This window comes from Stenotrophomonas koreensis, assembly GCF_001431525.1.
Classification (GTDB): domain Bacteria; phylum Pseudomonadota; class Gammaproteobacteria; order Xanthomonadales; family Xanthomonadaceae; genus Stenotrophomonas; species Stenotrophomonas koreensis.
This window is the reverse complement of the sequence record NZ_LDJH01000002.1, coordinates 1-57671: the sequence shown is the minus strand read 5'-3', so window position 1 is coordinate 57671 and position 57671 is coordinate 1. Positions and strand designations below refer to the sequence as shown.

Here is a 57671-nt window from a genome sequence, read left to right as displayed (position 1 = left end):
GGTCCTCGTGGGCCGGCAGGCGCGAGGCCAGAATCGGCAATCCGGCCGCCATCGCTTCGAGCATCACCTGTGGGCGACCTTCCGGATGCGTACTCAGCGACAGCAGCCCGGCAGCCTGTGGAAACCACTGCGCGCACAATTGTTCCGGCGTGGCCGGGCCATGAAAATGCACCCAGTCCGGGATGACCAGGTCACTTTCCTGGCGGGGCCCGATCAGGTGCAGCTCGCGGTTGCCGTCGGTGAACAGCGGCGCCGCCCATTCGAACAAAGGCCCCAGCTTGACCGCGGTGAGCCGCGACACGCACAGCCAGCGCGCCGGCGCGCTGGGCGTACGCGGCGCCTCGTACCAGGCACGGTCGATGCCGAAGGCAATGCAGTGAACGCGCGCTACGTCGCCGAAGGCCGACTCCAGTACCGGCACCATCCAGTCCGCATTCGGGCACAGCACCACCGCCCGGCGCGCAAAACGCCGGCGCAGTAGAGCGACCACGCCCGGCACGCGCAGCAACTGCATGTCCGTGCCCAGCGCCGTGACCAGCGCCGGGCGGCCGTCATTGGGCAAGGCCAGCGCGTTCTGCAGCCAGTTGATGTGGAAGACCTCGGCATCGCTGGCACGCAGCGCCCGACGCAGCCGCCGCACCAGCGACAGCCCGGCCAGAACGCCGCGCAAGGGCTGCCGGCGCAGCAGGTGGGCTATACCGCCGCGCCCGGCCAGCGCGGCCAGCCATGCGCCATCGTCGCCCTGCAGTGCCGGGCTGACGCCCGCAGGCCGCGGACCGGGCGGGCACCAGGCCTGCAGCGCCAGTTCCGGCCTGCGGTCCAGGCCTTCAAGCATCCTGCGGATGAACAGGCCCTTCCAGTCGGCGTCATCAGCCGGGTACGAGGTAGCAGCCAAGAAAACCTTCATATCTTCCAATCAACTTTTCCGGCAGACACGGCCCTGAAAGTAAAAACCAGACCCCAATACCACGAAAAATAACCCAAAGTGAAAAATTGAATCGATCGAAAAATCCAACAATTCAATCAGAAACGAATAGACCTGAAAAGTCGAAAGAACAATCAATAAAAGCAATCTACACCGAAGGATCAGCGACAAATCGAAGGCACATACCTTGAATCCAGCCCCCCACAACTCCAACGAAGGCTTCCACCATTGTCAGTTGCCCTGACACTCAAAGTTTTTCCTTGCAACTTGGCATTGGCTCGGCCACCAAACAGAACACTGATATTGCCAGCACCATCAATTGTTACGGACTCAGTATAGTTGCCGACAATAGACCCTGGCGGTGCCAAGCCAGCTGTTGCGTTATCAGCCGGAAATTCACCGTTGTCACCATAATAAACAGCAATGGCTATCCGCGCACCATTGGAAAGATTAATTCCTTCAGCCACTTGCGCGCGCACTACGTAATCCTGATAGGCCGGCAAGGCAATGGCGGAAAGCACCGCGATGATTGCCACCGTCACCATCAACTCAATCAAAGTGAACCCCTTCTGCCTCATAACGCCCCCTCGTTAATTGGACACTGCAGCCGACCTCAAACGCCGTATTTCCTCAGCATGTTCACCATGAACGTCAAGCTGTTGCGCACTCTGCAGGGCTGTATTCAACTCCTGCCCAACCAATTCTTCCGAAGCATCATCTGCGGCAATCAATATCCTGGCCAGGAGCAGATGAAAAACCGGCTGCTCAGGATCCAGCCGTATCGCTTCATGAAGCAGATTTCTTGCCAACGCATCATCGCCCATCACACTGAAGGCGAACTCAGCATAACGGGCATGCAGGCGCGAGGAATCAGGATTCTTTTGCAATGCCACAAGCAATACCTGCTGCAGACGCGCGTCATCACTGAAACGGCAGGCGCCACTGGTACGGCATTGCACAACACCCTCCACTGCGCCGAGCATCTGGGCATCCATCTCCCGCCGTTGCAGCTTCGCAGTGAGACTATCCCAGATAGCCACATCGTCCGCACGCCCCGCCTTGGCGTCCATGATCAAGACCGCCTGTTCCGCCAAGGGTGAGCTTTGCGGTAGCGCTGCGGCATGAACGAATTCGGCGCGCGCCATTGACCACAGAGGATTTTCAGCATCACCGCCAGACAGACCGTAAAAGTGACGGCCCAAGGCATAGGTGGCACGCTCCGAATCAGGCGCACGATTGGACAGGGTAAGAGCCAGACGACCAGGATCAGCCCAGGTGGCCACTTGTACCCAACCCATCGTGCCGACATAAGCCAAAAGCACCAATGCCAAGGCCGGGCCAGCACCAACAGTCAGCCGGCGTCCGGCTGCAAGTGCCAACGCCACGGCCGACAACACCAAGCCCAACAAAGCAAAATAGTTACGATGTTCGAATGCCAACTCCAGCGGAAAAATGTTGCTGGTCAACACATGGGCACTGAAAAACCAAGCAATCCCCAAGGAATACAACGGCAAACGACGGCGCAAAAGGGCGGCAGAAAGTGCCAGCACCAACAAACCCAGCCATGACCACAAGGTCATCGAGGGAGCCAGCAGACCAGAAGAAATCGGGTAGTCGTCATAATAAAACCGCAGCAGCTCAGGCCAGGCAGTCAGGGCCTGCTGCAGGTACATGACCAATACCGGACCTTGACTGAGCAAACGCTCTATGGTTCCAAAATTTCTGCCGGTAAAGCGCTCCACACCAGCGTACTGCGGCAGCATCCAGAAACAATAAACAACAACCGCCAACAGAGTACCGGCTGCATACAGGCCATACAGCCAACCTATTGACTTGCCGGCCCGTCCTTTGAAATGCAGCAGCAGGATTTCCAGCCAGAGTGCATACAACGGCAGCAACACTGCCGTCTCCTTGAAGCCCAAGCCAAACAAGCCTGAGGCAATCACCAACAAGTACCAAGGCCAAAACCGCTGCCCAGCGCACATGGCATCGCGTGCGCGAAGATAGGCCAGAAGTCCGAGCAATACACCCGTGACTGCCCCAACCTCCATACGCTGCACAACATACAGCACAGAAGAAACCTGTAACGGATGCAACGCCCAGACAGCGGCTGCAATTAGCGCAACCCACCATGGCCCGATACGCGCCGACTCCCTGGAAAGCACTATCAACTGACGCAACAACAAGGCGGCCAGGCAGGTATTGAGTGCATGCAGTAAAACATTGCCCAGTTTCAAGCCCCAGGCATCTGCCGCACCGAGTAAATGGTTGAGGGCAAAACTGAGCATGGCCAATGGCCGACCGGTGGCACTGGCGATACCTCCGGCCAGCACTTGCCAGAGGCCTGCAAGACTCCACTGCTGCAGGCGCCAGCTGGCATCATCCACCAGGTTGGGGTAGTCATCAAAAATATAACCGCCATAAAGCCCACACCAAAAAAAAATCAAAATCAAGGCAATAAGACACAAGCAGCCAATTGACAGTTCGCCAGACGTTTTTACCCGCATACCCAGCCTTCGACTTAAAAAAGAAAAAGGCCGCGAAAGCGGCCTTTTTCAACAAGCGCTTCTAATTAACGACAGGCGCTCGGCAGATACTTATCAGCAATGGTAGTACCAGAACCGTTACAAGCCCACTCGATCGAACCGCCACGATCAGTCGGGGTGTAAACCAGCGCACCACTCTTAATCTTGGCACTGGTATCAGTCTTATTAAAAGCAACGGTAATAATGCCGTTAGCCACGGTTACGCCGCTCACATACTTACCAGTAATCGAACCAGCTGGGGCGAGACCAGCGGCGGTATTATCGATGCCGGTAAGAGCACCTGTATTTGCATACTGCTCAGCCACAGCAGTCTTGGCACCGGAGGCCAGCGTGGCACCTTCCGAGACCTGCGAGCGTGCAACGTAGTCCTGGTAGGCCGGCAGTGCAATGGCGGCCAGGATGGCGATGATCGCAACGACGATCATCAGTTCGATCAGGGTAAAGCCTTGCTGCTTCTTCATGGGTACATCCCCTAGGAGTGTCATGTATCGGTAAGGACGGAAAACACGGGCGCCTGGGCTGCGCCGGCCAGGCCGGCAACGGACAGGTGCTGAGCTCCGTGCGGAAGTTGGATAGCAGAAAGCGTGCCAGATCCCCGTTACGCCCCTCCAACCCCGCAGCCAATGATCGCAGGTATTGCGGGAATTGGAAGCCTTGGCTGCCTCCCCAGGTGGTCGCAGGCGGCAAACTGACGCACCCTGTCACAATTTGACCAATAAAACCGCCCATCACCCGCGCTTTGTGGCGCTTTGCCGGCTGGCGAGGTGCGCAACGCGCAGGTTTGCCGCTACCATGGCGCAAGTTGTCCGGCCCGGGGAAGGCTGGCAGGGGAGATCAGCATGGCAGTCAGTCGCAGCGCAATGAAAACCGGCCCGGTGGACCGTGCCACCAGCCAGATGCAGCCGTTTGTCTGGGAGGGTAAGGACAAGCGCGGCACCGTGATGAAGGGGGAGGACCTGGCCAAGAATGCCAACCTGCTCAAGGCCGAACTGCGCCGCAAGGGCATCACCCCGACGGAGGTCAAGCCCAAGCCCAAGCCGCTGTTTGGTGCCGCCGGCGCCAAGATCAGCGCCAAGGACATTGCCTTCTTCTCGCGGCAGATGGCCACGATGATGAAATCCGGCGTGCCCATTGTCGGCTCGCTGGAAATCATCGGCGAAGGCCACAGGAACCCGCGGATGAAGAAGATGGTCGGCCAGATCCGCGCCGACATCGAGGGCGGCTCCTCGCTGTACGAGGCCATCAGCAAGCATCCCATCCAGTTCGATGACCTCTACCGCAACCTGGTACGTGCCGGCGAAGGTGCCGGTGTGCTGGAGACGGTGCTGGACACCATTGCCAACTACAAAGAGAACATCGAAGCACTGAAGGGCAAGATCAAGAAGGCGCTGTTCTACCCGGCGATGGTGATCTTCGTCTCGATCGTTGTCACTGCCTTGTTGATGATCTGGGTGATTCCCCAGTTCGAGGTGGTTTTCAAGGACTTTGGCGCCGACCTGCCCGCCTTTACCAAGTTCCTGGTGATGTGCTCGGACTTCATGGTGGCTTACGGGGTCTGGCTGTTGATGATGGCCATCGCTGCTGTCATCGGCTTCATCTTTGCCTACAAACGCTCGGCCGGCTTGCGCCACTTCATCGACAGGGTGTCGCTGAAGATTCCGGTGATCGGCGGCATCCTCAACAACAGTGCCATTGCCCGCTTTGCGCGCACCACCGCGGTGACCTTCAAGGCCGGCGTACCGCTGGTGGAGGCGCTGGGCATCGTGGCCGGCGCCACCGGCAACAACGTCTATGAAAACGCCGTGCTGCGCATGCGCGATGACGTTTCGGTCGGTTACCCGGTCAACATGGCGATGAAGCAGGTCAACCTGTTCCCGCACATGGTGATCCAGATGACCGCCATCGGCGAGGAAGCCGGCGCCCTGGATGAAATGCTGTACAAGGTGGCCGAGTACTACGAGCAGGAAGTCAACAACGCCGTCGATGCCCTGAGCAGCCTGATCGAACCCATGATCATGGTGTTCATTGGCGGCTTGGTTGGTAGCATTGTGATCGGCATGTACCTGCCCATCTTCAAACTGGCTTCCGTGGTGTAACCAACCTTATGGCTTTTCTCGACCAGCATCCGGCGCTGGGGTACCCCCTGGCGGCCGGCCTGGGGCTGCTCATCGGCAGCTTTCTCAATGTGGTGATCCTGCGCCTGCCCAAGCGGCTGGAATGGGCGTGGAAGCGCGAGGCACGCGAGGCGCTGGAGCAGCCCGAGCTGTACGAACCCCCGCCGCCAGGGATTGTGGTGGAGCCCTCGCACTGCCCGCACTGCAAGCACAAACTGAGCTGGTACGAGAACATCCCGCTGGTCAGCTGGCTGGTGCAGGGCGGCAAATGCCGCCACTGCGCCGCGCCGATCTCCATCCAGTACCCGGCGGTGGAAGCGCTCACCGCCCTGCTCTGCGTGGCCAGCGTCTGGCAGTTCGGCTTTGGCTGGCAGGGGTTTGGCGCCATCGTGCTGAGCTGTTTCCTGGTGGCCCTGTCCGGCATCGACCTGCGCACCCAGTACCTGCCCGATTCTCTGACCCTGCCGCTGCTGTGGCTGGGGCTGATCGCCAGTACCGACAACCTGTACATGCCGGCCAAACCGGCGTTGATCGGTGCGGCGCTGGGTTATCTGTCGCTGTGGAGCGTGTGCTGGGTGTACAAACAGCTCACCGGCAAACAGGGCATGGGCCATGGTGATTTCAAGCTACTGGCGGCCCTCGGCGCCTGGTGCGGTTGGCAGGGCGTGCTGCCGATCATCCTGCTGTCCTCGCTGGTCGGCGCGATCATTGGCACCGTGTGGCTGCGGCTGCAGAAGCAGGACAACAGCACCCCCATCCCGTTCGGCCCGTACCTGGCCATCGCCGGCTGGATCGTGTTCATGTGGGGCGAGCAGCTGGTGGATGGCTACCTGCGGATCAGCGGCATCCGTTGAGCCCGGGGGTGGATGGGGTTTGCGGCAGGCTGTTGTGGGAGCGCGCCTGCGCACGACAGGCCGGGGCAAGAGCTGCTGCAGGCAAAGCGTCGCGACCAAGGTCGCTCCCACAACAGCAACGGCAGTCCCTGGTTTTCTGTGGGAGCGCGCTTGCGCGCGATGGCTGTGGCAAGTGGCTGGGCTGGTGGAGCATCGCGACCAAGGTCGCTCCCACAACAGCAACGGCAGTCCCTGGTTTTCGGTGGGAGCGCGCTTGCGCGCGATGGCTGTGGCAAGTGGTTGGGTTGGTAGAGCATCGCGACCAAGGTCGCTCCCACAACAGCAAAAGCATCGCGACCGGGGCCGCTCCTGCAACAACATCACCTTGCTGCAGGTCTTGTGCCTGTGGTTGTGTGTGCGGGTGAATATCCATCGAGAGGCTGGCTGCATGAGCAATTACATCATTGGCTTGACCGGTGGCATCGCTGCGGGGAAAACCGCGGTCAGCAATGGCTTTGCGGCCCATGGCATTACCGTGGCCGATGCCGACCTTGCCGCACGTGATGTGGTCGCGCCGGGCCAACCGGCGTTGGCCGCCATTGCCGAACGCTTCGGTGCGCGGGTGATCCAGGCCGATGGCCAGCTCGACCGCGCCGCGCTGCGTCGCATCGTCTTTGCCGACCCGCAGGCGCGGCGCGCGTTGGAAGCCATTACCCACCCGGCGATCCGCGCGGCAATGATCCAGCAATGCCAACAGGCCAACAGTGCCTATGCGATCGCCGCGATTCCGCTGCTTGCCGAGGCCGGGCGCCATCAATACCCGTGGATTGACCGGGTGCTGGTCATTGACCTGCCCGAAGCGGTGCAGCTGCAGCGGCTGATGAGCCGCGACGGGATTGATGCGGCGCTGGCGCAATCGATGATCGACGCGCAGGCCAGCCGTGCCGACCGCCTGGCCCTGGCCGATGACGTGATCGACAATAGCGGCAGCCCCGTCGAGCTTGAAGCCCCGATCGCCGCGCTGCATGCCCGCTATCTGGCACTGGCGGCCGAAGCCGGAGCCACCGGCCTGTAGCGGCCCGCTGGCCGGAGTGCCTGGCATCCCGGGCGAGCGCGCTGCCACAAGAGCGAAAGCATCGCGGCCGGGGCCGCTCCCACAAAATCAATGTCACGACCTGCCTGATCAAGACAGTTGACTCCCACAACAGCAACAGCCTGCCCTCCCCCTGCGGGAGCGCGCTTGCGCGCGATAGACCGGGACAAGTACAGGCCGGTGCAAGTGCCGCTGCAGGCCAGACATCGCGAGCAAGCTCGCTCCCACAAAGAGCAGAAGCATCGCGAGCAAGCTCGCTCCCACAACAGCAACAACCTGCCCCTTCCCTGTGGGAGCGCGCTTGCGCGCGACAGACCGAGGCAAGCAAAGGCCGGTGCAAGTGCTGCTGCAAGCCAAGCATCGCGAGCAAGCTCGCTCCCACAAAAGCAAAAGCATCGCGGCCGCGAGCGGGGTCGCGGCTGCAACATCGCTTACGCCGATGCGGCGGTAAAGCGCAGGGTGGCCACGGCGCCGAGCTTTTCGGCGGGGGCCACTTCCACCTGCCAGCCGTACAGCGCGCACAGCCGGCTGACAATGGACAGGCCGATGCCACCGCCCAGTGATTTGCCCGAGTGGGTACCACGGTAACCACGCTGGAACAGCCGTGCGGCGTCTTCGCTGCTCAGGCCCGGGCCGGTATCGCGCACGGTGACCTGGCCCGGGTCGATGCGCACCACCACTTCGCCGGAGGGGGTGTACTTGACCGCGTTGCCGATCAGGTTGCCCAGGGCCACCGACAACGCGGCCTCCGGCGCGTCCACCACCAGCTCGGTATCACCCTCCAGACGCAACTGCAGCGGCTTGCCGCCGAGCTGGGCGCGGTGGGCGTCAAGCAGCTGCTCGGCGACCTTGGCGACATTGGCACGGCCCTGGCCACGCTCATTGCGCGACAGCAGCAGCAGTGAGCCGATCAGGTCGCTGCACTGCGCTTCGGCGCGGGCAATGCGCTGCAGGCGCTGACGCACCTTGTCATCCAACCCCTCCTTGGCCAGCAGCAGCTCGGTGGCGCCACGGATCACCGCCAGCGGTGTGCGCAGCTCATGGCTGACGTCGGCATTGAATTCGCGGTCACGCTGCACCACTTCGGTCAGGCGCGCCGAGTAATCATCCAGGGCCTGCGCCAGCTGGCCGACCTCGTCATCGGAAAACCGCGGTGCCAATGGCTCGGGCTGGCTGACCCCGCCACGGTAGGCGCGCAGGCGCTGGGCCAGGTCGGTCACCGGCTTCATCACCTTGGAGGCAGACCACCAGCCAAGCAGCAACGAAAGCAGGCTGAACACCAGCACCGAAAGCACCAGGGTACGGTTGAGCTGGGACTCGCCGCGGATGGTCTGGGTCATGTCATAGGCAAGGAAGAACCACTCCTGCCCGGTCTTGCGTACCGCCAGCTTGTAGGAGAACGCCTCGCCGGTGGCGCTGTCGCGGCCATTGATGGTGTGGATGCCATCGGGCAGTTCGTACCAGTCCGGTTCTTCTTCGCGCAATGCCTCGAAACGGTCGGCCTTGACCACCCTGCCGAGCATCTGCTGCACCGGCAGGTCCGGGCTGACTTCCGGGTTGTGGTAGTAGCGGCGCGCGTATTCGTCGATGTTGCGGTTCATCACGTCTTCGACCAACTGGTTCTCCACCCGCATGCGGGCCCAGTTGGTGGCAAAGGCGAACAGCGCCGTCAGGCAAAACCCGAACAGCACGAAGGACAGGATGATGCGGCTGCGCAGGCGGCGACGGTAGCGCCCACGACGCCGCGGCGCCAGCGGCGCCTGGTGTGACGTCTGGCTCATCAGGCTCAGGCTTCGGGAACGGCCATCCGGTAGCCGATGCCATGGCGGGTCTGGATCATGTGCACATCAAAGGGCTTGTCGATCACCGCGCGCAGGCCGTGGATATGCACGCGCAGGGAATCCGAATCCGGCAGCTCCTCGCCCCAGACACGGGTTTCCAGCTCCTGCCGGGTCACCACCGCCGGCGAGGCCTCCATCAGCGACTGCAGGATCTTCAAGGCGGTCGGGTTGAGCTGCAGCAGCTTGCCGCCGCGGCGCACTTCCAGCGTGTCCAGGTTGTATTCGACATCGCCCACTTCCAGTACCCGGGTCTGCACGGCCTTGCCGCGGCGCTGCAGGGCCTGCAGCCGCACCTCGACCTCCTGCAGCGCAAAGGGCTTGATCAGGTAGTCATCGGCGCCGGAATCAAAGCCGGCCAGCTTGTTTTCCAGCGAATCACGTGCGGTGAGCATCAACACCGGGGTCTGCTTGCGCGCCTCGCTGCGCAGCTTGCGGCAGACTTCCAGCCCATCCATGCCGGGCAGGTTCAGATCCAGCACGATCGCATCGAACTCATTGACCACGGCCAGGTGCAGGCCGGTGATGCCATCGGCGGCAAAATCCACGGTATGGCCGCGGTCTTCCAGGTAGTCGCCGAGATTGGCCGCGATGTCGTTGTTGTCTTCGATTACAAGGATGCGCACAGTGGCCTCTGGGTAAAGACGCGCCCGATTGGGTGCAGTGAAAGGGGCGATGGGCGCTCAGCCCAGCTGAACGCTTTGGCCGTTCACAATACCGCGTGAAAGATTAATTTTGCGCTCATGCCCCCCACACAATCCCAGGCCCTGCCAGCAGCGCGGCAGGGCCATCGGGTGGCATCAGTCCTTTTTGGTGTTCCAGTGGTTCCAGTTGCGCAGCACATCGACCGAGTTCTCGCGCATTTCCCGGCGCTGGGCCACGGTCATGCACACCTGCTCACGCCGGTTGCTGCCGGTCAGGCGCACCCGCTCGCAGACCATCCGGCTGTCGGCATGGGCCTTGCCGAGCAGGGTATTGATCAATTCCTGATCGTTGTAGACCGCCGTGCGCAGATCCGGGGCCAGCGCAGCCACCGAGGCGTTGTCACCCACATTGACGCGGATACGCCCCAGTGCATCACGCACGGCCTGCCGGTCGTCGGCGCTGAGTTCGCTGTAGTCCTCGTGGGCCAGTACCTGGTCCACCCGCAGCAACTGCTCGGCAATGCTTTCCTGAACGTTCATCTGCACCGGCGATTTGTCCGCTGCAGCAGCATTGAGCGAGGCCTGTACCGGCCCGGCCACGATCAACGCCACGGTTACTGCCAATAAACCCTTCAACTGCATGTCTCACTCCTTTGTCAGACGGTGAAGAAAATCCATCCCAACCCGTGTCATCCAGATACCGGCCAAGCCAGCACACGGCAACGCTGCAAGCCTATCGCAACTGCGGCTGACAGGCTTCGCTGCAGGCCACGATCAATCCGGCAATATCCATCCCGCTGACCCGCTCGATGCCTTCCAGGCCCGGGGTGGAATTGACTTCCAGCACCAGCGGGCCACGCGCCGAGCGCAGCAGGTCGACCCCGGCCACACCCAGCCCCAGTGCCTGCGCCGAGCGTACCGCGATGGCCGCTTCCTCGGGCGTGCAGGCCATCGCGCTGGCCTGGCCACCGCTGTGCAGGTTGGCGCGGAAATCCCCCTCGGCGGCCTGCCGGGCCATGCTGGCGACCACCCGGTCACCCACCACCAGGCAGCGCAGGTCACTGCCCCCGGCCTCGGCAATGAATTCCTGCACCAGGAAGTTGGCGTACAGCCCGCGCAGGGCTTCGACCGTGCCACGGGTGGCACTGGCCTTCTCGGTCAGGATCACACCCCGGCCCTGCGCCCCTTCGGTGAGCTTGACCACATGCGGCGCCGGCCCCAGCAGCGAGAGCAGGTCGGCGGTGTCATCCGGGCTGTCGCCAAACACCGTGGCCGGCATGTCGATCCCGTGGGCGGCCAGGATCTGGTGCGCGCGCAGCTTGTCGCGGGCGCGCAGGATGGCGTCGGAAGGATTGGGCGTACGTGCCCCCATCAACTCGAACTGGCGCAGCACCGCTGTGCCATAGCGGGTAACCGAAGCACCGATGCGCGGGATCACCGCGTCCACCCGCTGCAGCGGCCGGCCCTTGTAGTGCAGGCGGAAATCACCGGCGCCGATGCGCAGGTAACAGCGCAGCGGATTGAGCACACGCACGGTATGCCCACGCGCACGCGCCGCCTCGACCAGGCGCCGAGTGGAATACAACGAGGGATTGCGCGAAAGGATGACCAGTCTCATGACACCGGCAGTATGCGCACGGTTGGATGACCGGCAAAGGGCAGAGACAACAACGCCGGCATCGAGGCCGGCGCTGGAGAAGCTGGAGCGGGTGAAGGGAATCGAACCCTCGTCGTAAGCTTGGGAAGCTTCTGCTCTACCATTGAGCTACACCCGCAGTGCAGGTGTGAAAGTCTAATCGCGCCGCTGCCCAAAGGCAATCCTGTCGCGCCGCCACAAGGCGCGACGCGACAGGCATCACGACGGCTTAGAAACGGCCGCCGATGGTGGCAAACACGCTGGTATCGGACTGGCCGCTGACAGCGAAGGTGCTGGACAGGCCGACATTGGCCTCCAGCGTCCCCAGCTGCAGGCGGCTGCCGAGCACGGCGGTGCCGTAGTCGCGATCCAGGTTCAGGCCCGGCACGGTGTAGCTGCCGGCAACCGGCAGCGACTGCAGCATCGCGCTGGCCTGTTCGGGCTTTTCAAACTCATGGTCCCAGGTCAGGCGGGCATACGGCTGCAGGCGGTCACCTTCCACGCGCAGCTGCCAGCCCACGCGGCCGACCAGCGAGTTGGCATCCTGGTCGCCATAGCTCAGCGCGGTGGAACCACCGCCGGCTTCGGCGTAGCCGTCCAGGCTGATGTCCTGCAGGGTCATGCCAACCACCGGGCCATGGCGCAGGGCGCCATCACCGCCGAACTCCCAACCGGCCAGGAATGCGGCCGTCAGGTTTTCACCCTTGGTATCGCCGCCGTGCAGGCGCTTGGCCGGGCCCAGGTTGACCTGGCGCTGGACCTCGTAATCCAGCCAGCTGTAGCTGAGCTGGGCATTGGCCCAGGCCGGGCCATCGTGCCAGGAAACGAAACCACCGACGGTGGCCTCGCCCAGGCTGAAATCACCGGCGCTGTTGCCGAAATCGGCGTTCATCCGGCCATAGCCGGCGAACAGGCCCAGGGCGTGGCCATCGCGCACCCAGTCAACACCGAACAGGCCAACCGGGGCGATGCCATCGAACACATCGCCATGACCGTAGCGCTGCATGTCCGCACGCAGACCACCCCACCACTGGGTGCCTTCGGCCTGGCCCGGGGCCAGGTGGCCGGCAACCTGGTCGACACGGGCACGGCCGCTGGCCTGGGCCGAGCGGGCCAGCACCTGCTGCTGGCGCGGCCCGTCAATCACCGAGGCCACGTACTGGGCAAGGATTTCATGGGTGCGGCTGGACGGGTGCACGCCGTCGGCGAACACGTAGCTGGTGGCCGCATCCGGGCGGGCGAACTGGCTGGGTACGCAGCTGATCGACTGGCCGCTGGTGCAGGCCATGCCGGTGGCGTTGCTGAAACCGTACAGGCCCGGGTTGGCCGACACTTCCTGCATCAGGGTGAAGGTGTCGGCCGGAATCACCGACAGCCCCTGCGCCGACAGGCCGGTGAACAGCGCCTGGTTGTAGGCGCTGGCCAGGGCGGTGCCCTGGGCCATCGCCAGCGGGCCACCAGCGATGGACTGCGGGGTCAGGCCGATATCCGGCAGGGTCGGCACCAGCACGTACTGGGCACCGGCCAGCTTCAGTGCACCGACCATGCCGACCTGGCCGGTAACGGCCTGGGCAATGGTCGCCTGCAGCGGCGCACCGGCGGCAATGGCGAACAGGTCATTGGCCCCGCCCCACACGGTGTACAGCGCATTGGCATCAGCCTGGCCACCGTTGGCGGCCAGGTAGGTCGCCAGCTGGGTGCTCATTGCCGGGGTCGCGCCCAGTGCGCCGACCGTATCCACCGCGACCCGCGCGCCACCGACGGCATAGTTGTCGCCGCCCTGGCCATTGCCGTTGGGCAGCGCCAGCGTGCCGTAGTGCTTGGCCAGATACTCGGCCCAGACATAGCCCGGGTTGGTGGTGAAACGCCCGGCGACACTGGCGGCGGGGTTGATCTGGGTCAGTACCGGGCGGAAGTGCCCGCTGTCGGTGAGGCTGTCACCGAAAAACACGGTGCTGGAAAACGGGGATTGCGCCATTGCCGGTGCAGCGGCCAGCGCAAGCGCCAGAGCGAGGGCGCCACGCAGCGGCCGCGGTTGCAGTAAAGACATTGCAGGACTCTCCTTGAGATAAACACACCACCGGCTGGTGGCGGACTGTGCATAGGCTTCCAGCCAGCGTGAAAACCTTCACGCTGCAGCGCAACATTAGCCGGATGGATGCCACTTTGCGACAATGCCGGCCATGAACATCCTGCTCAACGGCGATAGCCGCACCCTGCCCGCTGCCACTACGTTGCTTGAACTGCTGCAGAGCGAAGGCCTGGCCGAACGCCGCGTGGCCGTGGAGATCAACGGCCGGATCATCCCCCGCTCGCAACACGCCCAGACCCGCCTGAACGATGGCGACCAGGTCGAGATCGTGCATGCCCTGGGCGGCGGCTGAGCGGCACGGCGAAAAACGCTGACCCGATTCACATCACGGTGGCCCTGATCGAGGCGTGCTTGGGCGATAATCGCCGGCATGAATATCAACCACTCTGACGCGCTGGTGATTGCCGGCAAGACCTACGGCTCGCGCCTGCTGACCGGCACGGGCAAGTTCACCGATCTGGAGCAGACCCGCCTGGCCACCGAGGCGGCGGGCGCGCAGATTGTCACCGTGGCCATCCGCCGCACCAACATCGGCCAGAACCCGGGCGAACCGAACCTGCTCGATGTGCTGCCGCCGGAGCGCTACACCATCCTGCCCAACACCGCCGGCTGCTACACCGCTGCCGAGGCGGTACGCACCTGCCGCCTGGCCCGCGAGCTGCTCGATGGCCACGACCTGGTCAAGCTGGAAGTGCTGGGCGACCAGAAGACCCTGTACCCGGATGTGGTGCAGACCCTGGAAGCGGCCGAACAGCTGGTGGCCGATGGCTTCAAGGTGATGGTCTACACCTCCGATGACCCGATCCTGGCCAAGCGCCTGGAGCAGATCGGCTGCGTGGCGGTGATGCCGCTGGCCGCGCCGATCGGTTCGGGCCTGGGCATCCAGAACAAGTACAACCTGATGGAAATCATCGAAAGCGCCGGCGTGCCGATCATCGTCGATGCCGGTGTCGGCACCGCTTCGGATGCGGCCATTGCGATGGAGCTGGGCTGCGATGGCGTGCTGATGAACACCGCCATTGCCGGCGCACGCAACCCGGTGCTGATGGCCAGCGCGATGCGCAAGGCCGTGGAAGCCGGACGCGAGGCCTTCCTGGCCGGGCGCATCCCGCGCAAGCGCTTTGCCAGCGCCTCCTCGCCGGTGGATGGGTTGATCGGCTGATGACCAACCCGTTCGACTCCGCCGGTGCCAAGGCGCCGGCCAAACCGTTCACCGTGGAAGAAGGCCACCGCGCCATCCGCAGCTTCGTGCTGCGCCAGGGCCGTTTCACCCCGGCCCAGCAGCGCGCCTTCGACGAGGCCTGGCCGCAGCACGGCATCGACTACAACGGCCAGCTGCGCGACTACAACGCCCTGTTCGGCCGCGATGCCCCCAAGGTGATGGAGATCGGCACCGGCAACGGCACCGCGCTGCGCTTTGCCGCCGGCTTTGACCCCAGCCGCGACTATATCGGCCTGGAAGTGCATGCGCCGGGCGTCGGCCGCCTGCTCAATGACCTGGTTGCCGACAAGGCCAGCAACGCCAGGGTCTACCACCACGATGCGGTGGAAGTGCTCAACAACGAGGTACCCGATGGGTTCCTTGACGAGATCCGGATCTACTTCCCCGACCCGTGGCACAAGAAGCGCCACAACAAGCGCCGGCTGATCCAGCCGGAATTTGCCAACCTGCTGGTGCGCAAGCTGCGCCCGGGCGGCCGCCTGCACCTGGCCACCGACTGGGAACCGTATGCCGAGCACATGTGGGACGTGCTCGATGCCACCGAAGGCCTGGTCAACCGCGCCGGCCCGCGCGGAGCGGTGCCGCGCCCGGACTGGCGCCCGCAGACGCACTTCGAGACCCGCGGCCAGAAGCTCGGCCACGGTGTCTGGGACCTGCTGTATGACCGCGTCTGACGCCTGAGCCTGCGGAGCGGACAGTGAGCATGGAACAGACCCTGACCCTGACCGATGACATGCGCCTGGTACTGGGCCTGGTCGGTTTCACGATGGCGATGTTCCTGTTCGAGCGTATCCGCGCCGATGTGGTTGCCCTGGTGGTGCTGGTGGTGCTGGGCATCACCGGCCTGATCGCGCCGGAAGAAATCTTCGGTGGTTTTTCCGGCAACGCGGTGATGAGCATCATCGCCACCACCATCCTCGGTGCCGGGCTGGACCGTACCGGCGCCCTGAACCGGCTGGCCGGCTGGCTGCAACGCCGCGCGCATGGCCGCCAGCGGCGCCTGCTCGGCCTGACCAGTGCGATTGCAGCGCTCAATTCCTCGTTCATGCAGAACCCGTCGGTGATGGCGCTGTACCTGCCGGTCGCCTCGCGCCTGGCCAGCCGCACCGCACTGAGCCTGCCGCAGCTGCTGCTGCCGGTGGCCGCGGCGATCGTGATGGGCGGGGCATTGACCATGGTCGGCAACTCGCCGCTGATCCTGCTCAATGACCTGCTGATCTCGGCCAACAACAACCTGCCCTCGGGCATGGCCACGATCGAACCGCTGACCATGTTTGCGCCACTGCCGATCGGCCTGGCGCTGGTGGCGGTGAGCCTGCTGTATTTCCGCTGGTACGGCTCGCGCCGGTTGACCCAGGAGCTGGACCAGGCCGGCAGCCAGACCACCCCGGCACGCACCGAGAGTTATTTCGCCAAGGCCTACGGCATTGAGGGCGATGTCTACGAGCTGACCGTGACCGCCGACAGCCCGCTGGTCGGCATGACCGTGGCTGATGTGGAAGGGATCTACGGCGCACCACTGCTGCTGGCACTGAAGACCGGCGACCAGACCCGGCTCTCGCCGCCGGCCGACAGCCGCATCTGGGTCGGCAGCGTGCTCGGCATGCTGGGGCCCAGCGCGGCGGTGAGCGACTTTGCACAGAACCATTTCCTGCGCCTGTCCACCCGGCTGAAGCACCTGGGTGACCTGTTCAATCCGGCCCGCGCCGGCATTTCCGAGGCGCTGGTGCCGCCGACCTCGCCGTTCATCGGCAAGACCGCCGCCCAGCTGCGCCTGCGCAAGGAGCGCGGAATGAGCCTGCTGGCGATCAACCGCGACAAGCAGGTGATCCTGCACAAGGTGCGCGATGAACCGCTGCGCGCCGGCGACATGCTGGTGTTCCATTCGATCTGGACCGACCTGGCCGCAACCGACCGCTCGCGTGAGCTGGTGGTGGTCACCGACTACCCCAAGGGCGAGCAGCGCCCGCACAAGTTCAAGATCGCGATGAGCATCTTTGCGCTGACCATCCTGATCGCGCTGTTCTCGCGCCTGCCGGTGGCGCTGACCCTGATGACCGGGGTGGCCGGGATGCTGCTCACCGGCGTGCTGCGGATGGACGAGGCGTATGCCTCGATCAACTGGAAAACCGTGTTCATGATGGCCGGGCTGATCCCACTGGGCTGGGCGATGGACTCTTCCGGCACCGCGGCGTGGATTGCCGGCCATACCATCGACCAGCTGCCGCAGGGCATCCCGGCCTGGCTGGTGGGCATTGCCCTGGCCCTGCTGACCACCGGCTTTTCGCTGGTGATCAGCCATGTCGGGGCGACCATCGTGATGGTGCCGATCGCGGTCAACCTGGCGCTGGCGGTGGACGGCAACCCGACCGCGTTTGCCTTGATCGTGGCGCTGTCGGCATCCAACAACCTGATGACCGGTTCCAACCCGATCATTTCGATGATCACCGGCCCGGCCAACTACACCCCGCGCCAGCTCTGGCGCGTCGGCGGGCCGTTGTCGCTGCTGTATACCGTGGTCACGGTAACGATGATCTTCCTGGTCTTCTAGGCGGCTTCAGCGCAGGCCGCTTCAGCAGCTGCCACCCAGCAGCACCTGGCCATCGGCCAGCTGCACCGGCAGGGCCTTCAGCGACTGCCCACGGCACGGGCCTGCGGTACAGACGCCGGCCTGCAGTTCAAAGGTGGCACCGTGCACCGGGCAGACCAGCTCGCCGCCGGCACTGAGCAGGAACTGCCCGGGCGCATAATCCAGCCGCCGGCCGGCATGCGGGCACAGGTTCAGCCATGCCTGGACCTGGCCGCCACGACGCAGCAGCAGCACCGATTCCAGCTCCCCGGCAAGGCTCAGCTCGCGCTCGACCAGTTGGCCCTCGGGCAACTGGTCAATGGCAGCCACAACGGTGGTCGGCAACAGGTTCATGGCGGCGTCTCACAGGCTCAAAGCCGGCCATTGTTGCACAGCGACGCGGTTGCCCGGGTGGCACCGGGGCCGCTGGAAATCGCGGCCGGTTTAATGATTCCTTCACTCTTGATCGCCCCTTCACCCGGATACTCGCAGGCAGCTGTAATCCACTGCGAGGGGCGTTTTGTGCGCAACCCATACGTTTATCTGAACAATTTCCGCGCTGTATTTACCCCGCGCAAGCCGCGCAACCCGTTGCTGCGCCTGGGTCTGGGCCTGCTTGGCCTGGTGATCCTGGCCGGCCTGCTGGTGGTGGGCCTGTTTGTCGGTGCCGCCATGCTGCTGGCCGGGCTGGCCATGAAGCTGCTGGCCCCACGCCGGGCCGCTGCCCGCAGCAGCCGTTCCAGCCACCACGACAGCACCGTGGTCGATGCCCAGTACACCGTCGTCTCGCGCCAGGCCATCGACGCGCCGCGCTGATCCCCTGCCCTGCGGCCAAGGGACGGCCGCACCCTTCAGGTAAACTGCAGCCTGCTTTCATTGCCGCTGCCGTCCATGACCGACCTGATCCCGACTCCCGTTCAACCGCGCCTTGCCGTACGCGGTGGTGGCACCTTCCCGGTGCGTCGCATCTATTGCGTGGGCCGCAATTTTGCCGATCACGCCCGCGAGATGGGCGCCACTCCCGCCGATGCCGCCGCACGTGGCCGGCCGATGTTCTTCACCAAGCCGGCCGATGCCATCATGCCGGGCAATGACGGCCCGGTGCCCTACCCCAGCGCGACCACCAACCTGCACCATGAAGTGGAACTGGTGGTTGCCCTGGGCAAGGACGCCGCACCCGGCGTGGTGCCGGTGGCGCAGGCGCAGGACCTGGTGCTGGCCTATGGCGTCGGCCTGGACCTGACCCGCCGCGACCTGCAGGCCGAGGCCAAGGCCAAGGGCGCCCCGTGGGACATCGCCAAGGGCTTTGATCACTCCGCACCGATCAGCGAGCTGGTGCTGGCCAGCGCGGTCGGCGAGCTTGGCAGCCGCCACATCCGGCTGGAGGTCAACGGCCAGCTGCGCCAGCACAGCCAGCTGGACAACATGATCTGGAACGTGGCCGAGATCATCCACGAGCTGTCCCAGCTGTTCGCCCTCAAGGCCGGTGACCTGATCATGATGGGCACCCCGGCCGGGGTGGCCGCGCTGCAGCCGGGCGATGTCTTCCGGGCCAGCATCGATGGCATCGGCCAGCGTTGCGGCCAGATCGTCTGAACGTGCTTTAATCGGCCCTGTCTTACCCCGCCTTCATCCCCAACCATCAGGAGTGTGCCGATGGGCATGATCAGTGAGTTCAAGGAATTTGCCATGCGTGGCAACGTCATCGACCTGGCCGTCGGTGTGGTCATCGGCGCCGCGTTCGGCAAGATCGTCACCGCGCTGGTGGAAAAGGTGATCATGCCGCCGATCGGCCTGCTGATCGGCAAGGTCGACTTTTCCGAGCTGAAATGGACCCTGGCCGAGGCGCAGCTGGCCGCCGATGGCAGCGAACTGGCGCCGGCCGTGGTCATCGGCTACGGCGAGTTCATCAACACCATCATCCAGTTCGTGATCGTGGCCTTTGCCATCTTCCTGCTGATCAAGGCGCTGAACAGGCTGGCACGCAAGAAGGCCGAAGCGCCGGCTGCCCCGGCGGCGCCGAGCGAGGAAGTACTGCTGCTGCGCGAGATCCGCGACAACCTGAAAAAGTAAGGCGCACTGGGCCAGCTACGACTTCCGGCAGGCTGTAGCAATGGGGCCATCAGCGCTAGGCTGTTGGTCCCGTTTGCTTATCAGGTAGTGCCATGCGTGTTCTGGCGGTTGCGGTTTCGGCGTTGCTGGCCTGTGCGGGCGCACAGGCGCAGACCCTCATTCCACCGGCGGCGATCCAGACCGCGGTGCAACTGCGCGAGCAGGCCCTGGCCGACCGCACCGGCTGGCAGGTGGTCGAGTCGCTGACCACCGAGGTCGGCCCGCGCATGGCCGGCAGCGAGGCCGATGCGCGCGCGGTGGCCTGGGCCGAGGAAAAGTTCGTCCAGCTCGGCTTTGACCGGGTCTGGACCGAGCCGGTGACCTTCCCCAAGTGGGAGCGGCGCAGTGAGTCGGCCCGGGTGGTCGGCGCCTTTGCCCAGCCATTGCAGATCACCGCGCTGGGCGGCAGCCCTGGCGGGCAGATCGAGGCCGAGGTGGTGCGCTTTGCCGACCTGGCCGCGCTGCAGGCCGCACCGGCCGGCTCGCTGGCCGGCAAGATCGCCTTTGTCGATTACAGGATGCTCGCCGCCCGCGACGGCAGTGGCTATGGCCCGGGCAGCGCGGTGCGCTCCAAGGGGCCGTCGGAGGCAATCCGCAAGGGTGCAATCGGCTTTGTGATGCGCTCGGCCGGCACCGACTCGCACCGGGTGCCGCATACCGGCATCACCCGCTTCGACGAAGGCCTGACCCCGATCCCGGCCGCCGCGCTGTCCGTGCCCGATGCCGACCAGCTCAGCCGGCTGCTGGAGCGCGGCCCGGTGCAGCTGGCCCTGGCGCTGGATTGTGGCTGGGACGGGCAGTACACCTCGCACAATGTGATCGGCGAGATCACCGGCAGCCAGCGCCCGGAGGAAGTGGTGGTGATCGGTGGCCACCTGGATTCCTGGGACCTGGGCACCGGCGCGGTCGATGACGGTGCCGGGGTGGCCATCACCATGGCCGCCGGGCATCTGATCGGCAAGCTGCCCACTGCGCCGAAGCGCACGATCCGCGTGGTCGCCTTTGCCAACGAGGAACAGGGGCTGTGGGGTGGCAAGGTCTATGCCGCCAACCGCGCCGGCGCCGGCGAGCTGGAACGCCAGGTCATCGCCGCCGAAAGTGACTTCGGTGCCGGACGCATCTATGCCTTCAACACCGGCTCGCCGGATCCGGCCGGCTCGCGTGCGGCCACCGCGCAGATCGCCGAAGTCCTCGCCCCGCTGGGTATCGAACTGGCCGCGGACAAGGGCGGCCCGGGCCCGGACATCAGCCCGCTGGCTGCCATTGGCGGCGCCTGGGGCTGGCTGGCGCAGGACGGCAGCGACTACTTCCACCTGCACCACACCGCCGACGACACCCTGGACAAGATCGACCCGGCCGCGCTGGCCCAGAACGTGGCCGCCTACACCGTGTTCGCCTGGCTGGCCGCGCAGGCCGAGGGTGATTTCGGCACCACGCCGAAGAACCCCTGATGACGCCGGGCAGGCGTGCACCACACGCCCTGCCCTGCCAGACAGCCACGCGTTCCTCGCTCCTCGCTCCTCTCTTCTCGCTCCTCTCTTCTCGCTCCTCTCTTCTCGTTCCTCTCTTCTCGTACCTCTTTCCTCGCTCCTCGCTCCTCGCTCCTGGCTGAAACGACAAAGGCGCCTTGCGGCGCCTTTGTCGTATCCGGGACAACGGAGCGGATCAGCCCTGCCGTGCCCGCCAGCGGGCCAGCAGCACCGCCGTGGCCGAGGCCACGTTGAGGCTCTCCACCGCACCGCTGCCCGGGATCGACACCCGGCTGTCACACTGCGCGGCCAGGTCGCGGTCCATGCCCGCTCCTTCGGCGCCCATGACATAGACCAGGCGCTGCGGCAGTTCGGCCTTGAACAGGTCATCACCGCCACTGACCAGGGTGGCCGCCAGATGGAAACCGGCATCGCGCAGCTGCGCCAGCGCCTGCGGCGTGGACGGCAGACGCACCAGTGGCACCGCCTCGGCCCCGCCTTCGGCCACCCGCGCCGCGGCGCCGGACAGCGCCAGCTTGCTGTGCGCCGGCAGCAGGATCGCCGAGACCCCGAAATGGGCCGCACTGCGCAGGATCGCCCCGAGGTTGTGCGGGTTGCCGACTCCATCCAGCCACAGCGCCAGCGCCGGGCCGGACGACTGCGCCGACAGCCAGGCCGCCAGCGCGGCCGGCTCATGCCGGACCACATCGGCCACCACGCCTTCATGGTGGGTGGTGGCGGCCAGCTTGTTCAGGTCGCCCTCGCCAACCACGCGGTAACCCACACGGTTGGCCACGCACCACTTCAGCAGCGGCTGCAGCCGCGGAATCTGCGCCTCGAGCAGATACAGCTTGCGCAGATCCTGCGGCCGCCGGGCAAACATCCCCAGCACCGCATTGACCCCGTACAGACGCAGCTCGTTGTCACCACGGGCAACCGGCGCCTGTTCGCCTGCTACCGCCGGTGACGGCGTGGCACGCGGCGGACGCGAGGAAGGACGACGGTTGTTCCAGGGGTTGCTGCTCACTGCTGCTCCAGACGATCTGCAATTAACGTTTGTGCCAGAAATCGGCGTTCTTGATGCCCAGCGCGACCGGATCAAACACCGGATCCAGGCCCAGCTTGCGCTGACGCTCGTAATCGGCAAGGGCCAGCATCGCCGGTTTCTGGATGATCAGGATCGCGATGACGTTGATCCAGGCCATCAGGCCGACACCGATGTCGCCCAGCGTCCAGGCCAGTTTGGCGTCATGGTACGCGCCAAACACCACAATACCCATCACCCCCAGCCGCAACAGGGTCAGCCACAGCTTGCCCGGGCGGTTGCCGGTGACGTAGTTGAGGTTGGTTTCGGCCATGTAGTAATAGGCCATGATCGTGGTGAAGGCGAAGAAGAACAGCGCAATGGCCACAAACGCCGCGCCCATGCCCGGGGCCACCGAGTCGAAGGCGGCCTGGGTCATCACCGCGCCCTGGTCCGGGGCCACGCCCGGCAGCTGCTCATAGATGGTCACCAGCTTCTCGGTGCCGTTCTCGGTGACCCGCTGGAACACGTTGTAGATGCCGGTGGACAGCAGCAGGAAGGCGGTGGAGGTGCACACCAGCATGGTGTCGAAATAGATCGCAAAGGCCTGCACATAGCCCTGCTTGGCCGGGTGGCTGACCTCGGCGGCGGCGGCAGCGTGCGGGCCCGAGCCCTGGCCGGCTTCGTTGGCATAGATGCCGCGCTTGACGCCCCAGGCAATCGCCTGGCCGATCACGCCACCAAACAGGGCATGTGCACCGAAAGCGCTGGAGAAGATGTCGGCAAACATCGTCGGCACCTTGGAGGCATTGAGGATCATCACCACCACCGCGGTGCCGATGAAGGCCAGGGCCATGAACGGCACCACCACTTCAGCAAAGCTGGCGATGCGCTTGACCCCGCCGAAGATGATGACCGCCAGCAGTGCGGCGACCACGATGCCGATGGTCAGCTTCATCCCAGCCACACCACCGACCGAAGCACAGGCATCGGCGCCCTTGCACAGCACGGCGGTGGCCGAGTCGGCAATCGCATTGGCCTGCACGCCCGGCAGCAGCAGACCGGCGGCGACGATGGTGGCAATGGCAAAGGCCATGGCGTACCACTTCAGGCCCATCGCCTTTTCGATGTAGTAGGCCGGGCCGCCGCGGTAACGGCCATCGGCATCCTTGGTCTTGTAGATCTGCGCCAGGGTGCATTCCACATACGAGGTGGCGGCACCGAGAAAGCCCATCACCCACATCCAGAAGATCGCACCCGGGCCGCCATAGGCAATGGCGGTGGCCACACCGGCAATGTTGCCGATACCCATGCGCCCGGCCATCGACATCGCCAGCGCCTGGAAGGAGGACACCCCGGCTTCGGATTTCTGCCCGGTTACGGTCAGCCGGCACATTTCGGTAAACCCGCGCAGCTGCATGAAGCGCGTGCGCAGGCTGAACCACAGACCGGCGGCCAGACACATGCCAATCAGCGCGTCAGACCAGATGACCGCATTGATGCTCTCGACAATTTTTTCCACTTCAACTCCCGGGCAAACCTGATTTAGGGGTGCCCGGCAAGCAGGCCACTGGATTTTGAACCAATTATGACTGGCTGCGAAGGGCAAGCCGGCTATTTTCTACACGGATTTTCCAAGTGAGTGCGCCGCTGCCGCGCTTCTGGCGCACAGGGCCTCCCCGCCAGCGCACAAGCATCGCGGCCACGGCCGCTCCCACAGAGAATGGCCAGCTTTTTATGGGAGCGCGGCTGCGCGCGATCCTCCCGGCCACGGTCGCCGCTACAGGAGCCAGAGCATCGCGACCAAGGTCGCTCCCACAAAAGCAACGTCAATGCCCGCCTGATCAAGGCAGTTGGCTCCCGCAGAGGCTGGCGGCCTTCTTTGTGGGAGCGCGGCTGCGAGCGAGGCTGCCGGCTCAGGCATGGCCACCGACCTCGGGGGTGTCCTGCTGCTGCCGGGCCAGTTCACGGGCAATGGTTTCCGGCGACTGCGTATACGGGGCCAGCAGGCGATAGAACGCCGGCACCACGAACAGCGACAACAGGGTGGACACCACCACACCGAAGATCACCACCACGCCGATGGTGGAACGGCTGGCCGAACCGGGGCCGCCAGCCACCACCAGCGGGATGGCACCGACCGCGGTGGCGATGGAGGTCATCAGGATCGGGCGCAGGCGCACCCGGCTGGACTCGACGATCGCCCGGTGCACGCTCAGGCCCTCATCGCGCAGCTGGTTGGCGAACTCGACGATCAGGATGCCGTTCTTGGCCGCCAGGCCGACCAGCATCACGATGCCGATCTGGCTGAACAGGTTCAACGTGCCACCACTGACATACAGGCCCAGCAGCGCACCCAGCACACCCAGCGGCACGGTGAGCATGATCACCAGCGGGTGGATGAAGCTTTCAAACTGCGCCGCCAGCACCAGGTAAACCACCAGCAGGGCCATCGCAAAAGTCAGGATCACCGCCGCACCGGAGTTCTGGTATTCGCGCGATTCGCCCTTCCAGTCGATCTGGGCGTAATCGGGCAGTTCCTCACGCGCGGTCTGCTCGGCCCAGGCAATCACCTCGCCCAGGGTGTAGCCATCGGCCACATTGGCGCTGATGGTGATCGAACGCAGCCGGTTGAAGCGGTTCAGCGAACCGGGCTCGGCCACTTCGCTCAGGGTCACCAGGTTGGACAGCGGCACCAGCTCGCCACTGCTGGCGCGCACCCGGATCGCCGCCAGGTCATCCGGGCTGGCCCGGCCCTCGCGGTTGGCCTGCACCACCACGTCGTATTCCTCGCCGTTGTCGACGAAGGTGGTGACCCGGCGCGAACCCATCAGGGTTTCCAGCGCCGAGCCGATCGCGGTCACCGGCACCCCGAGGTCGGCCGCACGCTGGCGGTCGATGTTCACCCGCATCTGCGGCCGGGTTTCCTTGTAATCGGAATCGGCGCCGACCAGGCCGGGGTAATCGGCCATGCGCAGCAGCAGACGGTCGCGCCATTGCGCGATCTCGGCGTAATCCGGGCCACCGAGCACGATCTGGAACGGCTGGCCGAAGCTGCGCACCAGGCCGCCGCCGACCATCGTGCGCACGCGCACGCCGGTGAGCACGTCCAGTTCCTTCTGCACCTGGGCGGCCACCTCGCGGGTGGTTTCGCTGCGTTCGCGCCAGGGCTGCAGGAACACCGACATCCGCGCGGTGTGCATTTCCTCGCTGGCACCGAAACCGCCAGGCACACGCGGGTTGGCCCGCGCCACCGGTTTGTCATCGCCAATCAGCGGCGCCAGCAGGGCTTCGGCCTGCTGAACCTGGGCCACGGTGTAATCAAAACCGGCGCCTTCCGGGCCGTCGATCATCACCTGGAACGAGCCGCGGTCTTCGGCCGGTGCCAGCTCCGAAGGCAGCCGCGCATGCAGCCACCAGATCGCCACCAGGCTTAGGATCGCCACGGCGGCAAATACCCAGATCCGCGCCACATGCCGGTCCAGCACGGCGGCATAACCGCGGCTCAGGCCATCCAGGCGGGTATCGATCCACAGGTTGAGGCGGTTCTTCTTGACCTGCGCATGCGGCTTGAGCAGCTTGGAGGCCATCATCGGGGTCAGGGTCAGGGCGACAAAGGCCGACAGCGCCACCGCCGCGGCCAGCGCCACGGCCAGCTCGCGGAACAGCCGGCCGGTATTGCCTTCCAGGAAACCCACCGGCAGGAACACCGCCACCAGCACCGCGGTGGTGGCGATCACCGCAAACGCCACCTGCGCGGTGCCGCGCTGCGAGGCCACCAGCGGCGGTTCGCCCAGGTCGATGCGCCGCTGCACGTTTTCCACCACGACGATGGCGTCATCGACCACCAGGCCGATGGCCAGCACCATCGCCAGCAGGGTCAGCAGGTTGATGGAGAAATCAAACGCATACAGCGCGATGAAGCTGGCCACCAGACACACCGGTACCGTCACCGCCGGGATCAGCGCCGCGCGGAAAGAGCCCAGGAACAGCCAGATCACCACCAGCACCAGCGCCATCGCCTCCAGCAGGGTCCAGTAGACCCGCTCGACCGCCGCATCGATGAAGGTGGTGTTGTCGAAGGCGACGAAGATCTGGGTGCCTTCGGGCAGGGTCGCGGCGATGCGCTCGGCCTCGGCACGGGTGGCGCGGGCCACGTCCAGCGCGTTGGCGGTGGAGGTCTTGACCACGCCCAGGCCGACGTTGTTCTCGCCATTGGAGCGGAAGTAGGCACGGCGCTCGGCACTGGCCAGCTCGACCCGGGCCACATCGCCCAGGCGCACCACATAGCCATCGTCCCCCTTGCCCAGCGGGATCGAGGCAAAGTCCTCGGGTTTGACGTAGTTGCGCTCCACCCGCAGGGTGAAGTCACGGTCGGCCGATTCAATCCGTCCGGCCGGCAGCTCGACGTTCTCGCTGCGCAGCGCGCTTTCCACATCACCGGTGGTCAGCCCACGCGCGGCCAGCTGGTCGCCATCGAGCCAGATCCGCATCGCATAGCGCTGGCGGCCGCCCACCCGCACCTGGGCCACACCGTCAATGCTGGAGAAACGGTCCACCACGTAACGGTCGGCGTAATCGCTCAGCTGCATCGTGTCCATCACGCTGGAGGACATGTTGAACCAGATGATCGGGTCGGCGTCGCTCTCGACCTTGGCGATTTCCGGCGCTTCGGCCTCGTCCGGGAGGCGGTCGACCACCCGTGACACCGCATCGCGCACGTCGTTGGCGGCCGCTTCGATATCGCGGGTGGCATTGAACTCGATCGAGACCGAGGCGCGGCCATTGACGCTGCGCGCGTTGATCGTATCGATGCCCTCGATGCCGGCCAGCGCATCCTCCAGCACCTGGGTGATGCGGCTTTCCACCACCGCTGCCGAGGCACCGGTATAGCTCACGCTGACCGAGACGATCGGCGGGTCAATGGCCGGCAACTCGCGCAGGGTCAGGCGCGAGAACGCCATCACCCCGAGCACCAGCAGCAACAGGCTCATGACCAGCGCAAACACCGGGCGCTGGATCGAGACGTCAGACAGCCTCATTGCCGGGTCCCTTCAACGGCCTGCGACGCGGGGCGGTCATCCTGGCCAGGCGTGGCCGGCATGCGCTGGGTATCGGCAGTCGGTGCCACCTTCTGCCCCGGGCGCACCTTGCCGGTGCCATCGACAATGATGCGGTCGCCCAGCCCCAGGCCCTCGGTGATCTCCACCACGCCGGCACGGCGTGCGCCGGTGCGCACCTTCAGCTGCTCGACGGTGTCCTCGGCGCTGAGCCGGTAGACAAACGAATCACGCCCGACCTGGGTCACCGCGATTTCCGGGATCACCATGGCCTGGCGCTGCGGCCGGTAGATGCGCACCTCCACCAGCATGCCCGGGCGCAGCGCGCGGTCGGGGTTGGGGAAATCGGCGCGTACGGTCACCGCACGGGTGGCCGCATCGACGCGGGCATCGATGGTGCTGACCACGCCTTCAAATTCGCGTCCCGGGTAAGCGACATTGCCGCCAACCACGCGGTCGCCCGGGTTGATCGAGGCCAGGTCGGCCTCGGGCACCTGGAAATCCACATATACCCGGCTGATGTCATCCAGCGTGGCGATCACGGTATTGGGCGTGACCAGCGAACCGGGGCTGACCTGGCGGATGCCAAGCACGCCTTCAAACGGCGCGCGCACGCGGCGATCACCGATTTCCGCTTCGACTTCGCGCATGCGTGCCGCCGCGCCATCACGGATCGCACGCTGGTTGTCCAACGTGGCGGTGGCCACCAGCTTCTGCGCGGCCAGCTCGGCCTGGCGGCGGTACAGCTGGTCGGCCTCGGCGAAGGTGGCCCGGGCCTGGGCCAGTGCCGCCTGCTGGGCCTCGCCACGCAGGGTCACCAGCGGCGCCCCCTTGGCCACGCTCTGGCCGCTGTCAAAATGCACCTGCTCCACCAGCTCGCTGACCTTGGCGGTGACGGTGACAGATTCCCGTGCCTTGGCCGTGCCCAGCGCCTGCAGGGTGTCATTCCAGGGCGACAGGCTGACCTGCCCGGTGGTCACCGGCACCGGCGCTGACGCGCCCCGCCCATTGCCCGGTTTGTCCTCTGCGCACCCGGACAACAACAACAGCATTACCGAGCTGGCGGCTAGGGCGAGACGACGTGGGGACATGGGTACTTCCAGGAATGATTCTCAACTTTGCATTCTAGGCATGTCACGGTGACATTCCGATGTGCCGATGGTTGGGCGGGAGGCGAGAGGCGAGGAAGGAGGGAAGAGAAGTGAGTAACGAGAAGGAGCGATCAGCCGCCTCACTCCTGCCCCTCTTGACCTTGTTTCAAAGCTTGGAAGGAAATAGGAGAACAGAGTGTTCTGCTGGGTCAGACACTGCCCTGGCTTCTACTCGCTACTCGCTACTCACTCATCTTCCCTCTCTCCTCGCTTCACAGCCTGAAAGGAAAGAGGAAAGAGAGGGACTCGGACGGGTCAGAACGCGCCCTGCCTCTACTCGTTCCTCACTCCTCTGCCCTCGTTTCTCGCTTCAAAGCGTGATCGGCTGGCTCAGGGTGGTCCAGTCCGGCGGGGTGGGCCAGTTTGGCGCCTGATTGCCTTCCAGCACCCGGCGCAGGTCGCGCACATCGATCTGCGGTGCCAGGGCGTGGACCAGGTCCAGCGCGTAATCGCGCAGCACCCGGTCGCGTGGCAGCACCGCCCAGGTGATGCAATCGGCCACCTGCGGCGGTGCCCCCCAGGCGCGCAGGTCGGCATCGGCCGCCGAGACCGCCATTTCCGCCAGCAGCCCCACGCCCAGCCCGGCCCGCACATAGGTCTTGATCAAGTCCGCATCCAGCGCGGTCAGGGTCAGGTCCGGCTGCAGCCCGGCCGTGGCAAAGGCCCGCTGCAGCGAGGAACCGGGGCGGATCGAGGATTCGTAGGAAATCAGCGGAAAGCCGGCCAGCTCGGCCAGGCTCGGCGCGTGGCCGGGGCGGTCCAGCGCATGTCCGCGCGGCACCAGTACCAGCCGCCGCCAGCGGAACAGCGGCACCGCCAGGCCGGCACTGGGCGGCTCGCCGGTGGTGCTGACCACGGCGATATCCGCCTCGCCCTGGCTGAACAGGCTCAGGGCATCGGTTTCGGCCGCCTGCTGCAGGTGCACGCTGACCTGCGGGTAGCGGGTCTTGACCTGCGCCACCGCCGGCGGCAGCACAAACCGGGCCTGGGTATGGGTCGTGGTCAACACCAGCTGGCCCTGGCTTTCGCGGCGCTGGTTGGCGGCATAGGTGCGGATGTTGTTGGCCTCGGCCAGCACCCGCCGGGCGCGCGTGATCACTTCGGCGCCGGCCGGGGTCACCGCATCCAGGCTGCGTCCGCGGCGCACGAACAACAAAAAGCCCAGCTCATCCTCCAGCTGCTTGAGCTGCTTGGACAGCCCCGGCTGGGTTGCATGCACCCGGCTGGCGGCCAGGGTGATGTTCAATTCCGCATCGGCGATGGCTACCAGATAACGCAGCTGGGTCAGGGTCATGACAAAACGGCATGGCACAGGGGGAAGCCACGACTGTAGAGCAGTCATGCCGGGCTGTTAATAACCAAATGGAATAAGTGATTGGCATAAGGCCATTTCCCTCCGGCATAAGCCCGGGCGTAACTTGCCAAGCAACGCTCACCTGCCCGCACTGGCCTGACCTGCACACTGCAGGCCCCGGCCCGGCCTTAGGGAAAACTGCATGGCTATCTACGACTCCATCCTGGACACCATCGGCGACACCCCGGTGGTCAAGCTCAACCGCATTGCGCCGGCGCACGTCAGCCTGTACGCCAAGGTTGAATCCTTCAACCCGGCCGGCTCGGTCAAGGACCGGCTGGCACTGGCGATCATCCTGGACGCGGAAAAGCGCGGCCTGCTAAAGCCCGGCGACACCATTGTCGAAGCCACTTCGGGCAACACCGGCGTGGCCCTGGCCATGGTGGCCGCCGCGCGCGGCTACAAGTTCGTCGCCACGATGGTGGAAACCTTCTCGGTGGAGCGGCGCAAGCTGATGCGCGCCTACGGCGCCAAGGTGATCCTGACCCCGGCCGCCGAGCGCGGCACCGGCATGGTGCGGCGGGCGCGCGAGCTGGCTGCCGAGCATGGCTGGTTCCTGGCCAGCCAGTTTGCCAACCCGGCCAACCCGGCCTTCCACCGGCAGACCACTGCCGCCGAAATCCTGCGTGATTTTGCCGGCAAGCGGCTGGACTACTTCGTTTCCGGCTGGGGCACCGGCGGCACCCTGACCGGGGTCGGCCAGATGCTGCGCGCCGCCCGCCCGGACACCCAGATCATCGCCACCGAACCGGCCGGTGCGGCCCTGCTCGCCGGCCACGACTTCAGCCCGCACAAGATCCAGGGCTGGACCCCGGATTTCGTGCCCGATGTCATCGACCGGCAGGTGTATCACCAGCTGCGCGCGATCAGCGATGACAAGGCCATCCAGACCGCCCGCCAGCTGGCCGCCGAAGAGGGCATTTTCGTTGGCATCAGTGCCGGTGCGACCATCGCCACCGCGCTGGAAGTGGCTGCCGAGGCTGCCGAAGGCTCGGTGCTGCTGGCCATGCTGCCCGATACCGGCGAGCGTTACTTCTCCACCCCGTTGTTTGCCGACATCAACGACGGTTCCGACGACGACTGGCTGGCCGGCCTGCCCTGACCTGCCCCTGTTCAGCAAGCTCACAGGCCGCCGCAAGGCGGCCTTTAGCGCTGGTCGCAAGCGGTGAGACCGCGCACCATCACGCTGTCGGCATGACTGAAAAAACTGTCACATCGCAATCATCCCGGGCAGCCTTAAATGCCCCCATGACTATCGAGATCCGGCATACCGACATCACCGTCCTGGCCGTGGACGCCATCGTCACTGCGGCCACCGCCTCGCTGCTCGGCGGCGGCGGCGTGGACAGGGCCATCCACCGTGCTGCCGGCCCCGGCCTGCTGGCCGAATGCCGAGCATTGCCCGAAGTCCGCCCCGATGTGCGCTGCATGCCCGGGGAAGTCCGGGTCACCGCCGGCCACGGCCTGCGCGCACGGCATGTGCTGCACACGGTCGGCCCGGTCTGGCAGGGCGGCAACCGTGACGAGGCCGCACTGCTGGCCAACTGTTACTGGAAAAGCCTGCAGCAGGCCGAGCAGCTGGGGCTGGAGTCGATCGCGTTTCCAGCCATCAGCTGCGGCGCCTATGGCTTTCCGCTGCACCAGGCCGCGCGGATTGCGGTGGCCGAATGCAGCAGCTGGCTGCGCAGCCACGCACTGCCGCTGCGGGTCATCCTGACCGGCTACAACGCCAGCACCGTGCAGGCACTGCAACAGGCCCTGCGCGAGGCCAGCGGCAGCCCACCGGCCGAAGCGGTGACCGCACCACCCCTGCTGCGCCCCCTGCCCGGCCTGCATCTGGCTTTCCCGCAGTAGCCACCGGTACAAGCAAAAACGCCGGCGCAAGGCCGGCGTTTTTGTCAGACCACAACGGCAGGCGGAATCAGCCTTCCCACTTGCCCAGCGCGGCCAGGCCGTTGGCCTTGGCGCGCTCGTACACGGTGGCCTGGGCCTTGGCGTAGTTGCCGCTCATGTCCTGGGCCCACAGCTTCAGTGCTGCCTGCTGCATCGCGCGGCCATAGGAGAAGCTCAGCGGCCACGGCAGCTTGTCCAGCTGGTTCATCGCATTCAGGTGCGCGGTGGACTGCTCGTCGCTCTGGCCGCCGGACAGGAACACGATACCCGGCAGGATCGCCGGCACGGTGGACTTCAGGCACATCACGGTGGCTTCGGCCACTTCTTCCACGTCCACCTGCTCGTCGCAATCCTTGCCCGGGATGACCATCGAGGCCTTCAGGATGGTGCCTTCCAGCACCACGTTCTGGGCGTACAGGGCATCAAACAGCGAGCGCAGGGTCGCTTCGGTGACTTCGTAGCAGGTCTCGATGTCGTGGTCGCCGTCCATGATCACTTCCGGCTCGACCATCGGCACCAGGCCGCATTCCTGGCACAGCGCGGCGTAACGGGCCAGCGCATGGGCATTGGCGTCGATGCAGGTGCCCGACGGCATGGACTCACCGATGTTGATCACCGCGCGCCACTTGGCAAAACGCGCGCCGAGCTTGTAGTACTCCTTCAGGCGCTCGCGCAGGCCGTCCAGACCCTCGGTCACCAGCTCGCCCGGGCAGCCGGCCAGCGGGTGGGCGCCCTTGTCGACCTTGATCCCCGGGATCATGCCGTTGTCGGCCATGTACTTGGCGAACGGCACGCCGTCCTTGGTCGACTGGCGGATGGTCTCGTCAAACAGGATCGCGCCGGAAACATACTCATTGAGCTTGGGCGTGGTCAGCAGCAGCTCGCGGTAGGCGCGGCGGTTTTCCTCGGTGTTTTCAATGCCGACGGCGGCAAAGCGCTTGGCAATGGTGGCGGAGGATTCGTCGATGGCGATGATGCCCTTGCCCGGGGCGACCATTGCCTGTGCGGTTTCAGCCAGCTGTTCGATGCTCATGGAGTTTCTCGGAAGGCGGGGTGCGAAGGAAGCGGCGATTATAGCCGCCCCCGCCCGCCTTTGCCCCGCCCCGCCGCGTTCACTCCGGGCCGTGCAGGCTTTCCAGCCCGACCGCCTGGCCATCGCTGCCCACCTGCAGCAGCCGCAGGGTGTTGGTCGAGCCGTGCACGGCCATGTTCTCGCCGCTGGTGAACACCACCCGCTCACCGGCGCCCAGCCGCTGCTGGCCACTGAGATGGGCAATGGCCGCGCGAGCCGCCTGCCGCGGGCTCAGCCCGCCGGTGTCCAGCTCGACCGGAAAGACATTGCTCATCAGGGCCATGCGCCGGCGCGCGGCCGCCGAGGCGGTGATGGCATAGATCGGCGCGGTACCGTGAAAGCGCGACAGGTAACGCGCGGTGCCGCCGGACTCGGTCATCGCCACGATCGCGCGCACGTCGATGTGCTCGGCCAGGAACATGGTGGCCATGGCAATGGCCTGGTCGGCGCGCTGCAGCCCACGCTGGGCCTGCTCGAAATTGGTGTCCATCTCGAACTGGCTTTCGGCCCCGGCGCAGATGCGGTGCATCGCCTCCACCGACTTGACCGGCCAGGCACCGGCGGCGGTCTCGGCCGAGAGCATCACCGCATCGGTGCCATCGAGCACCGCGTTGGCCACGTCCAGCACCTCGGCCCGGGTCGGCAGCGGGGACTCGACCATCGATTGCAGCATCTGGGTGGCGGTGATCACCACCTTGTTGCCGGCCAGCGCGGCCTTGATGATTTTCTTCTGCAGGCCCGGCAACTGGGCATCGCCGATTTCCACGCCGAGGTCGCCGCGGGCCACCATCACCACATCACTGGCGGCAATGATCTGCTCGAGATTTTCCACCGCCTCGGTGCGCTCGATCTTGGCCACCAGCGCCGCATCGCTGCCGGCCGCACGTGCCAGCGCGCGCGCGTCAACCATGTCCTGCGCATTGCGGCAGAAGGACACGGCGATGAAATCCACCCCCAGCCCGGCGACATAGGCAATCAGCTCGGCGTCGCGCGCGGTCAACGCGCCCAGCGAGAGCCCGCCGCCCTGCTTGTTCAGGCCCTTGCGGTCGGAGAGCACGCCATCGTTGAGCACCTGCGTGATGATCCGCGCCCCGTCCACAGCGCTGACCTGCAGCTGCACCAGGCCATCATCCAGCAGCAGCACATCGCCGGTGGCCACGTCCTGCGGCAGGCCGAGGTAGCTCACCGCCACCTGGCGGTCATTGCCCGGGCCCAGGCCGGCCTCGGCCACCAGGTCGAAACGCTGCCCGGCCCGCAGCGCGACCTTGCCGCCGGCAAAGCGTTCGATGCGGATCTTCGGCCCCGGCAGGTCGGCCAGGATGCCGACATCGGCGCCCAGTTTCGCCGCGGCCGCACGTACGGCCGCCGCGCGCGCGGCCTGCTCGGCCGGATCACCGTGGCTGAAGTTCAGGCGCACCGCATTGACCCCGGCCGCGATCAAGGCCTCCAGCACTCCCGGCGCATCGGTGGCCGGGCCAAGGGTGGCAAGAATGCGGGTGCGACGGGCGGTATTGGTCATTGCGCAGGCTCGTAAAGACAGAGCATCACGCTAGCACGCGCGGCCAGAACAGCAACGGGGCCAGCCCCCGCATGGCGGCAGCAAAAGGCAATATCGACAGCCGTGTCGATCAGGCGTCGCCCGCTGGGCGCCTTGCCCAGTGGGTCACCGGCGATATGCACCGACTGCGCTGGACTACAGCGCTTCCACCGCCACCGGTTGGCCCGGCGTGCCCGCACTGAAGCGGAAACGGTAGGACAGGCGAATCGCCAACGGGGTCACATGCGCACGGCCATCACTGCACTCAGCTTCTTCGCGCTGCCAGGTACACATCCCGGCGCCGAAAAACTGCCACTGCGCCACCGCCGCCAGTGCGGCATCGACGAACGGGGTAATGCCGGGTTGGCTGGCCGCCACGCAATCGGGCACACCTTCGAGCAGACGCGGTGAGTGCGCCGCGCCGTCTTCGCCAACCACAAACTCCACACAGACCGGCAGTTGCGCCGCCACCGCTGTAACCCCGGCCGGATACGCGGGAAGTGGCTGCCGGTAAGGCACTGCCATGACGAACTGTTGCTTGTCCTCCACCTGCGTGCGCTCCGCGCCCTCGGGCAGGATCATTTCGTGCGCACCCCGGTGCGCACGGCCTTGCCGGTACAGGCCACCAGCACCACACATGCCACCGCCATCCCTATTGCCTGCAACCGCATCGGTACTGCCCACCTGGCCAAGTGTGCCGCTGATCAAACATGCCCCTGATCAGGCCTGTTCCTGATCGGACGCCCAGACTGGATGAGCAATGACGGCGACACAAGCACGGCGATCACGCCCTGCGCATGCCGCGCTGGCGGCAACAAAAAACGGGCAGGCCCTGCGGTCCGCCCGTTGTGTGGCATGGCCCGTCCACTGTGGACGGGTATGTACTCAGCCGCCGCGTGCAGCCAGCGCCGCAACCGCCGGCAGGGTCTTGCCTTCCAGGAACTCAAGGAACGCGCCGCCGCCGGTGGAGATGTAGCTGACCTGGTCGGCGATGGCGTACTTGTCCACCGCGGCCAGGGTGTCGCCACCACCGGCGATCGAGAAAGCCTTGGAAGCGGCAATGGCGCGCGCCAGCGCCTCGGTGCCGTGGCCGAAGGCGTCGAACTCGAACACACCGACCGGCCCGTTCCAGACCACGGTGCCGGCCTTGGCGATCAGCGCGGCATAGGCGGCGGCGGTATCCGGGCCGATGTCCAGGATCATGTCCTCGGCACCGACCTGGTCCACCGGCTTGATCGTGGCCGGGGCATCGGCGGCGAAAGCGGGAGCGACGACCACGTCGGTCGGCAGCGGGATGGCCGCGCTACGGGCCTGCGCATCGGCGACGATCTGGCGCGCGGTATCGAGCAGGTCCAGCTCCACCAGCGACTTGCCCACGCTGTGCCCGGCGGCGGCGATGAAGGTGTTGGCGATACCGCCACCGACGATCAGCTGGTCGACCTTGCCGACCAGGCTGGAGAGCAGCTCCAGCTTGGTGGAGACCTTGGAGCCGGCCACGATCGCCAGCAACGGGCGGGCCGGGGCGGTCAGCGCCTTGTCCAGCGCGTCCAGCTCGGCCATCAGCAGCGGGCCACCGGCGGCCACCGGGGCAAACCGGATCACGCCATGGGTCGAGGCCTGGGCGCGGTGGGCGGTACCGAAGGCGTCCATCACGAACACATCGCACAGCGCGGCGTACTTCTTCGACAGCGCTTCATCGTCGGCCTTCTCACCCACGTTCATGCGGCAGTTTTCCAGCAGCACGACCTGGCCCGGGGCGACCTGGACGCCATCGACCCAGTCCTTGACCAGCGGCACCTCCACCCCGAGCAGCTCGGACAGGCGCGCGGCGACCGGGGCCAGCGAATCGGCTGCACTCCACTGCCCTTCCTTTGGGCGGCCCAGGTGCGAGGTCACCATCACCGCCGCGCCCTTGTCCAGGGCCAGGCGGATGGTCGGCAGCGAGGCGCTGATGCGCTGCTCGGAAGTGATCTGCCCGGCCTCGTTGATCGGTACGTTCAGATCCTGGCGGATCAGCACGCGCTTGCCGGCGAGGTCGAGGTCAGTCATGCGAACGATGGACATGGCAGGATCTACTTCACGAAGGTAGGAAAACGCCATTTTCGCCTGCGCCACCGGTTCGGGCAAACCACAGGAGCCACCGCGATGAGCCACCGCCTGCCACAACCGCAATTGCACGGCCCCCGACTGCACCTGCGCGAGGTCAACCACAACGATGCGCTGGCGCTGTATGCGATCCATTCCGACCCGCAGGTGATGCGCTACTGGAGCTATCCGGCCTGGACCCAGCTGGCACAGGCACAGGCCAAGGTGGAGGAAATCATCCGCCAGCGCCGCGAACAGGACATCCTGGTCTGGGCCATTGCCGAGCGCAGCAGCGACCTGCTGATCGGCACGGTGGCCGTATTTGCCTTCAACCGCGAACAGGGCCGCGCCGAGATCGGCTACAGCCTGCACACCGACTGGCAGGGCCGCGGGCTGGCCAGCGAAGCGCTGCAGCTGGTGCTGGGTCATGCGCTGCAAGAGCTGGGCCTGCGCCGGATCGAGGCCGATATCGACCCACGCAACCTGCGCTCGTGCCGGCTGGTGGAGAAGTTCGGCTTCGTGCGCGAGGGCCTGCTGCGGCAGCGCTGGCTGGTCAATGGCGAAGCCTGCGACAGTGTGATCTACGGGCTGCTGGCGCAGGACTTCATCGCACAGTGAATAATGCAGCAGCGCCATGAGCCGCGGCAGGCAGCCTGCCCGCGGGCAGATGGCCTTGTCCCGACCCGGCGCTGCCTGCCGGCTGCACTGGAGAGAACATGAGCAACCCGATCCGCGCGCGCAAACCCCTGTCCTCCCCCTGGCCGGCGGCCGACCCGTTCCTGTTCTGCGCCTTCCATCTGGATGCCTACCCGGCCAGTGACGGCGCCCAGGGCGTGCCCCGGCATCATCTGCGCGGCCGCGACCTGGGCAGTGACTTTTCCGGCCGGGATGGCTTCAGCCTGTACCACGGCGCGCCGATTCCGGGCTTTCCGGCCCACCCGCACCGCGGCTTTGAAACGGTGACCGTGGCCAAGACCGGCCTGGTCGACCACGCCGACTCTCTCGGCGCCACTGCCCGCTACGGCCAGGGCGATGTGCAGTGGCTGACCGCCGGCGGCGGCGTAATGCATTCGGAAATGTTCCCGCTGGCCAGCGCCAATGCCGACAACCCACTGGACCTGTACCAGATCTGGCTCAACCTGCCGCCGGAAGACAAGATGGCACCGGCCGCATTCAAGATGCTGTGGTCACCGACCATTCCGCATTACCGCCACCGCAATGCCACTGGTGCCACCGCCACGGTCACCGTTGTTGCCGGCGCCTACACCCCGGTGGAACAGGGCCCGGAACTGGTGCCGCCCGCCCCGCCGCCATCGTCCTGGGCGGCCCGTCCCGATACCGACGTGGCGATCTGGCTGGTGATCCTGGAGCCGGGGGCCAGCATCACCCTGCCGGCGGCGCGCGATGTGCGCAGCCTGCGCACCCTGTATTTCCACTACGGCACCCAGATCCGTGTGAACGGCGTGCCCTCGCAGGGCCAGGAACTGTACGAAGTGGATGCCGCCAGCACGATCGAGCTGCACAACGACGGTGCCGACGAGGCCCGGGTGATGCTGCTGCAGGGGGTGCCGATCCGCGCACCGGTGGCGGCGATGGGTCCATTCGTGATGAACACCGAGCAGGAGCTGTGGCAGGCCCGGGTGGACTTTGGCCGCACCCAGTTCGGCGGCTGGCCATGGCCCGAACCCGGCCCGGTGCATGCCCCGGGCCAGCAGCGCTTTGCACGCTATCCGGGCAGCAGCGAGGCGGACTACCCACCGGCCAGCTGAGCCGCAGATCCGATCATGGGGTGGCCAGTCCACCCCATCTCCCAATGGCGCTGGCGGTCAGTCTGCGTCGGTATCGCGGTGCCGGCGCAGCAGGTTCAGGCCCAAACCGGCCACCAACAGCGCGCCGACCAACAGCACGGCCCACAGCACCATGGTGGACCAGTCACGGGGCGGCCGAAGAGCCGCCAGCCCGGCCAACACCTGCTCCTCGCCCAGGCTGGCAACACCGGGCTGCCATGCGGGCCCATGGCGCTGCTGCATGATCAGCAGGGTGTCATTGACCGGAGCCGCCGCACGCTGCACCCGGCTGCTGCCGGCCGCCAGGCTGTAGGGCGCGGTTCCCTGCAGCATCCACAGCAATCGCTCGGGCCGGTAGCCCAGCATCAGCGTCGGCGTCGCCCCGGGCGCACCGGACTCGGCCTGCAGCCGCCACTGGCGGTCACGCACCCCGGCCTGCAGCAATGGCTCGGCCACACTGTCGGTGCTGTCCAGCTGGTAAGACAGCCAGGGCCCGGCACGCAGCTGCCAGGTCTGCCGGTCATCCTCACGGCTGCTCAGGCGCCAGCGCACCGCGCTGTTGCCCTCCACCACCACCCGCACGGCACTGACCGGATAGCGCCCGTCCAGCTGGAACAGCCAGCCATCGGGTGTGTGCGACTGCGCTGTCAGTTCGCGCCACTGCAGGTCGGCAGGCACGCTGGCGGCATCGGGCAACCGCGCCTGGATGGCGGTCAACGCGCTCAACTGGCCGCCATCCAGCGGCTGCAGCCGCAGATAACGTGCACCGCCAGCCAGGGTCAACTGCATCTGCGCCAGCTGTCTGTCTCCCTGCTCCACCGCCACCAGCTCGGCACGCGGCTGCAGCATGCGCCATTGGCGCAGGTCATCACTGCCCTCCACCTGCACGACCAGTTGCAGCGCCGTGCTGGAACGGTCCCAGTCCAGGCGGATCTGTCGTGCGCCATCGGGCAACGCGCTGGCATCGACCAGCCAGCGCGTTGGCGTGGCGGACGCCGCTGGTGCCTGGAGGCGGTTGAGTACATCGGTCACGCGCCCGTGCGCATCGCGCCGTACCAGCACACTCAGGTCATCGCCCTGGCCGGCCGGACTGCCCGGCAGCACGAACCACGGCAGGCTGCGCCACTGTGCCGCCATCGGCTGCTCGGCAGCGGCCTGCAGATTGGCCGGCAGCTGCAGCCCATTGGCATCGAGCACCAGCAGGTCACTGGCATCGTGGCGGGCAATGCCGGCATACACGGCCGGGGTCAACGCCACCTGCTGGATGGCTTGGGCCGCCGCGCTCGGCTGCAGGGGCCACTGCCGGTCCAGGTCCTCGCGCAGGTCCTGGCCAAGCGCCAGGCCAGGCAGCAACAAGGCAGTCAACATCAAGGCTTTCATGCAGGTTCTCCACTGGTTGAAGCGCGGCCACGCGGTGGCACCGGTGCAACGTAACCGACCACCGTGGCCAGCAGGCCATAGCCAATGAACGAGGCAATGCCGAGCAGGTTGCCCAGATGGCCGCGGTCCACCAGCAACAGCTTCACCAGCACCACCGCCATCAGGACCGCACCAGCCAGCCAGAGGCTGCGGTTGCCGCGGCGCGAACCGACTATCCAGCCGGCCATGCCCAGCACACTCCACAACAGGGTCAAGCTGGTCTGCCCGGGCACCGAGCTGCTCACGCCGGCCCAGCCCACCCCTCCCAGATGGTGCACCGCGCGCAGCGCCGCCATGCTCAGCAGGGCCAGTACGGCCAATGCCGCCAGGCCGGCCTGCTGGCGTGCCGGCAGCAGCGTCCGGTGGTGTTCCCGGAACCACAGCACGGCCAGCGCCAGCGCCGCACCCAAGCCCAGCTCCAGCGGATTGAGCAAGGGCAACCAGGGCAGCGGAGCGGCATCACCGCGGACCATCAAATGCAACAGCCACCAACAGCCCAGGACCACGGCCACCACCCCTTGCAGCCAGCTGCGTCCATCGGCGTGGGCCTCATGCAGCGGCTCCACCATCCAACGCCAACGCCACTGCAGCAGCCCGGCCAGCAGCAACCAGGGAAGGATCGCCGCCAGCGCGCGCCAGCTTGCGCCAAGCGCAGTTGCGCCTACCACCACCCACAGGCACAGGCCAAGGGCGGTGGCCCACAGCAACCACCATGTGGTCTGGGCCAACAGTGAGATCAGTCCGCTGCCGTGACGCAGGCAGTGCAGGCCGCGCAGGCCCGCCACCAGCACCACCGCCCAGGCCAGACCGCCCCAACCGGCGAACGGCTGCTGATGGGCATCGGCCTGCAGCAGCATCAACGGCAGCAGCAACAGCAAGCCCGCCAACGCAGTGATGCGCAGCTCCGGCAGCGGCCATCGGCGCCATGCCTCGGCCGCCAGCCAGGCGCTGAGCACCGCCTGCACCAGCAAGGCATCGGCGCGGTTGACGAGAGCAATGAAATGGAAAATTTCCCATCCCACCGCCAGCGTCAACCAGCCCAGTGCCCATGCGTAATACGTGCGCGTCAGTGGGTGCCGCACACGCAGGCAGCACAGGTAGCTCACCGAGCCGGCCAACGCCAGCAGCAGGGCGCCGATGAACACCGGGTTGAGCACCGCAATGCCCGCGCCGCCTGCATCACTGGCCGCCACCAGCCAGGCAAAACCGGCGGCCAGCTGCAACAGGCCGCCGGACAGTTGCGGCAGCAGGCGCTGCTGGCGCAGGCCCAGCCAGACCAGGGCCGCGCCTTCCAGGGCGAAGACGCTGGCCGTGGCCGAAGCCGACAAGGCCAAGGGCACGGCCAGGGTGGCAAAGCCCACTGCCAGCACGGCCCAGCACTGGGCCAGCGCGCGGTAATGGCCACGGCCGATGAATACCCAGGCCAGCAACGCGTAGACTGCCGCCATGCCCAGCGCGCACAGGGCCAGCGGCATGGCGTCGGTCAGCAGCCCGGCCTGCAGGCCGAAGGCCACCAACGGTGTGCCGAACACCAGGGTGCCATCGATCCGGTCGCCGGCCTGCGCCGGCTGGCGCCGCGCATACAACAGCGGGATCAGCAGGTAGAACGCAAAGAACAGCACAACAAAGGGCTGGGTGCTGGCGTAGTGCTCCGGACGGTAGTCCAGCACGCCCCACCAGGTGCCAATGCCGAAGGTGAAGGCAAACCCGAGCAGGTTGAGTACCCGCCACGGCCGCCACCAAGCGATGGCCAGCACGCCCAGGTTCAACAGCGCGTAATAGCTGAACAGTGCGACATGGCTGCCGCCCCCGGTGGACAGCCAGACCGGGGCCAGGAAACCGGCCAGGATGCCCAGCACGGCCAGGGTGCGCGAATGCTGCAACACCGCCAGCAGGCACAGCCCGGCCACCAGCAGCACACTGGCCAGCAACGCCGGTAGCGCATCGATCAGGCCGTGCAGGCGGAAGGCGGCAAATACGGTCAGCAACAGCGCGCCGATCGCCCCGCCCTGCAATGCCAACGCAAACAACGGGCGCAGCAGGCGCTGGTGCCAGCCAAAGCCCAGGGTGGCCAGTGCGGCAGCGCCCACCCCGGCCAGCTTCAGCTCGATCGGGGTATTGAGCAGGCCCTGATCACCCAGGTACTTGAGCAGTGCGCCCACCCCGGCCAGCAGCACCAGCATGCCGACCTTGACCGGCACATTGCCGCGGCTGAACCAGTCGCGTACGTGGCCGGCAGCCGTGGCCCACCAGGATCGGACCGATGCAGGTGCAGGTGCGGGGGCTGGAGGGCTTGCAGACGGTGGGGCGGCGGGTTCCGGGGCCGGCGCCGCGGCGGCCATGAACGGTGGCAACGGCGGCGGGGCGGCAACCGATGGCGCTTGGGCGGGATCGGCAACGCGGACGGTTTGCTCGGCGGCCAGCACCGACGATGCAGGTGCCCGCTGCGCCTGCTCAAGCAGCTGCAGCCGGTGCTCCAGGCGCGCAACCCGCGCCAACAACCTGACAACGCCGGCCAGTGCCAGCACCAGGACCACAATTCCCATCAACATCCACAGTGCCATTTCCCCTCCCTGGCCGGTAAACCACATTTCAGCACCATGCCGATGCCGGCGACCCAGCATGCTACACGGGGCAACACTGCGGCGAACGTGCGCTCCAGCCCGGTACGCAGGCTGGCTCCCGCCTGCGCCACGGCCACTGGCCGGAAAAGCACAACCCCCGGCAGCGGGCCGGGGGTTGCAGGAGCAATCGGGTTTTCAGCTGGCTCAGCCAGCCACGACCTTGACCATCTCCAGGCACTTGTTGGAGTAGCCCCACTCGTTGTCGTACCAGCTCACCAGCTTGACGAAGGTGCCGTCCAGGGCGATGCCGGCATCGGCGTCGAACACCGAGGTGCAAGTCTCGCCGCGGAAATCGGTGGCCACCACCTTGTCCTCGGTGTAGCCCAGGATGCCCTTCAGCGCGCCCTGGCTCTGTGCCTTCACCTCGGCGCAGATCTCGGCGTAGCTGGCTTCCTTTTCCAGTTCCACGGTCAGGTCGACCACCGACACGTCCGAGGTCGGCACGCGGAAGCTCATGCCGGTCAGCTTGCCCTTCAACTCCGGCAGCACCACGCCGACGGCCTTGGCCGCACCGGTGGAGGACGGGATGATGTTTTCCAGGATACCGCGGCCGCCGCGCCAATCCTTGTTGGACGGGCCATCGACGGTCTTCTGGGTGGCGGTGGCGGCATGCACGGTGGTCATCAGGCCACGCTTGATGCCCCACTTGTCATTGATGACCTTGGCCAGCGGCGCCAGGCAGTTGGTGGTGCACGAGGCGTTGGAGATGATGGCCTGGCCGGCGTAGCTCTTGCAGTTCACGCCGAACACGAACATCGGGGTGTCGTCCTTGGACGGCGCGGACATGATCACCTTCTTGGCGCCGGCATCGATGTGCTTCTGGGCGCTGGCCTTGTCCAGGAACAGGCCGGTGGATTCGATCACCACCTCGGCACCGACCTCGTCCCACTTCAGGTTGGCCGGGTCACGCTCGGCGGTCAGGCGCACCTTCTTGCCATTGATGATCAGGTTGTTGCCATCCACCGACACCTCACCATCGAAACGGCCGTGGACCGAGTCGTACTTGAGCATGTAGGCCAGGTAATCCGGCTCGAGCAGATCGTTGATGCCGACGATCTCGATGTCGTTGCCGAAATTCTCGATTGCCGAACGCAGCACATTGCGGCCGATGCGACCGAAACCGTTGATGCCGACCTTGATTGCCATGGGTGACAAGTCTCCTGCAGCCGCATGCGTGCGGCGGGGTGATGTAAAGGGGCCGTCATTCTAGCAGCCGGGCAGCGATCCCATCGCTGCACAGCAATAAAACCAACCCTTCCGCCAGCTGAACAATCAAGCTGAATTGATTCCAATCAACGCCGGTCCGGCGCCGCATGCACACACTGGATTCACACCAACAACACCTCACAGCGAGATGCCCACCATGCGCAAGACCTCCCTGATGCTTTCCGCCCTTGCCCTTGCCGCCGCTTCGATGGCCGCCCCGGCGATGGCCCAGTCCAAGGGTGACTGGACTGCCAGCGTCGGCGTCGGCTCGGTCAACCCGAAGTCGGACAACGGCAAGCTGGCCGGTGGCACCTTGGCCGTGGACGTGGACAGCGACATCAAGCCGACCATCACCGGCGAGTACTTCATCGCCGACAACCTGGGCATCGAGGTGCTGGCCGCGCTGCCGTTCAAGCACGACATCAACATCGACGGCCTGGGCCGCGTCGGCTCGACCAAGCACCTGCCGCCGGTGGTCAGCCTGCAGTACCACTTCAACAGCGCCGGCAAGGTTTCGCCGCTGGTCGGCCTGGGCGTGAACTACACCACCTTCTTCAGCGAATCCACCGGCGGCGCGCTGGCCGGCAGCAAGCTGAAGCTGGACGACTCCTGGGGCCTGGCCGCGCACGTCGGCGTGGACTTCAAGATCAGTGACAACGGCTCGCTGCGTGTGGACGCACGCTGGGCCGACATCGACACCAAGGTCAAGCTCGACGGTGCTGACCTGGGCACCGTGAACATCGACCCGATGGTGTACGGCGTTTCCTACGTCCACAGCTTCTGATCACCTCCCCCTCCCAAGGTGATGCGCCCCCGGCCCCGGTGCCGGGGGTTTTGTTTTGTGTGGGCCGACAGCATGACTTTTGGCCGCAGATCCAATTGTGCGAAACGATAGAATTGGTTGATGAAACGCCTTTTATTCCCCGTACTGGCCGGCATGCTGTCCAGTGTCATCGCCACTCCCGTCATGGCATGGGGCGTCCAGGGCCATGGCCTGATCGCCGAAGTGGCCCAGACCCGGCTCAGCCCGCAGGCACAGCGCCAGGTCAATGAGCTGCTGGCATTGGAAGGGCACCAGCAACTGGTGGAGATTGCCTCCTGGGCCGACCAGCTGCGTGAGCGTGACCCGGACCTGGGCCGGCGCAGCGCCCGCTGGCATTACATCAACCTGGCCGAGCCACAGCTGCCGGCCGAACAGAACTGCCGGTACCAGCCGGAGCGCCATTGCCACCAGCGCGATTGCGTGGTGGCGGCCATCGAGGACCAGGGCAAGCGGCTGGCCGACACCAGTCTGCCCGCAGCACAGCGCCTGCAGGCGCTGAAGTTCGTGGTCCATTTCGTTGGCGACATCCATCAGCCGATGCATGCCGGCTACGGGCATGACAAGGGCGGCAACAACCTGCAGGTGCAGTACGCTGGCCGCGGCAGCAACCTGCATGCACTGTGGGACAGCGGCATGCTGCGCAGCCGGCAATGGAACAACACCGACTACCTGCAGCACCTGCTTGAGCTGGCCGCACCCACCTTGAACCCGGACCAGCCACAGCAGTGGGCCGAGAACAGCTGCCGGATCGCCATTGCCGAGGGCGTCTATCCGCAGCGCCGCCAGATTGACGCAGCCTATGTGCAGCAGCACCTGCCACACATCGAACACCAGCTGCGCCTGGCCGGTGAGCACCTGGGGGCATTGCTCAACCAGCTGCTGGCCAACCCGGCCAGCCACTAGCCCAGCAACGCCTGCCACCGTGCAGGCGTTTTTTCACCCCGGTCCGGTCATCGCGCCGTCACCGCGTTGCCATCAACCCAACATGTTGCCGCCCCAGTCTACGGCCAGTGCCTACGCCGCAGGGGACTCATGCGCATTGCCATCGTCACCGACACCTGGCCGCCGGAGATCAACGGCGTAGCCCTCACCGTCCACGGCCTGGCCCACGGTCTGGCCGACCTTGGACACGCGATCCAGGTGGTACGCCCACAGCCCGCCGACACACGCCTGGACAGCCACGAGCTGCGGCTTGAACAGCACTTCGTTCCCGGCCTGCCGCTGCCACGCTACCGCGGCCTGCGCTTTGGCCTGCCGGTACCTCGACGCCTGCACCGCCTGTGGCGCAGCCAGCGCCCGGATGCGATCTACCTGGCCACCGAAGGCCCGCTCGGCCACAGCGCACTGAACGCGGCGATGGCGCTGGACATACCGACCTGCAGCGGCCTGCATACCCGCTTTGACCACTACGCCTGCCACTATGGCCTGCCGCAGTTGCAGCACTGGGTGCTGGCAGGCATGCGCAGGTTCCACAACCGCGCCGGCGCCACCCTGGTGGCAACCCGCGCCCTGGAAAAGGAGCTGCGCGGCCACGGGTTTGCCTGCGTGCAGCAGCTGGCCCGTGCGGTGGATACGACACGCTTCCACCCGCGTCACCGTGACCCGGCGCTGCGCCAGGCCTGGGGGGTGGAAGAAACGCAGCCGGTCCTGCTGCATGTTGGCCGGTTGGCAGCGGAAAAGAACCTGTCACTGCTGCTGCGGGTACACCAGCAGCTGGGCGAAAGTGGCTGCCCTGCGCGGACGGTGATCGTCGGTGATGGCCCCTTGCGGGCGGCGATGCAGGCCGCACACCCGGAGATCATCTTCACCGGCATGCTGCAGGGGCAGGCGCTGGCCAGCGCCTATGCCAGCGCCGACCTGTTTGCCTTCCCCAGCCTGAGCGAAACCTTCGGCAACGTCCTGCTGGAGGCAATGGCCAGCGGTCTGCCGGTGGTGGCCTACAACCATGCCGCGGCCGGTGAGCATCTGCTGGGTGAGCTGGGCAGCACCCGCATTGACTGTGGCGATGAAATGGCCTTCATCCAGCAATGCCTGCGCCTGGCCCGCTGTGCGGACAGCCGCCGGCAGCTGGGCCGCCTGGCACAGCAACAGATGCAGGCACTCAGCCCGCAGCGGGTCACGGCCGAGTTCGCGCGGCTGCTGACCAGCCTTGACCGCCTGGAAGCCGCATGAGCCGGGCCGGCGTACGCTGGTTGCGCTTCACCCTGCTCAGCGGCGAGTGGCGGCTGTGCTGCTGGTGCAACCGCTGGTGTGCAGAGGCCCCGCTGAACGCGCTGTTCACCCGGGTCAGCCGGCTTGGTGATGGCCCGTTCTGGTATGCCCTGATCGCCTGCCTGCCACTGCTGGCAGGCAGTGACGGCGCGCTGGCAGCGGTACACATGGCCGTTACCGGCGCACTGACCGCCGTGCTCTACCGCTGGCTCAAGCACTGGACCCGACGACCGCGCCCGTTCCGCCAGCATGCCGGAATCGTGGCCCATATCCCGCCGCTGGACGAGTTCAGCTTTCCCTCCGGGCATACCCTGCATGCGGTGTCCTTCAGCACGGTCGCACTGGCCTGGTTGCCGTGGTTGTGGCCCTTGCTGCTGCCCTTCACTGCGCTGGTCGCCGTTTCACGGGTGATGCTGGGCCTGCATTACCCCAGCGATGTCCTGGTGGCCATCGCCCTGGGTTGCGGCATCGGCCAGGCAGTACTGGCGCTGACACCGTACTCCTGAGCCGGGCACGTCACGCAGGCACGGTTTTGCGCAATTGGACCAAAGACCCTGCCAAAAGGCAGTTGACTTGCCAGAAACAAGACCAAACAAGTCTGCATTTGCTGCCAGGCAGTTCTCAATAAAAACAAGTGTTTGCATTGAAGCCGAGGAAAGCATCTCGCATACGAATGCGACAGCAATGTGTCCAGTTCAAACTTTCATTAAAGACTTGTTCACAAACAAGCCAGGTTCGTTACTCTCCATTCACCTGCCGCTCACCGCGATCCGCGGGTCCAGACAGGCCCCATGAATGGAGAGAACCTCAATGATTCACGGCAAGACTTTCAGGCGTGCCGGTCTGAGCGTTGCACTGGGCATGTGCATCGCTGGCGGCGTCCAGGCACAAAGCACCACCGGCAGCATCCAGGGCAGTGTCCCGGTCAGCGCCGGCACCACCACGGTACAGGCCAGCAACAACAGCGGCTTCAGCCGCACCGTCACGGTTGATGCCAATGGCCGCTACAACCTCAGCGGGCTGCCGGTAGGCAACTACACCGTCACCGTCACCCGCGATGGCCAGGTCATCGGCAGCCGCCAGGTCACGGTGGTGGTCGGCAGCACCGCCGACAGCTCGTTCACCGCTGCCAGCGGTGGCGACGCCACCACCCTGGGCGCGGTCAATGTCACTGCCACCACCCCGGCGGCGATCGACCTGACCACCACCGATACACGCACGGTGATCACCGCCGAGCAGCTGGAGCGCCTGCCGCTGGGCCGCTCCGCTGAAGCGCTGGCCCTGCTCGCCCCGGGTGCGGTGGCCGGTGCAGCCGGCTATGGTGCGCTGGCCGGACTGGTCTCCTTCGGTGGCTCGGGCGTCTCGGAAAACGCCTACTACATCAACGGTTATTTCTCCGGCGAGCCGGTCTCCAACCTGGGCGGCTTCTCGCTGCCGTATGGCGCCATTGCCCAGCAGGAAACCTTCACCGGTGGCTACAGCGCCAAGTACGGCCGTTCGGCCGGCGGCGTGATCAACCAGATCGGCAAGCGCGGTACCAATGATTGGGAATTCGGCGGCCAGCTGACCTTTGCCCCGCGCGCCTGGCGCGAGGAGTACAAGGATCTCTACCTGCCCGATGCCGCTCTGCCCGCAGGCTACGCCTATGAAGACCCGGATGCGGCCGGCACGCTGTATTCCAGCAGCAAGGGCGCCAGGAGCGCCACCACCACCTACAGTCTGTATGCCGGTGGCCCGATTGTGCAGGACCGCCTGTTCGTCTTCCTCGCCGGTGAGGCCGAAAAGAGCGAGTCCACCAGCAACCCGACCACGCTGGGCAACCCGCGTCGTACCTACGGCGAAACCACCAACCCCAAGCTCTACGCCAAGATCGACTGGAACATCACCGACAACCACCTGCTGGAAGGCACGTGGATGAAGGAAAAGGAAGATTACAGCGGTTATTACCGTGCCTATGACATCTACACCCACACCCTGGGTGAGCGTCTGGCGCTGACGCCCACCGAGCAGGAACGTGAGAGCGAATACAAGATCTTCAAGTACACCGGCTTCCTGACCGACAACCTGACCCTGAGCGCCACCTACGGCAACAGCGAATTCATCGCCAAGGACACCCCGTACCTGTTGCCGGGGGTGCCGCACATTGCCAACCCGACCCTGCAGGATCCGGCCGTCACCGGAGGAAACCCGGTCTACAGCAAGCTGGCCGGCTATCAGGGGCGTGACGGTGTGAACAGCACCGACGGCATCCGTGCCGACCTGGAATGGGTGGTCGGCGACCACACCCTGAGCCTGGGCGTGGACAACATCACCTTCGAGGCCGATAACGAAGGCACCTCGCAGCCGATCGATTACTGGATCTACAGCCGCGGCAACCCGACCAGCAATATCAACGCCGCACTCGGCGTCGGTGCACCGGGCGGCGCCGGCTACTATGTCGGCAAGCGCTATTACTTCACCAACACCAGCATGTCCCTGGACCAGAAGGCCTGGTACCTGGAAGACCGCTGGCAGATCACCGACAACCTGCTGCTGACCCTGGGCATCCGCAACGACGAGTTCACCAACAAGAACAACGTCGGCGAGGTCTACATGGCTTCCAAGGACCAGTGGGCCCCGCGTCTGGGCTTCAGCTGGGACGTGTTCGGTGATGCCTCCACCAAACTGTACGGTAACGCCGGGCGCTACTACCTGGCCATGCCCAACAACGTGGCCATCCGTGGCGCATCGGCCTCGACCTACACCACCGAATACTTCACCTACAGCGGCATTGATGCCAACGGCGCCCCCACCGGCCTGACCCCGGTGCCGGGCGTGGGCGGTGCACCGGCTCCGGGCGCGGTGTCCTCCAACGGTGAGTACGGCACCCCGGTGGATGTGCTGGCCTTCGCTCCGAAGGACCTGAAGAACATGTACCAGGACGAGTACATCATCGGTTTTGACCGCATGTTGAACCCGAACTGGTCCTTCGGTGCCAAGTTCACCTACCGCGACCTGAAGTCCTCCATCGACGATATCTGCGACCCATACATCTTCATGGAGCACAACCAGCTGGTTGACATCAACTATGTCAACGGCAAATACATCGCCCAGGACAATTCCGGGAAGAACGTGGAAGTGGCCTACTGCTACATGTTCAACCCCGGTGGCACCAACACCTTCTCGCTGGCCAACACCGACGCCGACGGAAACCCGGTGGGTGGACGTACCGAGTACACCATGTCGGCCGCAGACTGGGGCTTCAACCATGGCCTCAAGCGTACCTACAAGGCCGTGGACCTGTACCTGGACCACCCGTTTGACGGCACCTGGGAAGGTCGCCTGACCTATACCTACGCCAAGAGCGAAGGCAACAACGAAGGCCAGGTCAAGAGCGAGTTCGGCCAGACCAACATCTCCAAGACCCAGGACTGGGACGCCTGGCAGATCATGGCCTTCGCCAATGGCTACCTGGCCAATGACCGCCGCCACCAGATCAAGCTCTACGGCAGCTATGCCATCACCGATGAGTGGACCGTAGCCGGCAACCTGCGCGTGCAGTCGGGCACCCCGATCAGCTGCCTGGGTTACTACAACCCGGACGGGACCATCGATGAAGGTTCGGCCGCCGGTGACCCGATCGGTTACGGCCCCAGCTACCACACCTGCTTCGGTGAAGTCGCCAAGCCGGGGGACAAGCGCACCCCGTGGACCCGTCAGTTGGACCTGAGCCTGGGCTGGCGTCCGGAAGTGTTCGACGGCAAGCTCAATGTTGCCCTGCAGGTGTTCAACGTGCTCAATGAAGACAAGCCGCTGCAGGTGGACGTGACCTCGGAAACCGATCCCTACAGGGTCTCCAATACCTTCATGCTGCCGATTGCCCGCCAGACGCCACGTTATGCCCGTCTGTCGGTGTCCTACGACTTCTAAGGCACTGCAAAACAGCATCAACGAAACCACAAACGGCCCCGGGAAACCGGGGCCGTCTGCATTTTCAAACCTGTGCTGGTAACCGCTCAGCTGCCGCCAGCGCTGTCGGGGTGGGTGGTGTCATCCAGGTCAAACCACACCGGCACCCGTACCTTGCCAGCCACCGGCTTGCCGTTTTCCATCGCCGGGTTGAACTGCCACTTCCAGGCCGCGGCCACCGTATTGGCATCAAACACGCCGGCGGGGCTGGACTCCACCACCTTCACCGCGGTCGGCTTGCCATCCATGCCAACCTCGATTTCCAGCATCACCTTGCCCGACTGCCCCCGAGCATACGCCTCACCCGGATACACCGGCGCACTCATCGCGCGGACCTGGACGTCGCCCGTTGCCGTGCCGAGCGCATCGACTTCGGCCGTGATCCGGCCGTTGTTCTGCACCGGGGCCGCTACCGGTTGTGGCGGTTGTGCAGCCCAGGCCAGCGTCGATACCAGCAGTACGGCAGCGGTGACACCGACGCCGGCCAGGTGACGTTGCAGCGGCGTTTGTTGCGGACGTTTCAGCATGACAATGCGCTCCTTCAAGGGATGGGTGTCCTGCCAGTGGCAACCCACCGGCAGGGGTGACAGGGCCAGGCTGGTCTTGAGCATGGCGCTGGCATAGCTGCGGCGTGCATCACCACGTTGGGCGATGACGGCTTCATCGCAGGAAAACTCCTGGTCCGCACGCAGGCAACGCTGCGCCAGCGCAAACAGCGGGTTGAACCAGAACAGGCAGCGCCACAGGGCCACGGCAGCATTGATCCAGGCATCGCCACGACGCAGGTGGATACGCTCGTGCAGCACGATCAGGGCCTGTTCCTCGACGCTGTAGTGGGCATGGAAACCCGCCGGCAGCACGATGCGCGGCCGCAGCACCCCGACCAGCGCCGGCAAGCCGGGAACATCGGTGCCCTGCCAGCAGCCATTGCCCAGTGCCCGCAACGGGCCCAGCGCACGCACAAAACGCCGCTGCTGCCAGCACAGCCAGAGCGCACAGCAGAGCGCGCCGATGAGCCACAGGTCGATCAGGACATCGACCCGGGCCAGCCCGCTGAATGGCAAGACCGGCACCGCCAGCAGCGGCCCGATGTGACCGGACGCCACCGCCTCGGCCACCACCACCGTACGCGGCGACGGCAACAACACCGCCAGGGCCGCCAGCGGCACCATCGCCCACAGGCCATAAGCGGCACCGGCGCTCAGATGACGGCGCGCCGGGGGTGCGCAGCAACAGCACCAGCGCACAGGCGGTGCAGCAACGTCTGCAACAATTCAGTGCTGGTCATCGTCCAGCTCCTCGAGCAACTGGCGCAGCTGCGCCACATCATCGGCACTGAGCTTGCGGTGCTGGCTGAAGTGGGCCACCAGCGGCGCAACCTTGCCATCGAACAGGCGGTCCAGCAGGCTGCGGCTTTCCTCCAGCACCCAGGCATCACGCGCGATCAGCGGGCTGTAGAAAAAGCGCCGCCCATCCTTGCTGGCGCTGACCGCGCCCTTGGTGAGCAGGCGATTGAGCAGGGTCTTGATCGTGCCTTCGGCCCAGCCGGCATCGGACAGCGCGGCAATCACTTCCTCAGCACTGCGCGGGGCCGCTTCCCACAGCACCTGCATCACCCGGGATTCGGCTTCGGAGATCTGGATCATCGTTTACGCTCGTAATCGGAACGTTTCGATTACACGCGTAAACAAAGCCCTCGGTCAAGCCGGACCGTGCCATCTGCCGACGAACGGTCGCCGACAGCCCATAAAAAACGCCGGGCGGGCCCGGCGTTTTCGTCCAATGTTGGCGCGGCGCGATCAGCCCTTGAGCTGGCCACGCGCGGCGTCGACCACCGCCTCGACGGTGATGCCGAAGTGCTTGTACAGCTGGTCGGCCGGGGCCGAGGCACCGAAGGTGTCGATACCCACCACCGCACCATCCAGGCCAACATAGGCGCGCCAGAAACCGGTGACACCGGCCTCCACCGCCACGCGGGCGCGCACGGCATTGGGCAGCACCGACTCACGGTACGCCGCGTCCTGGCGCTCGAACACCGTGGTGGACGGGATCGAGACCACGCGGGCCGCAATACCCTGGGCATCCAGCTCGGCCTTGGCCTTGATGGCCAGTTCCACTTCCGAACCGGTGCCGATCAGGATCACGTCCGGGGTGCCTTCGCAGTCGGCCAGCACGTAACCGCCACGTGCGATCTGCGCGATCTGCTCGGCACTGCGCAGGTTGTGGGCCAGGTTCTGGCGGCTGAATACCAGGCAGGACGGGCCGTCCTTGCGCACGATCGCCTGCTTCCAGGCCACCGCCGACTCGACCGCGTCGCACGGGCGCCAGACATCGTTGTTGGGGATGTAGCGCAAGGAGGCCAGGTGCTCCACCGGCTGGTGGGTCGGGCCGTCCTCACCCAGGCCGATCGAATCGTGGGTGTAGACGTGGATGACATGGGCCGGGATCAACGCGCTCATGCGCAGCGCGTTGCGGGCGTAGTCGGAGAACACCATGAAGGTGGCATCGAAGGGCAGGAAGCCGCCGTGCAGGGCCAGGCCATTGGCGATGGCGCTCATGCCGAACTCGCGCACGCCGTAATAGACGTAGTTGGCGTTGGCGTCGTCGCTGGCCACCGAGGTGGCGCCCTTCCACAGGGTCAGGTTGGAGTGCGCCAGGTCGGCCGAACCACCGACGATTTCCGGCAGCAGCGGCGCGAAGGCGGCAATCGCGTTCTGCGAGGCCTTGCGCGAGGCAATGGATGCGCCTTCGGCGGCGACCTGGGCGATGTAGGCATCGGCCTTCTCCAGGAAGTCGGCCGGCAACTCGGCATGCGAGCGGCGGGTCAGCTCGGCCGCCAGTTCCGGGTAGTGGGCGGCGTACTTGTCAAACAGCTGCTCCCACTGCGCTTGGCGGAAAGTGCCGGTGCCGTTGGCACGCCAGCCGGCATAGATTTCTTCGGGAATCTCGAACGGGCCATGCTCCCAGCCCAGCGCGGCGCGGGTGGCGGCCAGCTCGTCGGCGCCCAGCGGCGCACCGTGCGAGGACTCGGAGCCGGCCTTGGCCGGGGAGCCGAAACCGATGGTGGTGCGGCAGCAGATCAGGGTCGGCTTGTCGTCCTGCGCCAGCGCGGCCTCGATCCCGGCCTTGATGCTGTCGGCGTCATGGCCATCGACGCCACGCACCACGTTCCAGCCATAGGCCTCAAAGCGCGCGGCGGTGTCATCGGTGAACCAGCCAGCGGTGTTGCCGTCGATGGAGATGCGGTTGTCGTCCCAGAAGCAGACCAGCTTGCCCAGGCCCCAGGTGCCGGCCAGCGAGGCGGCCTCGTGCGAGATGCCTTCCATCAGGCAGCCATCGCCCAGGAACACCCAGGTGCGGTGGTTGACGACATCAAATTCGGGGCGGTTGAAGCGCTGGGCCAGCAATTTTTCGGCCAGCGCCAGGCCCACCGCATTGGCAAAACCCTGGCCCAGCGGACCAGTGGTGGTTTCCACGCCCGGGGTCTCGTGCCGCTCCGGGTGGCCGGCGGTCTTGCTGCCGAGCTGGCGGAACGCCTTGAGCTGCTCGATCGGCAGGTCATAGCCGCTCAGGTGCAGCAGTGCGTACTGCAGCATCGAACCGTGGCCGTTGGAAAGCACGAAACGGTCGCGGTTGAACCAGCCCGGGTTGCTCGGGTTGTGGCTCAGGTAATCGTTCCAGAGCACTTCGGCGATGTCAGCCATGCCCATCGGCATGCCGGGGTGACCGGACTTGGCTTTTTCAACCGCATCGGCGGCAAGGAAACGGATGGCGTTGGCCAACTGGCGGCGGGTGGGCTGCGTCATGGTGTTCTTCAGGGACAGTGACGACCGCGAAGCTGCGGGCGGCCCATTGTCCCATACCTGCCCGCTTGCCGGCCGCTGACCTGTGGCACAGGTGCAGCCACTGCAGACCTGCTCAGCCCTGCACGTTCGGCCCGGTGGTTGCCACTGCAGGTGCGGCGGCATCGGGCTCGTTGCGCGCCACCAGCGTGGTCAGCACCAGGTCACCGGTGACATTGAGCGCGGTGCGGCACATGTCCAGGAAGTGGTGCACGCCGAGGATCAGGCCGATGCCCAGCGGGTTGACCCCGACCATGCCGCAGATCAGCGCCACCACCGGCAACGCCCCGGCCGGCACCCCGGCGGTGCCGATCCCGCCCAGGATGCATACCACCATCACCAGCACCTGCTGGCCCAGGCTCAGCTCCACCCCGAAGAACTGCGCCAGGAACAGCACGGTGACCCCTTCGTACAGCGAGGTGCCGTTCTGGTTGGCGGTGGCACCGACGGTGAGCACGAAGCGCGAAATCCGCGGCGGCAGGCCCATCCGGTCGGCCACCCGCAGTGCGGTGGGCAAGGTGGCATTGGACGAGGCGGTGGAGAAGGCCATCAGCGTGGCCTCCTGGCTGGCACGGAAGAAGGCCAGCGGCGAACGCCCGGCAAACGCCAGCGCCAGGCTGTAGCTGATGAGCATGTGCACCGCCAGGGCGGCGATCACCACCAGCACATAGGCGCCCAGGCGCACGATCACCTCGCCGCCGAACACCACCACCAGGTTGAACATCAGGCAGGCCACCGCGTACGGGGCCAGGCCGATGACCTTGCCGATCAGGGTCATCGACACCTCGAACACGCCTTCGATCACCCGTTTCAGCGGCGCCACCTTCTGCGCCGGCGACAGCACCATGCCCACGCCGAACATCAGCGCAAAGAACATCAGCGACAGGATGGCGCCATTGCTGCTGGCCGCGGCCAGCACGTTGGACGGCACGATGGACAGGAACATCTCCAGCCCGGTGGGCTGGTTTTCCAGGCTGGCCACGATCTGCGAGCTGCGCTGCGCATTTTCGGCCAGCATCGCCTGGGCCATCGTCGGGTCAACCCCGGTACCGGGCTGGAACAGGTTGACCATGAGCAGGCCGATGACCACCGCCGTGCCCGACAGCAGCACGGTATAGCCCAGGGTCTTCCAGCCGATGCGTCCGAGCGCACTGACATCGCCCATCTCGGCCACGCCGACCACCAGCGCCGAGAACATCAGCGGCACGATCAGCATGAAGATCAGGTTCAAGAAGATGGTCGACACCGGCGTGGTCAGCCAGCGGGTGACCTGGTCCACCCAGGCCGCATCGGCAGCAAAGGCATGGGCAAGCAGTCCCAACAACAGACCCAGCGCAAAACCAATGCCCATCTTCCAGTGCAGCGGCATGCCGGCTGCCTTGTCCTGCGCCTTGCCCATCACAAGCCTTCCCCCGAAGTTCGAGCGCACAGCCTAGCAGGATGAGGGCAGCCTGCTGCAGGCCCGGGCTGACAGGTACGGCGTCTGCTGCTGGCCGGCAGCGGCTACGCTGAAGGCGGTCGCGGCCCGGGATACAGCGCTGGCAACGGGTCGTGGGCGGCAAGCGGTGCCGGCCTGGCCTGCCAGACCGGTCCCTGACGGAAATGCCGGCGCAGATTGGCCCGGGCGCCGACCCGGTCACCACCAGCAGCGGCCCACCATGCCTGTTCGGCCTCCAGCAACGCCTGCCGTTGTTGCGGCTGCGCCAGCGCCGCCAGCAGCGCTTGCCGGCCCGCCACGCCGGCCATCGCGGCCAGGGTATCGATGATCTCCTGCAGCCCGCCATGTTCGAGCTGGGCCTGCAGCGCAGCCAGCGAAGGCACGGCCACCGCCGCTGCCGGATCAGCCACCGGCAGACGCTGACGCCGATACCACCACCACAACAGCAGCAGCCCCGACAGCAGGGCCGCTGCTGCCAGCAGCCACCACCACGTCTGCCGGGCAACCGCGGGCGCGGGCACCGCACTGGCGGGGAAATCGACCGCGGCGGACGGCGGCATCGACGCCTTGTCGCTGGCCGGCGCCGCTGCCGCGGCGCTGGCGGCAACCACCTGCAGCTGGATTGCCGGCTGCACGCTGCGCCGCCGCTGGCCGTCCGGCACCTGCCACCACGCCAGTTCCACGGCCGGCAGCTGCAGCGTTCCGGGTTGTTCGGCCACCAGCACCATGCGCCGGCGCAGCAACAGTTGCGGCCGCTCCGCCGGGAAGGACTCTTCCACCTCGGTGGCCTGCGGATACAGGCGGTAGCCCGGCCCGGCCGCCGGCAACGGCAGGTTGTCCAGCTGTGCCCGCGAGGCACCATCAAGCCGTGCCTCCAGCACCAGCTCGACACCTCGGCCGGCCTCCACCGTGCTGGGTACCTGCTGCCATTCCAGCTGCAGGTCATGCACCGGCAGCCAGGGCTCCGGCACATCGGCCGGACGCGCCTGCACCTGCAACTGCAACGGAGGGTCCTGCTCGGCGGCGAGCAGCTGCCCGCGCCCGGCGCCCACCGCACGGCCACGGAAGCGTGCCGGCGGCAGCTGCAGCGGGCCACTGCGTTCGGTCAACAGCAGATAGCGCCGTTCGACCACGTTGTAGTGCACGCCCTCCACCAGCGCCTGGTCCACCCGGTCCTGCCCCACCTGCTGCAGCCCGGCATGGGCGGGCGCCGGCTGGATCAGCTCGCCACCGGCCAGCTGGGTGGCGTAATACAGCGCCACCACCACGCCAACGCTCTGGTGTGCCCACGGCTGGGGGCCATCAACCCGGGTACGGATGAAACTCAGCGGCGGCGCCGTGCCCGCCGGTTGCCCGGCCTGGCCATGGCCAGGGTTGTCGCGCACCTCCAGCCACAACGGCGCGGTCTGCTGGCTGCCCACCCGCAATGCCGGAACCTGCAAGGTACCCGCGCGGCGCGGCTGGATGCCGAGCACATACTCGACCCGGGTAATGAAGCGGCCATCGCGCAGTTCACTGTAGCGGCGCAGGTTCGGCGCATAGATCAGGAAATCCCGTTCCAGCGGTGCATAGTCCGGGGTCTGGTCGGCGCGATCACTGCGGATGGTCAGCGTTGCCACCTCGCCCAGCTGCAGCTGCTGGCGGTCCAGCTCTGCCTGCAGCAGCGACTGTGCCGATGCCGCCGGCCATCCGCACAGGCACAGCAACAGCCACAACAGCCGGCCCGCCGACCTCAGCGCTGCCATTGCCGGCGCTCCTTTTCCAGCTGCAGCCGGCGTCGCAATAGCGCCCCCGGTTCATCAGGGACCCGGCGCAGCCACAGCTGCTGGGCCTGCTCCTGCTCCTGGGCGGGGCGAGCCTGGGCAGCATCCGGTGTCGCCTGTGCTGGCTGTTGCCCCTGGCGTGCAGCTGCCAGGGCCTGCTCCAGCGCCTGGCGCTGGGCCTGGTTGGCCTGCTGCTGGGCCGCCTCATCCATTTGCCCGTACTGCTGGCCCTGCTGGCCCTGCTGGCCCTGCTGGCCCTGCTGGCCCTGCTGGCCCTGCTGGCCCTGCTGGCCCTGTTGGCCCTGTTGGCCCTGTTGGCCCTGCTGACCTTGCTGACCTTG

The 57671-nt window shown here is 66.0% G+C and carries 48 protein-coding genes and 1 tRNA gene (1 of these 49 running past the window's edge); 20 read left to right on the top strand and 29 right to left on the bottom strand.

All coding sequences use genetic code 11. The features are described 5' to 3' along the window. From ABB25_RS00545 to ABB25_RS00535, 4 genes are all read right to left on the bottom strand, one after another. Nucleotides 1-907, bottom strand: the 5' portion of a protein-coding gene (locus ABB25_RS00545) for a glycosyltransferase family 4 protein (RefSeq protein WP_057662163.1). Its footprint begins 206 nt before the window's first position; only the first 907 of its 1113 coding nucleotides appear in the window; it begins with the start codon at nucleotides 905-907; the stop codon falls past the left edge of the window. A gap of 179 nt (nucleotides 908-1086) precedes the next feature. Then, complete coding sequence (locus ABB25_RS14110) at nucleotides 1087-1503, bottom strand: pilin (protein WP_083488026.1); 417 nt, start codon at nucleotides 1501-1503, stop codon at nucleotides 1087-1089. Nucleotides 1504-1515: 12 nt separating this feature from the next. Next, the gene (locus ABB25_RS00540) at nucleotides 1516-3432 is read right to left on the bottom strand and encodes a tetratricopeptide repeat protein (RefSeq protein WP_152980854.1); all 1917 of its coding nucleotides are present in this window, start codon (nucleotides 3430-3432) and stop codon (nucleotides 1516-1518) included. Nucleotides 3433-3497: 65 nt separating this feature from the next. After that, nucleotides 3498-3932 (bottom strand): pilin, encoded by a 435-nt coding sequence (locus ABB25_RS00535; protein ID WP_057662158.1) that lies wholly within the window; start codon nucleotides 3930-3932, stop codon nucleotides 3498-3500. Between the two features lie 378 nt (nucleotides 3933-4310). On the opposite strand from ABB25_RS00535, the gene ABB25_RS00530 reads away from it, so the two are divergent. From ABB25_RS00530 to coaE, 3 genes are all read left to right on the top strand, one after another. Further along, a complete protein-coding gene (locus ABB25_RS00530) occupies nucleotides 4311-5567 on the top strand; it encodes a type II secretion system F family protein (protein WP_057662155.1) in 1257 nt (418 codons plus the stop codon). Between the two features lie 8 nt (nucleotides 5568-5575). Then, nucleotides 5576-6439 (top strand): prepilin peptidase, encoded by an 864-nt coding sequence (locus tag ABB25_RS00525; RefSeq protein WP_057662152.1) that lies wholly within the window; start codon nucleotides 5576-5578, stop codon nucleotides 6437-6439. Nucleotides 6440-6866: 427 nt separating this feature from the next. Next, a complete protein-coding gene (gene coaE, locus ABB25_RS00520) occupies nucleotides 6867-7493 on the top strand; it encodes a dephospho-CoA kinase (protein WP_057662150.1) in 627 nt (208 codons plus the stop codon). A gap of 449 nt (nucleotides 7494-7942) precedes the next feature. On the opposite strand, the gene ABB25_RS00515 is transcribed toward coaE, so the two are convergent. The 6 genes from ABB25_RS00515 to ABB25_RS00490 all read right to left on the bottom strand — a co-directional run bounded on the left by ABB25_RS00515 (nucleotide 7943) and on the right by ABB25_RS00490 (nucleotide 13679). Then, on the bottom strand, nucleotides 7943-9292 hold the full coding sequence (locus tag ABB25_RS00515) for a sensor histidine kinase (protein WP_057662147.1): 1350 nt from the start codon (nucleotides 9290-9292) through the stop codon (nucleotides 7943-7945). A gap of 5 nt (nucleotides 9293-9297) precedes the next feature. Continuing rightward, a complete protein-coding gene (locus ABB25_RS00510) occupies nucleotides 9298-9975 on the bottom strand; it encodes a response regulator transcription factor (protein ID WP_057662144.1) in 678 nt (225 codons plus the stop codon). Between the two features lie 174 nt (nucleotides 9976-10149). Beyond that, nucleotides 10150-10635, bottom strand: coding sequence for a hypothetical protein (locus ABB25_RS00505; RefSeq protein WP_152980852.1), 486 nt, complete (start codon nucleotides 10633-10635; stop codon nucleotides 10150-10152). 91 nt (nucleotides 10636-10726) lie between these two features. Continuing rightward, nucleotides 10727-11611: a 30S ribosomal protein S6--L-glutamate ligase gene (rimK, locus tag ABB25_RS00500; protein WP_057662139.1), complete on the bottom strand. Its 885-nt coding sequence runs from the start codon at nucleotides 11609-11611 to the stop codon at nucleotides 10727-10729. Between the two features lie 83 nt (nucleotides 11612-11694). Further along, nucleotides 11695-11768 (bottom strand) — tRNA-Gly (locus ABB25_RS00495). Nucleotides 11769-11858: 90 nt separating this feature from the next. Next, the gene (locus ABB25_RS00490; RefSeq protein WP_057662136.1) at nucleotides 11859-13679 is read right to left on the bottom strand and encodes an autotransporter domain-containing esterase; all 1821 of its coding nucleotides are present in this window, start codon (nucleotides 13677-13679) and stop codon (nucleotides 11859-11861) included. A 133-nt stretch (nucleotides 13680-13812) separates the two neighbouring features. Here ABB25_RS00490 and thiS point away from each other — a divergent pair, with 133 nt between their 5' ends. The 4 genes from thiS (at nucleotide 13813) to ABB25_RS00470 (ending at nucleotide 17494) form a co-directional block, all read left to right on the top strand. Continuing rightward, a complete protein-coding gene (gene thiS, locus ABB25_RS00485; protein ID WP_057662535.1) occupies nucleotides 13813-14013 on the top strand; it encodes a sulfur carrier protein ThiS in 201 nt (66 codons plus the stop codon). Between the two features lie 78 nt (nucleotides 14014-14091). After that, nucleotides 14092-14883: a thiazole synthase gene (locus ABB25_RS00480; RefSeq protein WP_057662133.1), complete on the top strand. Its 792-nt coding sequence runs from the start codon at nucleotides 14092-14094 to the stop codon at nucleotides 14881-14883. Continuing rightward, entirely contained in the window at nucleotides 14883-15617 is a 735-nt protein-coding gene (gene trmB, locus ABB25_RS00475; protein WP_057662131.1) for a tRNA (guanosine(46)-N7)-methyltransferase TrmB, read from the top strand. Before ABB25_RS00480 ends, trmB begins: the two co-directional genes overlap by 1 nt. A 29-nt stretch (nucleotides 15618-15646) precedes the next feature. Further along, entirely contained in the window at nucleotides 15647-17494 is a 1848-nt protein-coding gene (locus ABB25_RS00470; RefSeq protein WP_057662126.1) for an SLC13 family permease, read from the top strand. 21 nt (nucleotides 17495-17515) lie between these two features. Here ABB25_RS00470 and ABB25_RS00465 read toward each other — a convergent pair whose 3' ends face one another. Then, nucleotides 17516-17866, bottom strand: coding sequence for a Rieske (2Fe-2S) protein (locus ABB25_RS00465; protein WP_057662125.1), 351 nt, complete (start codon nucleotides 17864-17866; stop codon nucleotides 17516-17518). Nucleotides 17867-18034: 168 nt separating this feature from the next. On the opposite strand from ABB25_RS00465, the gene ABB25_RS00460 reads away from it, so the two are divergent. From ABB25_RS00460 to ABB25_RS00445, 4 genes are all read left to right on the top strand, one after another. Further along, nucleotides 18035-18328, top strand: coding sequence for a hypothetical protein (locus ABB25_RS00460; protein WP_057662122.1), 294 nt, complete (start codon nucleotides 18035-18037; stop codon nucleotides 18326-18328). A 75-nt stretch (nucleotides 18329-18403) separates the two neighbouring features. Then, entirely contained in the window at nucleotides 18404-19108 is a 705-nt protein-coding gene (locus ABB25_RS00455) for a fumarylacetoacetate hydrolase family protein (protein ID WP_057662119.1), read from the top strand. 60 nt (nucleotides 19109-19168) lie between these two features. Then, complete coding sequence (gene mscL, locus ABB25_RS00450) at nucleotides 19169-19585, top strand: large-conductance mechanosensitive channel protein MscL (protein WP_057662115.1); 417 nt, start codon at nucleotides 19169-19171, stop codon at nucleotides 19583-19585. A gap of 92 nt (nucleotides 19586-19677) precedes the next feature. Continuing rightward, the gene (locus ABB25_RS00445; RefSeq protein ID WP_057662112.1) at nucleotides 19678-21075 is read left to right on the top strand and encodes a M28 family peptidase; all 1398 of its coding nucleotides are present in this window, start codon (nucleotides 19678-19680) and stop codon (nucleotides 21073-21075) included. A 214-nt stretch (nucleotides 21076-21289) separates the two neighbouring features. On the opposite strand, the gene ABB25_RS00440 is transcribed toward ABB25_RS00445, so the two are convergent. The 5 genes from ABB25_RS00440 to ABB25_RS00420 all read right to left on the bottom strand — a co-directional run bounded on the left by ABB25_RS00440 (nucleotide 21290) and on the right by ABB25_RS00420 (nucleotide 29622). Then, nucleotides 21290-22162 carry a TrmH family RNA methyltransferase gene (locus tag ABB25_RS00440; protein WP_425477284.1) on the bottom strand — a complete coding sequence of 291 codons (873 nt, stop codon included), beginning with the start codon at nucleotides 22160-22162 and terminating at the stop codon, nucleotides 21290-21292. Beyond that, nucleotides 22143-23582, bottom strand: a complete 1440-nt coding sequence (locus tag ABB25_RS00435) for an alanine/glycine:cation symporter family protein (RefSeq protein ID WP_244477722.1) — start codon at nucleotides 23580-23582, stop codon at nucleotides 22143-22145. Before ABB25_RS00435 ends, ABB25_RS00440 begins: the two co-directional genes overlap by 20 nt. A 451-nt stretch (nucleotides 23583-24033) precedes the next feature. Next, a complete protein-coding gene (locus ABB25_RS00430) occupies nucleotides 24034-27159 on the bottom strand; it encodes an efflux RND transporter permease subunit (protein WP_057662104.1) in 3126 nt (1041 codons plus the stop codon). Then, nucleotides 27156-28268, bottom strand: a complete 1113-nt coding sequence (locus ABB25_RS00425) for an efflux RND transporter periplasmic adaptor subunit (protein WP_083488025.1) — start codon at nucleotides 28266-28268, stop codon at nucleotides 27156-27158. The genes ABB25_RS00430 and ABB25_RS00425 overlap by 4 nt, the downstream gene beginning before the upstream one ends. 370 nt (nucleotides 28269-28638) lie before the next feature. Next, entirely contained in the window at nucleotides 28639-29622 is a 984-nt protein-coding gene (locus tag ABB25_RS00420; RefSeq protein WP_057662101.1) for a LysR family transcriptional regulator, read from the bottom strand. Nucleotides 29623-29824: 202 nt separating this feature from the next. Here ABB25_RS00420 and cysK point away from each other — a divergent pair, with 202 nt between their 5' ends. Together cysK and ABB25_RS00410 are read left to right on the top strand one after the other, a co-directional pair. Beyond that, on the top strand, nucleotides 29825-30784 hold the full coding sequence (gene cysK / locus ABB25_RS00415; protein ID WP_057662099.1) for a cysteine synthase A: 960 nt from the start codon (nucleotides 29825-29827) through the stop codon (nucleotides 30782-30784). 146 nt (nucleotides 30785-30930) lie between these two features. Then, the gene (locus tag ABB25_RS00410) at nucleotides 30931-31536 is read left to right on the top strand and encodes a macro domain-containing protein (RefSeq protein WP_057662095.1); all 606 of its coding nucleotides are present in this window, start codon (nucleotides 30931-30933) and stop codon (nucleotides 31534-31536) included. A gap of 67 nt (nucleotides 31537-31603) precedes the next feature. On the opposite strand, the gene ABB25_RS00405 is transcribed toward ABB25_RS00410, so the two are convergent. From ABB25_RS00405 to ABB25_RS00390, 4 genes are all read right to left on the bottom strand, one after another. Next, entirely contained in the window at nucleotides 31604-32608 is a 1005-nt protein-coding gene (locus tag ABB25_RS00405) for a class I fructose-bisphosphate aldolase (RefSeq protein ID WP_057662092.1), read from the bottom strand. A gap of 79 nt (nucleotides 32609-32687) precedes the next feature. Beyond that, a complete protein-coding gene (pyk, locus tag ABB25_RS00400) occupies nucleotides 32688-34166 on the bottom strand; it encodes a pyruvate kinase (RefSeq protein ID WP_057662089.1) in 1479 nt (492 codons plus the stop codon). A gap of 174 nt (nucleotides 34167-34340) precedes the next feature. Further along, nucleotides 34341-34766, bottom strand: a complete 426-nt coding sequence (locus ABB25_RS00395; RefSeq protein WP_152980850.1) for an energy transducer TonB — start codon at nucleotides 34764-34766, stop codon at nucleotides 34341-34343. 303 nt (nucleotides 34767-35069) lie between these two features. Then, the gene (locus tag ABB25_RS00390; RefSeq protein ID WP_057662083.1) at nucleotides 35070-36248 is read right to left on the bottom strand and encodes a phosphoglycerate kinase; all 1179 of its coding nucleotides are present in this window, start codon (nucleotides 36246-36248) and stop codon (nucleotides 35070-35072) included. 81 nt (nucleotides 36249-36329) lie between these two features. Here ABB25_RS00390 and ABB25_RS00385 point away from each other — a divergent pair, with 81 nt between their 5' ends. Together ABB25_RS00385 and ABB25_RS00380 are read left to right on the top strand one after the other, a co-directional pair. Beyond that, a complete protein-coding gene (locus tag ABB25_RS00385; RefSeq protein WP_083488024.1) occupies nucleotides 36330-36887 on the top strand; it encodes a GNAT family N-acetyltransferase in 558 nt (185 codons plus the stop codon). A gap of 98 nt (nucleotides 36888-36985) precedes the next feature. Then, the gene (locus ABB25_RS00380) at nucleotides 36986-38038 is read left to right on the top strand and encodes a pirin family protein (protein WP_057662076.1); all 1053 of its coding nucleotides are present in this window, start codon (nucleotides 36986-36988) and stop codon (nucleotides 38036-38038) included. Between the two features lie 57 nt (nucleotides 38039-38095). On the opposite strand, the gene ABB25_RS00375 is transcribed toward ABB25_RS00380, so the two are convergent. The 3 genes from ABB25_RS00375 to gap form a co-directional block, all read right to left on the bottom strand. Next, nucleotides 38096-39436: a DUF3999 family protein gene (locus ABB25_RS00375; RefSeq protein WP_057662073.1), complete on the bottom strand. Its 1341-nt coding sequence runs from the start codon at nucleotides 39434-39436 to the stop codon at nucleotides 38096-38098. After that, the gene (locus ABB25_RS00370; protein WP_244477717.1) at nucleotides 39433-42039 is read right to left on the bottom strand and encodes a DUF2339 domain-containing protein; all 2607 of its coding nucleotides are present in this window, start codon (nucleotides 42037-42039) and stop codon (nucleotides 39433-39435) included. Before ABB25_RS00370 ends, ABB25_RS00375 begins: the two co-directional genes overlap by 4 nt. Nucleotides 42040-42243: 204 nt before the next feature. Beyond that, on the bottom strand, nucleotides 42244-43245 hold the full coding sequence (gap, locus tag ABB25_RS00365) for a type I glyceraldehyde-3-phosphate dehydrogenase (RefSeq protein WP_057662071.1): 1002 nt from the start codon (nucleotides 43243-43245) through the stop codon (nucleotides 42244-42246). Between the two features lie 217 nt (nucleotides 43246-43462). On the opposite strand from gap, the gene ABB25_RS00360 reads away from it, so the two are divergent. From ABB25_RS00360 to ABB25_RS00340, 5 genes are all read left to right on the top strand, one after another. Then, the gene (locus tag ABB25_RS00360; protein ID WP_057662068.1) at nucleotides 43463-44089 is read left to right on the top strand and encodes an OmpW/AlkL family protein; all 627 of its coding nucleotides are present in this window, start codon (nucleotides 43463-43465) and stop codon (nucleotides 44087-44089) included. A gap of 120 nt (nucleotides 44090-44209) precedes the next feature. Then, nucleotides 44210-45031 carry a S1/P1 nuclease gene (locus ABB25_RS00355; RefSeq protein WP_057662065.1) on the top strand — a complete coding sequence of 274 codons (822 nt, stop codon included), beginning with the start codon at nucleotides 44210-44212 and terminating at the stop codon, nucleotides 45029-45031. Between the two features lie 129 nt (nucleotides 45032-45160). After that, nucleotides 45161-46300, top strand: coding sequence for a glycosyltransferase family 4 protein (locus tag ABB25_RS00350; RefSeq protein WP_057662062.1), 1140 nt, complete (start codon nucleotides 45161-45163; stop codon nucleotides 46298-46300). Continuing rightward, a complete protein-coding gene (locus ABB25_RS00345) occupies nucleotides 46297-46845 on the top strand; it encodes a phosphatase PAP2 family protein (RefSeq protein ID WP_057662059.1) in 549 nt (182 codons plus the stop codon). Before ABB25_RS00350 ends, ABB25_RS00345 begins: the two co-directional genes overlap by 4 nt. Before the next feature lie 304 nt (nucleotides 46846-47149). Next, nucleotides 47150-50248: a TonB-dependent receptor gene (locus tag ABB25_RS00340; protein WP_083488023.1), complete on the top strand. Its 3099-nt coding sequence runs from the start codon at nucleotides 47150-47152 to the stop codon at nucleotides 50246-50248. Nucleotides 50249-50334: 86 nt separating this feature from the next. Here ABB25_RS00340 and ABB25_RS00335 read toward each other — a convergent pair whose 3' ends face one another. From ABB25_RS00335 to ABB25_RS14690, 6 genes are all read right to left on the bottom strand, one after another. Continuing rightward, complete coding sequence (locus ABB25_RS00335; RefSeq protein WP_083488022.1) at nucleotides 50335-51534, bottom strand: TonB family protein; 1200 nt, start codon at nucleotides 51532-51534, stop codon at nucleotides 50335-50337. Nucleotides 51535-51561: 27 nt separating this feature from the next. After that, the gene (locus ABB25_RS00330; RefSeq protein ID WP_057662529.1) at nucleotides 51562-51930 is read right to left on the bottom strand and encodes a BlaI/MecI/CopY family transcriptional regulator; all 369 of its coding nucleotides are present in this window, start codon (nucleotides 51928-51930) and stop codon (nucleotides 51562-51564) included. 156 nt (nucleotides 51931-52086) lie between these two features. Beyond that, entirely contained in the window at nucleotides 52087-54093 is a 2007-nt protein-coding gene (tkt, locus tag ABB25_RS00325; protein ID WP_057662052.1) for a transketolase, read from the bottom strand. A gap of 112 nt (nucleotides 54094-54205) precedes the next feature. Further along, nucleotides 54206-55528 (bottom strand): dicarboxylate/amino acid:cation symporter, encoded by a 1323-nt coding sequence (locus tag ABB25_RS00320; protein WP_057662047.1) that lies wholly within the window; start codon nucleotides 55526-55528, stop codon nucleotides 54206-54208. A 104-nt stretch (nucleotides 55529-55632) separates the two neighbouring features. After that, nucleotides 55633-57312 carry a BatD family protein gene (locus ABB25_RS00315; RefSeq protein WP_083488021.1) on the bottom strand — a complete coding sequence of 560 codons (1680 nt, stop codon included), beginning with the start codon at nucleotides 57310-57312 and terminating at the stop codon, nucleotides 55633-55635. Then, nucleotides 57300-57542 carry a hypothetical protein gene (locus tag ABB25_RS14690; protein ID WP_057662043.1) on the bottom strand — a complete coding sequence of 81 codons (243 nt, stop codon included), beginning with the start codon at nucleotides 57540-57542 and terminating at the stop codon, nucleotides 57300-57302. The genes ABB25_RS00315 and ABB25_RS14690 overlap by 13 nt, the downstream gene beginning before the upstream one ends. Nucleotides 57543-57671: the final 129 nt, after the last annotated feature.

Coding starts and splice junctions, on each gene's coding strand:
- ABB25_RS14110 (WP_083488026.1), bottom strand. CDS start 1,503: ATGAGGCAGAAGGGGTTCACTTTGATTGAGTTGATGGTGACGGTGGCA.
- ABB25_RS00540 (WP_152980854.1), bottom strand. CDS start 3,432: ATGCGGGTAAAAACGTCTGGCGAACTGTCAATTGGCTGCTTGTGTCTT.
- ABB25_RS00535 (WP_057662158.1), bottom strand. CDS start 3,932: ATGAAGAAGCAGCAAGGCTTTACCCTGATCGAACTGATGATCGTCGTT.
- ABB25_RS00530 (WP_057662155.1), top strand. CDS start 4,311: ATGGCAGTCAGTCGCAGCGCAATGAAAACCGGCCCGGTGGACCGTGCC.
- ABB25_RS00525 (WP_057662152.1), top strand. CDS start 5,576: ATGGCTTTTCTCGACCAGCATCCGGCGCTGGGGTACCCCCTGGCGGCC.
- coaE (WP_057662150.1), top strand. CDS start 6,867: ATGAGCAATTACATCATTGGCTTGACCGGTGGCATCGCTGCGGGGAAA.
- ABB25_RS00515 (WP_057662147.1), bottom strand. CDS start 9,292: ATGAGCCAGACGTCACACCAGGCGCCGCTGGCGCCGCGGCGTCGTGGG.
- ABB25_RS00505 (WP_152980852.1), bottom strand. CDS start 10,635: ATGCAGTTGAAGGGTTTATTGGCAGTAACCGTGGCGTTGATCGTGGCC.
- rimK (WP_057662139.1), bottom strand. CDS start 11,611: ATGAGACTGGTCATCCTTTCGCGCAATCCCTCGTTGTATTCCACTCGG.
- ABB25_RS00490 (WP_057662136.1), bottom strand. CDS start 13,679: ATGTCTTTACTGCAACCGCGGCCGCTGCGTGGCGCCCTCGCTCTGGCG.
- thiS (WP_057662535.1), top strand. CDS start 13,813: ATGAACATCCTGCTCAACGGCGATAGCCGCACCCTGCCCGCTGCCACT.
- ABB25_RS00480 (WP_057662133.1), top strand. CDS start 14,092: ATGAATATCAACCACTCTGACGCGCTGGTGATTGCCGGCAAGACCTAC.
- trmB (WP_057662131.1), top strand. CDS start 14,883: ATGACCAACCCGTTCGACTCCGCCGGTGCCAAGGCGCCGGCCAAACCG.
- ABB25_RS00470 (WP_057662126.1), top strand. CDS start 15,647: ATGGAACAGACCCTGACCCTGACCGATGACATGCGCCTGGTACTGGGC.
- ABB25_RS00465 (WP_057662125.1), bottom strand. CDS start 17,866: ATGAACCTGTTGCCGACCACCGTTGTGGCTGCCATTGACCAGTTGCCC.
- ABB25_RS00455 (WP_057662119.1), top strand. CDS start 18,404: ATGACCGACCTGATCCCGACTCCCGTTCAACCGCGCCTTGCCGTACGC.
- mscL (WP_057662115.1), top strand. CDS start 19,169: ATGGGCATGATCAGTGAGTTCAAGGAATTTGCCATGCGTGGCAACGTC.
- ABB25_RS00445 (WP_057662112.1), top strand. CDS start 19,678: ATGCGTGTTCTGGCGGTTGCGGTTTCGGCGTTGCTGGCCTGTGCGGGC.
- ABB25_RS00435 (WP_244477722.1), bottom strand. CDS start 23,582: ATGTGTCTGGCCGCCGGTCTGTGGTTCAGCCTGCGCACGCGCTTCATG.
- ABB25_RS00430 (WP_057662104.1), bottom strand. CDS start 27,159: ATGAGGCTGTCTGACGTCTCGATCCAGCGCCCGGTGTTTGCGCTGGTC.
- ABB25_RS00425 (WP_083488025.1), bottom strand. CDS start 28,268: ATGTCCCCACGTCGTCTCGCCCTAGCCGCCAGCTCGGTAATGCTGTTG.
- ABB25_RS00420 (WP_057662101.1), bottom strand. CDS start 29,622: ATGACCCTGACCCAGCTGCGTTATCTGGTAGCCATCGCCGATGCGGAA.
- cysK (WP_057662099.1), top strand. CDS start 29,825: ATGGCTATCTACGACTCCATCCTGGACACCATCGGCGACACCCCGGTG.
- ABB25_RS00410 (WP_057662095.1), top strand. CDS start 30,931: ATGACTATCGAGATCCGGCATACCGACATCACCGTCCTGGCCGTGGAC.
- ABB25_RS00405 (WP_057662092.1), bottom strand. CDS start 32,608: ATGAGCATCGAACAGCTGGCTGAAACCGCACAGGCAATGGTCGCCCCG.
- pyk (WP_057662089.1), bottom strand. CDS start 34,166: ATGACCAATACCGCCCGTCGCACCCGCATTCTTGCCACCCTTGGCCCG.
- ABB25_RS00395 (WP_152980850.1), bottom strand. CDS start 34,766: ATGATCCTGCCCGAGGGCGCGGAGCGCACGCAGGTGGAGGACAAGCAA.
- ABB25_RS00390 (WP_057662083.1), bottom strand. CDS start 36,248: ATGTCCATCGTTCGCATGACTGACCTCGACCTCGCCGGCAAGCGCGTG.
- ABB25_RS00385 (WP_083488024.1), top strand. CDS start 36,330: ATGAGCCACCGCCTGCCACAACCGCAATTGCACGGCCCCCGACTGCAC.
- ABB25_RS00380 (WP_057662076.1), top strand. CDS start 36,986: ATGAGCAACCCGATCCGCGCGCGCAAACCCCTGTCCTCCCCCTGGCCG.
- ABB25_RS00375 (WP_057662073.1), bottom strand. CDS start 39,436: ATGAAAGCCTTGATGTTGACTGCCTTGTTGCTGCCTGGCCTGGCGCTT.
- ABB25_RS00370 (WP_244477717.1), bottom strand. CDS start 42,039: ATGGCACTGTGGATGTTGATGGGAATTGTGGTCCTGGTGCTGGCACTG.
- gap (WP_057662071.1), bottom strand. CDS start 43,245: ATGGCAATCAAGGTCGGCATCAACGGTTTCGGTCGCATCGGCCGCAAT.
- ABB25_RS00360 (WP_057662068.1), top strand. CDS start 43,463: ATGCGCAAGACCTCCCTGATGCTTTCCGCCCTTGCCCTTGCCGCCGCT.
- ABB25_RS00355 (WP_057662065.1), top strand. CDS start 44,210: ATGAAACGCCTTTTATTCCCCGTACTGGCCGGCATGCTGTCCAGTGTC.
- ABB25_RS00350 (WP_057662062.1), top strand. CDS start 45,161: ATGCGCATTGCCATCGTCACCGACACCTGGCCGCCGGAGATCAACGGC.
- ABB25_RS00345 (WP_057662059.1), top strand. CDS start 46,297: ATGAGCCGGGCCGGCGTACGCTGGTTGCGCTTCACCCTGCTCAGCGGC.
- ABB25_RS00340 (WP_083488023.1), top strand. CDS start 47,150: ATGATTCACGGCAAGACTTTCAGGCGTGCCGGTCTGAGCGTTGCACTG.
- tkt (WP_057662052.1), bottom strand. CDS start 54,093: ATGACGCAGCCCACCCGCCGCCAGTTGGCCAACGCCATCCGTTTCCTT.
- ABB25_RS00320 (WP_057662047.1), bottom strand. CDS start 55,528: ATGGGCAAGGCGCAGGACAAGGCAGCCGGCATGCCGCTGCACTGGAAG.
- ABB25_RS00315 (WP_083488021.1), bottom strand. CDS start 57,312: ATGGCAGCGCTGAGGTCGGCGGGCCGGCTGTTGTGGCTGTTGCTGTGC.
- ABB25_RS14690 (WP_057662043.1), bottom strand. CDS start 57,542: ATGGATGAGGCGGCCCAGCAGCAGGCCAACCAGGCCCAGCGCCAGGCG.